Source organism: Desulfospira joergensenii DSM 10085 (genome assembly GCF_000420085.1).
Classification (GTDB): Bacteria; Desulfobacterota; Desulfobacteria; order Desulfobacterales; family Desulfobacteraceae; genus Desulfospira; species Desulfospira joergensenii.
Genome location: NZ_ATUG01000002.1, coordinates 1,207,608 through 1,265,278 on the forward strand (window position 1 = coordinate 1,207,608; position 57,671 = coordinate 1,265,278).

46 protein-coding genes and 1 riboswitch (1 of these 47 only partly in view) are annotated in these 57,671 nt (G+C 52.0%); of the genes, 24 read left to right on the forward strand and 22 right to left on the reverse strand.

The genetic code is table 11. From position 1 onward, the window contains the following. Positions 1-484: 484 nt before the first annotated feature. The 3 genes from F608_RS0117960 to F608_RS35035 form a co-directional block, all read right to left on the reverse strand. Positions 485-1,759 (reverse strand): hypothetical protein, encoded by a 1,275-nt coding sequence (locus F608_RS0117960; RefSeq protein WP_022667038.1) that lies wholly within the window; start codon positions 1,757-1,759, stop codon positions 485-487. After that, positions 1,704-2,837, reverse strand: a complete 1,134-nt coding sequence (locus F608_RS0117965; RefSeq protein WP_022667039.1) for an SPFH domain-containing protein — start codon at positions 2,835-2,837, stop codon at positions 1,704-1,706. Before F608_RS0117965 ends, F608_RS0117960 begins: the two co-directional genes overlap by 56 nt. Before the next feature lie 175 nt (positions 2,838-3,012). Beyond that, entirely contained in the window at positions 3,013-4,242 is a 1,230-nt protein-coding gene (locus F608_RS35035; protein ID WP_022667040.1) for a two-component system sensor histidine kinase NtrB, read from the reverse strand. Positions 4,243-4,808: 566 nt separating this feature from the next. Between F608_RS35035 and F608_RS0117975 the strand changes: the two genes are divergently transcribed. Both F608_RS0117975 and F608_RS0117980 read left to right on the forward strand, forming a co-directional pair. Continuing rightward, on the forward strand, positions 4,809-5,687 hold the full coding sequence (locus F608_RS0117975) for a glycine cleavage system protein H (protein WP_161626870.1): 879 nt from the start codon (positions 4,809-4,811) through the stop codon (positions 5,685-5,687). A gap of 9 nt (positions 5,688-5,696) precedes the next feature. Next, positions 5,697-6,614, forward strand: a complete 918-nt coding sequence (locus F608_RS0117980; RefSeq protein ID WP_022667042.1) for a glycine cleavage system protein H — start codon at positions 5,697-5,699, stop codon at positions 6,612-6,614. A 12-nt stretch (positions 6,615-6,626) separates the two neighbouring features. Here the strand turns inward: F608_RS0117980 and F608_RS32495 are convergent, their stop codons facing one another. The 3 genes from F608_RS32495 to F608_RS35040 all read right to left on the reverse strand — a co-directional run bounded on the left by F608_RS32495 (position 6,627) and on the right by F608_RS35040 (position 9,391). Next, complete coding sequence (locus tag F608_RS32495) at positions 6,627-7,190, reverse strand: archaemetzincin (protein WP_022667043.1); 564 nt, start codon at positions 7,188-7,190, stop codon at positions 6,627-6,629. Between the two features lie 3 nt (positions 7,191-7,193). Further along, positions 7,194-8,546, reverse strand: coding sequence for a sigma-54-dependent transcriptional regulator (locus F608_RS0117990; RefSeq protein WP_022667044.1), 1,353 nt, complete (start codon positions 8,544-8,546; stop codon positions 7,194-7,196). 341 nt (positions 8,547-8,887) lie between these two features. After that, positions 8,888-9,391: a PaaI family thioesterase gene (locus F608_RS35040; RefSeq protein ID WP_022667046.1), complete on the reverse strand. Its 504-nt coding sequence runs from the start codon at positions 9,389-9,391 to the stop codon at positions 8,888-8,890. 176 nt (positions 9,392-9,567) lie between these two features. Here F608_RS35040 and F608_RS0118005 point away from each other — a divergent pair, with 176 nt between their 5' ends. Further along, complete coding sequence (locus F608_RS0118005) at positions 9,568-10,233, forward strand: transglutaminase-like domain-containing protein (RefSeq protein WP_022667047.1); 666 nt, start codon at positions 9,568-9,570, stop codon at positions 10,231-10,233. A 14-nt stretch (positions 10,234-10,247) separates the two neighbouring features. Here F608_RS0118005 and F608_RS32505 read toward each other — a convergent pair whose 3' ends face one another. From F608_RS32505 to F608_RS0118040, 6 genes are all read right to left on the reverse strand, one after another. Continuing rightward, entirely contained in the window at positions 10,248-11,003 is a 756-nt protein-coding gene (locus tag F608_RS32505) for an ABC transporter ATP-binding protein (protein ID WP_022667048.1), read from the reverse strand. Positions 11,004-11,022: 19 nt separating this feature from the next. Then, complete coding sequence (locus tag F608_RS0118015; RefSeq protein ID WP_022667049.1) at positions 11,023-12,693, reverse strand: ABC transporter permease; 1,671 nt, start codon at positions 12,691-12,693, stop codon at positions 11,023-11,025. Then, complete coding sequence (locus F608_RS0118020) at positions 12,672-13,742, reverse strand: thiamine ABC transporter substrate-binding protein (protein ID WP_022667050.1); 1,071 nt, start codon at positions 13,740-13,742, stop codon at positions 12,672-12,674. Before F608_RS0118020 ends, F608_RS0118015 begins: the two co-directional genes overlap by 22 nt. A gap of 64 nt (positions 13,743-13,806) precedes the next feature. Beyond that, positions 13,807-13,914, reverse strand: a riboswitch (TPP riboswitch). A gap of 72 nt (positions 13,915-13,986) precedes the next feature. Next, a complete protein-coding gene (locus tag F608_RS0118025; protein ID WP_022667051.1) occupies positions 13,987-15,051 on the reverse strand; it encodes a uroporphyrinogen decarboxylase/cobalamine-independent methonine synthase family protein in 1,065 nt (354 codons plus the stop codon). Between the two features lie 87 nt (positions 15,052-15,138). Continuing rightward, complete coding sequence (locus tag F608_RS0118030) at positions 15,139-16,125, reverse strand: universal stress protein (protein ID WP_244154306.1); 987 nt, start codon at positions 16,123-16,125, stop codon at positions 15,139-15,141. Between the two features lie 247 nt (positions 16,126-16,372). Further along, positions 16,373-17,143, reverse strand: a complete 771-nt coding sequence (locus tag F608_RS0118040) for a DUF362 domain-containing protein (RefSeq protein ID WP_022667054.1) — start codon at positions 17,141-17,143, stop codon at positions 16,373-16,375. Positions 17,144-17,631: 488 nt separating this feature from the next. Here F608_RS0118040 and F608_RS0118045 point away from each other — a divergent pair, with 488 nt between their 5' ends. After that, positions 17,632-18,525 (forward strand): sugar phosphate isomerase/epimerase family protein, encoded by an 894-nt coding sequence (locus F608_RS0118045; protein ID WP_022667055.1) that lies wholly within the window; start codon positions 17,632-17,634, stop codon positions 18,523-18,525. Between the two features lie 254 nt (positions 18,526-18,779). Here the strand turns inward: F608_RS0118045 and F608_RS0118050 are convergent, their stop codons facing one another. Further along, positions 18,780-20,594, reverse strand: a complete 1,815-nt coding sequence (locus F608_RS0118050; protein WP_022667057.1) for an acyl-CoA dehydrogenase — start codon at positions 20,592-20,594, stop codon at positions 18,780-18,782. 311 nt (positions 20,595-20,905) lie between these two features. On the opposite strand from F608_RS0118050, the gene F608_RS0118065 reads away from it, so the two are divergent. The 12 genes from F608_RS0118065 to F608_RS36245 all read left to right on the forward strand — a co-directional run bounded on the left by F608_RS0118065 (position 20,906) and on the right by F608_RS36245 (position 37,409). Next, complete coding sequence (locus F608_RS0118065) at positions 20,906-21,391, forward strand: 2-thiouracil desulfurase family protein (RefSeq protein WP_022667060.1); 486 nt, start codon at positions 20,906-20,908, stop codon at positions 21,389-21,391. A gap of 551 nt (positions 21,392-21,942) precedes the next feature. Beyond that, entirely contained in the window at positions 21,943-23,538 is a 1,596-nt protein-coding gene (locus tag F608_RS0118070; RefSeq protein ID WP_027362876.1) for an ABC transporter substrate-binding protein, read from the forward strand. 82 nt (positions 23,539-23,620) lie between these two features. Then, positions 23,621-24,631, forward strand: a complete 1,011-nt coding sequence (locus tag F608_RS0118075) for an ABC transporter permease subunit (protein ID WP_022667062.1) — start codon at positions 23,621-23,623, stop codon at positions 24,629-24,631. Between the two features lie 9 nt (positions 24,632-24,640). Beyond that, positions 24,641-25,540 (forward strand): ABC transporter permease subunit, encoded by a 900-nt coding sequence (locus tag F608_RS0118080; protein WP_022667063.1) that lies wholly within the window; start codon positions 24,641-24,643, stop codon positions 25,538-25,540. A gap of 23 nt (positions 25,541-25,563) precedes the next feature. After that, positions 25,564-26,535 carry an ABC transporter ATP-binding protein gene (locus tag F608_RS0118085; protein ID WP_022667065.1) on the forward strand — a complete coding sequence of 324 codons (972 nt, stop codon included), beginning with the start codon at positions 25,564-25,566 and terminating at the stop codon, positions 26,533-26,535. Further along, positions 26,528-27,505, forward strand: coding sequence for a dipeptide ABC transporter ATP-binding protein (locus tag F608_RS0118090; protein WP_022667066.1), 978 nt, complete (start codon positions 26,528-26,530; stop codon positions 27,503-27,505). Before F608_RS0118085 ends, F608_RS0118090 begins: the two co-directional genes overlap by 8 nt. After that, positions 27,486-29,069 (forward strand): DUF885 family protein, encoded by a 1,584-nt coding sequence (locus tag F608_RS0118100; RefSeq protein ID WP_084681185.1) that lies wholly within the window; start codon positions 27,486-27,488, stop codon positions 29,067-29,069. Before F608_RS0118090 ends, F608_RS0118100 begins: the two co-directional genes overlap by 20 nt. Before the next feature lie 8 nt (positions 29,070-29,077). Continuing rightward, positions 29,078-30,478: a hypothetical protein gene (locus tag F608_RS0118105; RefSeq protein ID WP_022667069.1), complete on the forward strand. Its 1,401-nt coding sequence runs from the start codon at positions 29,078-29,080 to the stop codon at positions 30,476-30,478. Continuing rightward, a complete protein-coding gene (locus F608_RS0118110; RefSeq protein WP_027362877.1) occupies positions 30,475-31,251 on the forward strand; it encodes a class I SAM-dependent methyltransferase in 777 nt (258 codons plus the stop codon). Before F608_RS0118105 ends, F608_RS0118110 begins: the two co-directional genes overlap by 4 nt. Positions 31,252-31,785: 534 nt before the next feature. Beyond that, on the forward strand, positions 31,786-35,796 hold the full coding sequence (locus tag F608_RS0118120; protein ID WP_022667070.1) for a S8 family serine peptidase: 4,011 nt from the start codon (positions 31,786-31,788) through the stop codon (positions 35,794-35,796). Between the two features lie 199 nt (positions 35,797-35,995). Then, on the forward strand, positions 35,996-36,931 hold the full coding sequence (locus tag F608_RS0118125) for a hypothetical protein (RefSeq protein ID WP_022667071.1): 936 nt from the start codon (positions 35,996-35,998) through the stop codon (positions 36,929-36,931). A gap of 310 nt (positions 36,932-37,241) precedes the next feature. Continuing rightward, positions 37,242-37,409, forward strand: a complete 168-nt coding sequence (locus tag F608_RS36245) for a hypothetical protein (RefSeq protein ID WP_022667072.1) — start codon at positions 37,242-37,244, stop codon at positions 37,407-37,409. 111 nt (positions 37,410-37,520) lie between these two features. On the opposite strand, the gene F608_RS0118135 is transcribed toward F608_RS36245, so the two are convergent. From F608_RS0118135 to F608_RS34180, 9 genes are all read right to left on the reverse strand, one after another. Continuing rightward, positions 37,521-38,840, reverse strand: coding sequence for an acyl-CoA dehydrogenase family protein (locus tag F608_RS0118135; protein WP_022667073.1), 1,320 nt, complete (start codon positions 38,838-38,840; stop codon positions 37,521-37,523). A gap of 145 nt (positions 38,841-38,985) precedes the next feature. Next, the gene (locus F608_RS0118140; RefSeq protein ID WP_022667074.1) at positions 38,986-39,978 is read right to left on the reverse strand and encodes a threonine ammonia-lyase; all 993 of its coding nucleotides are present in this window, start codon (positions 39,976-39,978) and stop codon (positions 38,986-38,988) included. Between the two features lie 165 nt (positions 39,979-40,143). Continuing rightward, complete coding sequence (locus F608_RS0118145; RefSeq protein WP_022667075.1) at positions 40,144-40,944, reverse strand: GntR family transcriptional regulator; 801 nt, start codon at positions 40,942-40,944, stop codon at positions 40,144-40,146. 77 nt (positions 40,945-41,021) lie between these two features. Then, a complete protein-coding gene (locus F608_RS0118150) occupies positions 41,022-41,255 on the reverse strand; it encodes a hypothetical protein (protein ID WP_022667076.1) in 234 nt (77 codons plus the stop codon). A gap of 63 nt (positions 41,256-41,318) precedes the next feature. After that, positions 41,319-42,833, reverse strand: a complete 1,515-nt coding sequence (locus F608_RS0118155) for a tripartite tricarboxylate transporter permease (RefSeq protein WP_022667078.1) — start codon at positions 42,831-42,833, stop codon at positions 41,319-41,321. A 21-nt stretch (positions 42,834-42,854) separates the two neighbouring features. Further along, positions 42,855-43,301 (reverse strand): tripartite tricarboxylate transporter TctB family protein, encoded by a 447-nt coding sequence (locus tag F608_RS0118160; RefSeq protein WP_022667079.1) that lies wholly within the window; start codon positions 43,299-43,301, stop codon positions 42,855-42,857. Positions 43,302-43,399: 98 nt separating this feature from the next. Next, positions 43,400-44,365 carry a Bug family tripartite tricarboxylate transporter substrate binding protein gene (locus tag F608_RS0118165; RefSeq protein WP_022667080.1) on the reverse strand — a complete coding sequence of 322 codons (966 nt, stop codon included), beginning with the start codon at positions 44,363-44,365 and terminating at the stop codon, positions 43,400-43,402. A gap of 69 nt (positions 44,366-44,434) precedes the next feature. Continuing rightward, positions 44,435-46,030 (reverse strand): FAD-dependent oxidoreductase, encoded by a 1,596-nt coding sequence (locus F608_RS0118170; protein ID WP_161626872.1) that lies wholly within the window; start codon positions 46,028-46,030, stop codon positions 44,435-44,437. 11 nt (positions 46,031-46,041) lie between these two features. Next, positions 46,042-47,700, reverse strand: coding sequence for an FAD-binding protein (locus tag F608_RS34180; RefSeq protein WP_022667082.1), 1,659 nt, complete (start codon positions 47,698-47,700; stop codon positions 46,042-46,044). A 234-nt stretch (positions 47,701-47,934) separates the two neighbouring features. Here F608_RS34180 and F608_RS0118180 point away from each other — a divergent pair, with 234 nt between their 5' ends. From F608_RS0118180 to F608_RS0118215, 8 genes are all read left to right on the forward strand, one after another. Then, on the forward strand, positions 47,935-48,144 hold the full coding sequence (locus F608_RS0118180; RefSeq protein ID WP_022667083.1) for a hypothetical protein: 210 nt from the start codon (positions 47,935-47,937) through the stop codon (positions 48,142-48,144). A 1-nt stretch (position 48,145) separates the two neighbouring features. Continuing rightward, the gene (locus F608_RS0118185) at positions 48,146-50,041 is read left to right on the forward strand and encodes a sensor histidine kinase (protein ID WP_022667084.1); all 1,896 of its coding nucleotides are present in this window, start codon (positions 48,146-48,148) and stop codon (positions 50,039-50,041) included. A gap of 78 nt (positions 50,042-50,119) precedes the next feature. After that, positions 50,120-51,523 carry a sigma-54-dependent transcriptional regulator gene (locus tag F608_RS0118190; protein WP_022667086.1) on the forward strand — a complete coding sequence of 468 codons (1,404 nt, stop codon included), beginning with the start codon at positions 50,120-50,122 and terminating at the stop codon, positions 51,521-51,523. A 368-nt stretch (positions 51,524-51,891) separates the two neighbouring features. After that, the gene (locus F608_RS0118195) at positions 51,892-52,902 is read left to right on the forward strand and encodes an MtaA/CmuA family methyltransferase (RefSeq protein ID WP_022667087.1); all 1,011 of its coding nucleotides are present in this window, start codon (positions 51,892-51,894) and stop codon (positions 52,900-52,902) included. A gap of 110 nt (positions 52,903-53,012) precedes the next feature. Beyond that, positions 53,013-53,759, forward strand: coding sequence for a cobalamin B12-binding domain-containing protein (locus F608_RS0118200; RefSeq protein ID WP_022667088.1), 747 nt, complete (start codon positions 53,013-53,015; stop codon positions 53,757-53,759). A 28-nt stretch (positions 53,760-53,787) separates the two neighbouring features. Then, the gene (locus F608_RS0118205) at positions 53,788-54,741 is read left to right on the forward strand and encodes a CobW family GTP-binding protein (RefSeq protein WP_022667089.1); all 954 of its coding nucleotides are present in this window, start codon (positions 53,788-53,790) and stop codon (positions 54,739-54,741) included. Between the two features lie 37 nt (positions 54,742-54,778). Then, positions 54,779-56,155, forward strand: a complete 1,377-nt coding sequence (locus F608_RS0118210) for a sigma-54 dependent transcriptional regulator (protein WP_022667090.1) — start codon at positions 54,779-54,781, stop codon at positions 56,153-56,155. A gap of 344 nt (positions 56,156-56,499) precedes the next feature. Continuing rightward, positions 56,500-57,671: the 5' portion of a methyltransferase MtaB domain-containing protein gene (locus F608_RS0118215; RefSeq protein ID WP_022667092.1), read on the forward strand. The gene runs 202 nt beyond the window's last position; 1,172 of the gene's 1,374 nt are visible here — the first part of the coding sequence; the start codon lies at positions 56,500-56,502; its stop codon lies off the right edge, out of view.

Below are 57,671 nucleotides of genomic sequence, written 5' to 3' on the forward strand. Positions count from 1 at the left end.
ATTCGAGATAATCATTCATGGTCCGGAAAAGCAACCATAAAGTTTATTCATATCCGTTGAATAAATCTGTAAAGAATATGGATACCTGCGTGATTCTTCTCCGGCAGGCGTTCTGATGATTTTTGTACGACTTCACAACAGATCTTCAGTTGGCTTTTAAGAAAAATATAAACGTAAAAACAATGGAATGGGGTTGACGGATTAATTGCACGAGCCAGGAGGATAAGTCAGGGGCGGGCAAGGGGATGGCGCGGCGTTGATGGCCAGGCTCGTCAGGATAGAAAGAGACGGCCATCTCCGCTTCTCAAGCAGCCAGGACGGCTGCTTGGGATAAAGCAGAATCCCCTTGCCCCGCCTCTGCCGGGTAGTGTCTGGATCGTATTTTTTTTGAACAAAAGAGGTTTCAAGGTTCAAGGCGGTTTTTATCGGTGATTTCCCGAAAAAGAAAGTGGAAAAGAATGGCTTTCACGCTTTTCCGCAGTGTCTACAGATTCCCGGACAACGCCAGAACATTCCGGTTAATGGCCACATTCAATTCCGGGTGAAAGATCTCATGGTGACGGGACTCAAAGGGGAGGAAGACCAGGGATATTTCGGCCGGTTCAACATCGGTCAGGGGAAGAACCTCAAGGATATCCTTCAGGGGGCGGAACAGGGAGGCCATGGTGATCCGGACGGTCTGGACCGCCTCGGACGGGGGCAGGGTCACGGGCTGGTAGATGTTTTTGGGAAGGGTCTGTGAAAATGGGGGATCCGGCTGGGCTATGACCATCTGGGTGAGGAGGCGCAGGAAGATCTTGGGCTGGATCTTAAAGGCCGGGGACCAGAAGAAAAGGGGCTGGTTTTCCCATTCGGTGGTGATTGTTTTGGGAAGGTTTGCCTGGCGGGCCAGGTCGGCATAGGAGGACAAAATCATGGGGGAGATCCGGGCCCGGATCTTCCAGAAGGGGACCATGATGTCTCCTTCCTGGCCGGGCCGGGCAAAACGGGCCTTTATTCTGGACAATTGATTTCCCCGGGCCCGCCACAGGGAGTGGCAGTTCCGGCAGACCAGGGCCAGGGAGTCGGGCCGGCCTTCCAGATCCCAGCCGCAGCCGGGGCAGAGTCCCGGGATAAAATGGGTCTCGGCCCAGGGCCGGCATAGGTCCTGCTCCGAGGGGCGGAATTTTTGGGATTGGCCCAGGGGGCGGTTCAATACCCCGTCCATCAGTTCATTCTCCCGGGAATAAAAAGGGGAATAGATCAGGCTGAAGGTCTCCCCGATATCCTCCTTGAACACGGGGGCTTTGGCCCGGGAGCGGGGGGCCTTTTCCTTGAGGACCACCTCTGAAGGCAGGGGGCGGATAAAAGACCCCCGGGGTTCTCTGGAGATGAGTTTCAGGGTCAGGGCCTGGGACCTAAACCCCAGGGAAAAGGGGATTTCAGGGGGCATGTCTTCCAGGGCCAGGGCCGAGATATCCATGAACCTGGGCTTTACCCCGGTTTCATCCCAGGGATAGCGCACCCCTTTGAACCGCCAATAGGGCAGGTAGAAAAGATCGGCGTCCCGGGGAATATCCGGGGAGGGGGACAGATAATATCTGGGGAAGCCTTTCTGGGCGATGCAGGATCTGACCCGGCAGAATTCGCAGACAAAGAACCGGGTGTCCTCCCCCAGGGTGACCGGGGCCCCGCACTGGGGGCATTGATGCTCTACCGCGTAATTAATGCTTTTCCCCGCACTGGTTGCAGAACAGGGAGTCGGGTAGATTCTCGGCACCGCATTTTGAGCAGAATCGGGTCTTCGGCTTTTCCTCTACCGGCTTGCCGCATCTGGGGCAGAACCGGGTGGCCGGGGTGATATTTTTTCCGCAGCTCTGGCAGCGCTCAAAGACGACCTGCTGGTGGCCGCACTGGGGGCAGAATTTTGCGTCCGGCGGGATCGAATTTTTACATTCCGGGCAGGAGGCGGTCGTCTGGGGAGCCTGCTGGGCCTGGGGATTCATCTGCTGGGCAAAGATCCCGGGGAGCATCATGCCCATGCCCATTCCCATGCCGGCCTGGGCCCCGTTCCCGGCAATGCCGTCGGGATTCTCCGCGATTTTTTCCATGGCCATGGCCGTCTTCATCTGCATGAGTTTGTTCATATCGTCGAACAGGCCCATTCGGCTCTTGTCGTCAATGGCCTTCTGCACCTCCGGGGGCGGGGTGATGGCATTGATGTAGAGCTGGGTCAGGCTTAGGCCGAACCGGGAGAAATCCTCCTGGATCTTCTGGGTCAGCCCCTCGGCCAGTTCATCGTATTGGGAGGGCAGGTCAAAGATGGTGGAGATCTTTTCCCCGATAAAGTCGTTGAACCGGGAAACCACCACCCGGTTCAGGTATTCCCCCACCTCTTCGGTGGTATAGATCCCCTGGGTTCCGGCCAGGCGGTTGATGAACAGGACCGGCTGGACGATCCTCATGTTAAAGATGCCGAAAGCCCGAAGTCTGACCAGGCCCAGTTCGCTGTCCTTGAAGGCCACGGGATCCCGGGTTCCCCAGGTCATATTGGTAAAGGTCTTGAGATTGGTGAAATAGACCTCGGCCCGCAAGGGGCTTTTCAGGGCCCAGGGCAGGCTGGCGATCTTGGTCAGGACGGGAATATTGCCGGTCTTCAGGGTATGGCGGCCCGGGCCAAAGGCCCCCACGGCCTTGCCCTTGTAAAAGAATACTGCGGCCTGGCTTTCCCGGACAATGAGCTGGGCCCCGAACTTGATCTCACCTGAGCCCTTTTCCGGGAGGCGGTGGATCAGTTCCTGCCCGGTTTCATCAAACCATTCCAGGAGTTCAAGAAAAATCAGATTGTCAGTTCCCATGGGCGGCTCCTTTGAATTTCGGGGATTATAATGAATTTTTTTATTCTATAGATCCCGGATGCCCGTGTCAAATCCAAAACCGGTTGATGTCCCGGAACAGTAAGGGGTTGCAGTGGGGCCATTCCCTTTCCGGGTCCGGAACGGGTGTTCTCCTGAAAAGGATAAGAACAGGGGATCAGGATTCCGGGTCCGGATGGGGGAGGGGCTCCCAGGGCCGAAGGTTGGTGGCCGGTCCTTTATCCAGGTCCTGTTTCAGGGTAATGGAAAAAGAGGTTCCTTTTCCGGCTTTAGAATCCACGTAAAGACTGCCCCCGTGCTCCTTGATAATTCCGTATACCACGGCCAGTCCGAGGCCCACACCCTTGCCCTTTTTTTTGGTGGTGAAAAAGGGCTCGAAAATTTTGGGAATGGCCTCTTCCGGGATTCCGGTCCCGGTGTCCTCCACCACCAGGGCCACGGCCCTTTCCTTTCTCCTGGCAAAGGTTTTAAGGGTCAGGATCCGTTTTTCGCTTTTGGACATGCTTTCCACGGCATTGGAGATCAGATTCATGCAGACCTGCTTGATCTGGTCTCCGGAACCTGAAACCAGGGGCAGGTTGTGTTCCAGGTCTTCCATGATCCTGATCCGGTGGATCTTCAGCAGGTTGGAATTGAGGATCAGCACCTGGTCAATGAGGTCGTTGAGATCGAATTTCACCACCTCGATCTTGGACTGGCGGGAAAATACCAGGAGGTTGCTTACGATTCTGGAGATCCGCCGGGTCTCGGTTTCCATGAGATCCAGGTATTGGCGGAACAGATCCAGTTCCTTTTCATCCACCTGGTCCTCCCGTAAAATCCTTTTGCTGAGCACGGCCAGATTGAGGATTCCGGCCACGGGATTGTTGATCTCATGGACCACGGATGAGGCCAGCTTCCCCAGGGAGGCCATCTTGTCCTGATGGAGCATCTTTTCATGGGTCTCCTTGAGCTGACGGGTCCTTTCCTCCACCATTTTCAGCAGCCTGGACTGGACATCTTTTTCATCGGCCATCCGCTTGGTAATATCCCGGCTGATCTCAATGAACTTGGAAATCTTTCCCTTTTTCTCCCAGATGGGGAAAATGGTCAGTTCCGTATATCTCGGCCGGCCGTCGGACCCCAGCCGGGTCAGTTCGACCTGGCAGTGACGCCGGGTTTTGATCACCTTTTCCAGGGGGCATTTTTCATGGCAGTTGCTGCTTTTTCGGGTCACCTCCTGGAACACATCGTAGCATTTCCGGCCGATCACCTCTTTTCTGTCAAAACTCATATGTTTTAAAAAGGCGTCATTGACCACCTGGATCTCCCGATCCGGGGATATGATAAGGATAAAATCCCGGATACCATTTAAAATGGTATCCATTTCCACTTTGGGTACGGTCACGGCATCACCTTTGGCAGGTTCGGGCTGGGAAAGGAAGCTTCTATTTTTACGTTACCACAGATCCCGGTCCGGTGTCTAAGAAAACCTGGTGGCCCTGGTCCACCATACAGAACCATCTTCTTCGTTGCTCTGACTCGCTCCTCTCTGCGGAGCATGACCGATACACCTCATTCCTCGGCGCCTTGAACCTGGCGCCTTGCGGGTGGCCAGGGAGGGAAAACAAAAACTCTTAAATTTCGAAGCCCTGTAAAAGTTGACAAAGGATTTGGGATGGGGAAATTCCAGACGGGGTGTGGGAAAATACCACATTGGGGCTGTTTCCGGCGATGCCGGGGCTTTTCTCCGTTTCCAGCCGGAAGGGTTCCTATCAGGCTGTTGAAAAAAACCACAGTCCGGGCAGGAGCCCTGGAATCCCGCCTTCCCCTTTGACCGGGGAAAAAGGGCAGGATTCCCGTCAGCAAAGGCGTCCAGGACCTTTCCGGCGAATAAAGATATGGGTGGTATCTTTTTTGCTCTTTATCAAATGCAGGACCATTCGATTCAACCAAGTCCATAAGGAGGCGATCATGGAAACCCGCACCACAGCTAACCGGACCAAGGCAAAGACTCCCTGTATCTGGATGGGGGCAGGGGTGGTAAAAAAGAAAACCTGCAATCATTTCAATGACTGTCATACCTGTAGATTTGATGCAGGCATGAAAAAGGGCGCGGCCACAGGCAGGCATATGACCTGGCAGGAGGCCATGCGCAGGCTGGATTCAAAAGAAAGAACCTGCCGCCATGCCCTCACCGGCAGAACCGGCCCCAGGATCTGTCCCATGAATTACAATTGCAAAAGGTGTGATTTTGATCAGCTCTTTGAAGACACCCTTTGCCCTGCCGCGGCTACAGAGAATCTTCATACCAGGGAGGTCAAGGGGTTCAACCTGCCTTCAGACCATTACTTCCACACCGGACATGCCTGGGCCCGCATCGAGCAGGGGGGCTTTATCCGGGTGGGCATGGATGATTTTTCCCTGAAGGTTCTGGGCAGTCCCGACCACCTGGAACTGCCCCTCATGGGACAGGAACTCAACCAGGGCCGGTCCGGCTGGGGAATGAGACGAAGGGATAAGGAGGCCGACGTCCTCTCCCCCATCAACGGAGTCATCACCCGGGTCAATCCCCATCCCATGAAATCCCCGGAGCAGATGGGGGAGGCCCCCTATTCCCAGGGGTGGCTGTTCACGGTCCATCACCCGGATCCCAAGGCAGCGGTAAAACCCCTGATGGACGATGAAAAAAGTCCTGCCTGGCTGGGGAATGAGGTCAGCGGTTTGGAAGAGATGATCCAGGATGTGGCAGGACCTTTAAGCGCAGACGGCGGTACCCTGATTCCGGATGTCTACGGCAGTCTGCCCGGTCTCGGCTGGGAAGCCCTGGTCAGCCGGTTCCTGGGTACCTAGGAGGATCCCATGGAACTTCACAATTCAAAGCCCTCTTTTGCCTGTCTCTGGATGCAGGCCGGGGTGGTGGCCAATAAACCCTGTTTTAAGGATTTCCATTGTATCGACTGCCGGTTCAACCAGGCCATGACCCGGGTCTGCCGGGAAAATCAGGAAGCCCGGGAAAAGCATCTGCCTGGGAAGAGAAAGGCTTCCCGGTTTGTATTCTGGCAGGACAGGCTCAGGCAGATGCCCCTGTCTCGCCGGCCCTGCATCCACCATATGAAGGGGCGGATCGATTTTAAGGCCTGTCCCCGATCCTACCATTGCATTGACTGCGAGTTTGATCAGTTTTTCCAGGACCGGTTCAAGGTTTTTGCCCGAGTGGAAGAGGTGGGATTCAAAAAGGTCAATGGGTTTGAACTGCCGTCGGGCTATTATCTCTCCCCCGGCCATACATGGATCAAGCTGGAGGGGGGAGGTGTGGTGAGTCTGGGAATTGACGATTTCGCAGCCAGACTTCTGGGAACCTTTGACTCCCTTTCCGCCCCCCTGATGGGAAAGACGCTTTCCCGGGGAAAGGCGGCCTTTACCCTGGGCAGGGATCGCCATCGCGTCACCTTTGACTCCCCGGTTTCCGGGGTGGTGACCGAGGTCAATCCCCAGGTCCTGAAAAATCCCTCGGCCATTGCCGGGTCCCCCTATATCGAGGGTTGGATCCTCACCCTTTTCTGCCCGGATTTAAAAAAGGATCTCAAAAGCATGATGTTCATGGACACGGCCAAAAAGTTCATGGCGGACGTTGCCGGGACCCTTCACCATTTTATGGAAGAACGGACAGGGCTCAAGGCGGCAGACGGGGGGGAGCTGGTCCCGGACATCTTCGGCAGTCTGCCGGATGTCACCTGGGAGGAGCTGATTGCCTTGTTTTTGTCGTCCAGAGAGTGATGGCGGCCCCAGCTAGGTTAATCCGTCCGGATCCTGTCCCAGGGCCTGGATTTCGTCCTCCATCAGGATCCGGCAGTACCGGCAGAATTTCTCGGATTTATTATCCACATCCTCCAGTTTCCGGCAATAGTGCATGATGCAGCGGGCATCCTCGCAATGGCGCAGGTTAAAGCAATGGCCCAGTTCATGGATGGCCTCCTTGAGTATCCTGCCGGCTCCGGCATCCCTGCCCCCCATGTCCGGCCCGGATATCAGCCGGGAAATGGAGACAATGCATGCCCGGCCCCCGAGCTGGGCCTCTCCGTATACATGGGTGAGGATGGGAATGAACAGGTCCTCCCGGGTGATGCCCAGGATTTTGAGGCCGTCATCCGGGCATCTTTGTGCCAGGACCTTTAATACCTCTGTGGAATGGAACTGGTTCCTTTCAGGGTCATGGGCAAATCCAAGGTCCTCCATCAGAGGAACCACCCGGGTGGGGAATCCGAATACATCCGGGAGACCGGCCGCCAGGGTCTGGTTCACCCAGGGAAAGATATCTCCGATGGGGGAGAGAATCAGGGCAGGAGCGGTCATGGATCAGGTCCTGTCCGGCTGGGCCAGGCCGTAACGCTTGATCTTATTGTACAGGGTTGACCGGTCAATCCCAAGGATCAGGGCGGCCTTGGAGATATTCCAGCCGGTCCGGTCCAGGGTGGCGGCAATGTGATTCTTTTCCACGTCCGAGAGGGAGAAATACCGCTTCTTGAGTTCGTCCTCCAGGGAGGGACCGATGGGAAGGTCATAGGGGGTGATGGTCCGGGTTTTACAGACCACCACGGCCCGCTCAACGGCATTGGAGAGCTCCCTGACATTCCCCGGCCATTCATGGAGCATGAGTTCGTCCATGGCATCCCTGGAAATCCGCTCCACCCCCTGGTTTATCTCCTGGGTGAATTTTTTGAGGAAATGGGCGGCCAGCAGCGGGATGTCTTCTTTCCGGTCCCTCAGAGGAGGTATGTCCAGGGTGATGACGTTGAGGCGGTAATAGAGATCTTCCCGGAAGGTCCGGTCCCGGACGGCCCGGGCCAGGTCCGCATGGGTGGCCGCGATCACCCTGAAATCCGCGGAAATGGGCTGGGTGCCGCCCACCTTGTAGAAAATTTTATCCTCAAGGACCTGGAGAAGGTCGATCTGCATGCGCATGGAAATCTCACCGATTTCATCCAGGAAAAGGGTGCCGCCGCGGGCAAGCTCCAGCCGTCCCTTCCGGGTTTCCCTGGCATCGGTAAAGGCCCCTTTTCTGTGGCCGAACAATTCGCTTTCCATGATATGGGGGGGGATGGAGCCGCAGTTGACGGCCACAAAGGGACCGTCCTTGAGCCTGGAATTGGAATGGATGGCCTTGGCGGCAAGGCCCTTGCCCGATCCTGTTTCCCCGGTGATGAGGACCGTGGCCCTGGAATCCCCGATATCCCGGATCAGGGTGAAAACCTCCTGCATGGGCCGGGACTGGCCGATCATGCTTTCAAACCGGGACTGTTCTTCAAAGGTGTCCCTTAAATAGGCATTTTCCTTTTTCCTGGCCCGGTGGTCCACAAGTTTCTTGATGAGCACCCCGAGTTCATCCGGGTCAAAGGGCTTGAGAAGATAGTCATAGGCATGGGATTTCATGGCCTGGACCGCCGAGGGCACTGAACCAAAGGCCGTGATCATGATCACATCAATATCGGGATATTCCTCTTTGACGTGGGCCAGCACTTCCATGCCCGACATCCCGTCCATCTTGATATCCAGAAGGATGATATCAAAACTGCCTGTTTTAAGGGCCTGGACAGCCTCCTCCCCGCTTTCAAGGGTTTTTACGTCATATCCGTCCCGCTGAAGCCATCCGGCAAGGGATTCCCGGATCACCAGCTCGTCGTCCACCACCAGAATCCTCGGGGGTTCCATATCGCCCTCCTCATGGTCTAAGCGGTTGAGGCCCGACGGATTTTCACCCGCCTTTCCCGGCGGTTGCGCCGCCTCGGGGTCTGGTCCGCCCCGGGAACCAGGGCCGGGGCAGGGCATTTTTCAATCCTTGGGGTCAATGTCCGGAATCTTTCCTTCCGGTCTTTTTCAAATTCCTCAATGGACAGGGGGGAGCGAGACAGATCAGGTTGTCGGTTCCCAGAACGGTTTTTTTGAATTTCGAGAATAATGAATGCCCCTATTCTATAGATCCTGGATTCCGGTGTCAAATCCAAAACCGGCTGCCGGGAAGGGCATGGCCGTCAGGGGATTATCTTTCGCCTTTAATCGGTTTCAAATGAGGCGCTCATCTCATCGATGAGTTCATCGGGCATGATCTTGAATTTACGGAAGTCTTCGGGTGTGAACAGGGCGAATTCTCCCCGGGCCCGGGTGCAGATTTCCCCGTTTTTGTCCAGGATTTCCGCTCCCACAACGGCGTTCCGTTCGTCGACCCTCTCCTTGATAAAGCCCCTGGCCATGATTTCCCGGTCGATGAAGACCGGTTTCAGAAAGGTAAGGCTCAGGCTCTTGGTTAAAATGAACCGGCGGGTCAGGTAGATGGCGGACCAGGACATGATCTCATCACAGATGGTGGACAGGATTCCGCCGTGGACCAGGTTGCTCCACCCCCTCATGTGGCAGGGGACGGTGATCGAGGAGCGCAGGTTTTCCCCGTTGGTTTCAAAACGCATATGAAGTCCGTGGGGATTGTCCCTGCCGCAGGCAAAGCAGTCCGTGTCCACGCGTTCGATTCTTTTATATTCTTTGGTTCCCTGGTTTTCCAATTTGTCCTTCTCCCATGGTCATCCCCTTTAAACGGGGCGGTTATGCTTTTTTAGAAAAGATAATATATCAAAGAATTTCATGGAAAGCACATAAAATAATTGATAATTGAGGGTGGATAATTGACAATGTCTGTAAGCGGGTTTGCTGATAATTTTGAGTGGAAAAGAGACAGAAAATGGATAAATACTTGAGTGACACCTATTTTATAGATAAAGACCATCCCCGGATAAAAGCCTTTTCAGACAGGCTGTGCAAGGGCGGGAAAACCGATATTGACCGTGCCGTCAGTCTCTACTACGGGGTCAGGGATGAAATCCGGTACAACCCCTACGCCATTGATCCGGAAAAGAGCAGTATGCAGGCCAGCCGGATACTGGAACAGGGGGAGGGGTATTGCGTGGCCAAGGCGGTTCTGCTGGCGGCCTGTCTCAGGAGCCAGGCCATCCCGGCCCGGCTGGGATTCGCCGATGTGAGAAACCATCTGGTCACGGGACGCCTCAAGGAGATGATGGAGACGGACCTTTTTATATGGCACGGGTATACGGATATTCATCTGAACGGGAAATGGGTCAAGGCCACGCCGGCATTCAATTTGAGTCTGTGTGAGGCGTTCCAGGTCAAACCCCTGGAGTTTGACGGAACCGGTGATTCCGTTTTTCATCCCCTTGACGCCCTGGGAAACCGGCACATGGAATATGTCCGGGACCACGGGACCTTTGCCGATCTTCCCTGGCAGCGGATTATCAGCGACTTATTGGAGGCCTATCCCGGTTATTTTAGGTCCCTTGGACGGGAAACCGGGGATTTCAGGGCCGAGGCCGTGGCGGAAAATTCCGGATAGGCTCCCGGGCAGGGTCAGGATCTCCCAGGATTGCCCGAATCCGTGCCGATCCCGGGACTGCCGATAAATGACCTGACAAATTCGTTGGCAGGCCTGCGAATAAGGTCTTCCGGGGTGCCGGACTGTTCGATCCGGCCCTGGTTGAGGATCATGATTCTTTGGCCTGCGGCAAAGGCCTCCTCATGGTCATGGGTGACAAAGATCGTGGTGATGTTGAGTGAAGACAGGATCCGCACCAATTGTGCCAGGAGCTTTTTTCTCAATACCCGGTCCAGGGAGCTTAAGGGCTCGTCCAGCATGACCAGTTCCGGCCGGGGAGCCAGGGTCCGGGCCAGGGCCACCCTCTGGCGCTCTCCCCCGGAAAGTTCCAGGGGATTCCGGTTCCCGAACCCGGTCAGGTTGACCAGGTCCAGCATCTCATCCACCCGGCTCCGGACCCGGTGCCGGTTCCATCCTTTCATCTTCAGGCCGAATCCGATGTTGTCGAACACGTTCAGATGGGGGAACAGGGCGAATTCCTGGAACATCATGCCGAAATTCCTCTTGTGGGGCGGGCTAAGGTCCATGGAGCGTCCGTTGAAGCGGATGGTGCCGAAATTCTGTTTTTCCAGTCCTGAAATGATCCGAAGTAAAGTGGTCTTTCCCGAGCCCGAAGGTCCCAGGATGGAAAGCTTGTCCCCCCGGGTCAGGCTGAAGCTGATATCAAAGAGCGCAATTTCCCCCTGGTCCGTGGTCTTGTGAATCTGATCTAAGACGAGTTCTTCCTTCATTAAAGGTCCTTTCTTCGGGTTAAAAGTCTTCCCGGGTATTTTTTCTGAGGCGGTCGATGAAAATAAATCCAAGGGCCGTGACCCCCATGAGGAGACTTGACATGGCCATGGCCTGGCCGTAGTTCATGGCGCCGGGCTGCCCCAGGAACCGGTATATGGCCACGGGGATGGTCGGAGTCCCGGGCCGGGCTGTGAAGATGGTGGCCCCGAATTCCCCCAGGCTCATGGTAAAGGAAAAAATAGCGCCGGCTGCCAGGCTCCTCGATATCAGGGGCAGGTCGATTTCCCTTAGAATTCTCAGGGGGGATGCCCCCAGCAGGGATGCGGCGTCATGGAGATTTTCCGGGACAGATCTCAAGGCCGGCACCACGGCCCTGAGAACAAAGGGAAAGCCAACAAGGGCATGGGCAATGGGAACCAGGAAGATGGAAGTCCTCAGGTTCAGGGGCGGTTTGTCCAGGGTGATCACGATGCCGAATCCCAGGGTAACGGCGGAGGTGGACAGGGGCAGCATGAAAATCGGATCCATGAACGAGGCCCATTTCCCTTTGAGGTTCCGGTCGCAGTACCGGATGAACAGGGCGGCGCAGATCCCGGTAAGGACGGCGATGATCAGGGCTGTACAGGCGAAGATCAGGGAGAATTTCACCGCATGGACCGGCGGGATATAAAAGACCGAGTCAGACAGGTTCTCAAAGAGGGCCCGGTAAAAGATGATAGAGAACTTTCCCTTGTAAACCAGGGACTCTTTGACCAGGGCCAGGAGGGGCAGGGCACAGAGGCCTAAAACAAAAGACCAGACAGAGGCGACGGCAAGTTTTTCCCAGGGTTTTCGGGCTGTTCTCAGGCGGGCCGGGTTCGGTTCCGGGGAAAACTGGGCTGCTTTTCGGGTCAAAGAGGTATAGGCGCGCATGAGTCCGAAGGTGAACAAAATCTGAACCAGGGAGAGAAGAGATGCTGCAGGCAGGTTGAAGAGATGGGCGGCCTGCCGGTAAATCTCCGCCTCTATGGTGGAATAGGACGGGCCTCCCAGGATGAGGATAATACCGAAGCTTGAAAAGCAGAAGATAAAGACCAGGGTGCAGGCGGCCAGGATCGCCGGTTTTAAAAGGGGCAGGGTGACATGGATAAAGACCTGCCGGGGGGAGGCGCCCAGAACCCCGGCCGCCTCCTTGATCCGGGTTTCCAGGCAGGTCCAGAATCCTGAAATGATCCTGAGCATGACTGAAAAATTGTAAAAGAGATGGGCCAGGAAGATAAGGACCAGGGGATGGTTGATCCGGAGTCCGAAAATAAGGCTCTGATTTCCCAGCAGGGCCTGGAAAGCAGCCGCCACCACAATGGCGGGAAGCACAAAGGGGATGGAGGCGATGGTGGTCAGAAATCGTTTGCCCCTGAAAGAGTACGTGGCCAGGACAAAGGCACAGGGAAAGGCGAAGATCAGGGTTAAGAGGGTGGAGACCCCGGCCTGCCAGAAGGTGAACCAGATGATTCTCATGGTCCTGGGAGAAGAGAATACCCGGTCCAGGGTCGTAAGCCAGGGGGTGGGATCGGAAAAAAAGCTTTTCCAGAAGATGCCGGACAGGGGATAGAAATAGAAGACCAGGAAAAAACCGGCCGGAACCAGTCCGGCCAGTGCATAGGGATGAACCCGGATTTTACCGGGATTTAAAGCATGTTTTCCGTCCATTCCCTAATCCAGTTGTCCCGGTTTTCGTCAATCTGTCCGGGGTCCAGTCGGGCAGGCTCCCGGGTTATCTTTGCATGTTCCCGGAATACCGTGGGCAGACCGGCCTTGGTATTGGCCGGGAAAACAAACATCTGCAAGGGGATGTCTTCCTGGAACCTGGGGGAAAGGAGGAAATCCATGACCTTTTTCGCCGATTCCGGTCTGGAGGTTCCTTTTAAGATCCCGGCAAATTCAATCTGCCGGAAGGCGGACCCGTTTTCCGTCATCACCCCTGTGGGGGCTTTTTCCGGCTTGGTCTCTGCATAGAACACCTCTGCCGCCGGGCTTGAGGCGTAGCTCACCACCAGGGGGCGGTTCCCCTGGGATGCCGCGGTAAACTTCCCCCAGTATGCCTCTTTCCATCCGTTGGTGATGAGCAGATCATTGGCCTTGAGCTTTTTCCAATAATCAATATACCCGTCCGGCCCGAACCGGCTGATGGTGGCCAGTAAAAAGGCCAGGCCCGGGGAGGAGGTGGCCGGATTTTCCACCACCAGGAGTCCTTTATACTTGGGGTCGGTCAGATCTTCCAGCATGGCGGGAATGGGCTTGCCTGCCTGTTCAAACCATTGGAGGTCAAAATTGACGCACACATCCCCGTAATCCACGGGGATGAGCCGGTTTTGGGGATCCAGTTTCAGGGAATCCTCCACATCGGCAAGATGGGCCGGCGCATGGGAAAGGAAGATATCCTCGTCCAGGGCCCGGCTTAAAAAGGTGTTGTCCACACCGTAGAAGATATCGGCCAGGGGATTGTTTTTTGTGAGAACGGCTTTGTTCAGGGCCTCCCCGGCGTCCCCGGATTTGAGAATGGTCAGTTTGACCCTGCATTCTTCTTCCAGGGCGACTGCCACTTCTTTGCTGATGCTGAAACTGTCATGGGTCATGATCGTGATGGCTGGCAGGTCCGGCGCTGAAGCCTGTGCCGGTTTGTCCTCCTGTTCCGAACAGGCGGAAACGAGCATGAATCCAAGGCAGGCCACAGACAGTATAAATCTGAAAACTTTCATTTTTCCTCCAAAAAAAAACCATTCTGCAGATAATCAGGGAAATCAAGGCCTGATTAAAAGAGAATGGTCGCAGAATTGAATTCCCTCCGCCGGCATTAACCGGATCAGGTCATGAACGGTCGGATTTTGCAATCCCTCTCAGCATGTTGACCATGCTCCCGCACAAATCTTTATCCTGTGGGAAAATAGAACGAATCCGCCGAACAGTCAAGGATAAACCCTTATTGAGCGATCCGATCCGGGATTATTCGCTGCGGATAATTTTGGATACCTCCCGGGTCAAAAAAAGGACTTTTTTGGCAGATTCCAGATCCAGGGATCCGGTCCCGCAGCTGGGCGTGATAAAGATCTGTTCCAGGACCTTGTCCCGGGAAATTCCCAGATCCGTGACCTGCCGGATCTGGCCTTCCAGCTTTTTTACCAGTCCTTCAACGGTCTGGGCGGCAATCTCTTCTGCATTGGCCGTGGGAACGATGCCCCAGGCCAGGATTCCTCCCTTTTCCAGAAAGGCCCTGACCCGGTCCGGATAAAGGATGAACCGGTCAAAATAGGAAAAGGCGTCAAAGGAGATGATATCGATATTGGCCGACAACAGCATATCCCACTCGGTATTGGCGCAGACATGAACCCCTGCCAGTCCGTCTTCGGCGTGGATTTCCCGGGCGATTTCCTCCAGACTCTCCTTCACGTCCTTCTGGGTGATGGTGATATAGGCGGATGTCCCGAATCCGGCCAGGGCCGGTTCATCCATGAAGATGATGGGAACCTCTGTCCTTTTTTTAAATTCCCGGGCCTGCCACCGGGCATTTAAGGCCAGCTTTTTCAGGGCGGCATCCCTGAGCTGGTCATTGTAGAAGATGTCCCTGTTGTTTTCATCCTTGACCGAGGTGGCAAAGGTGATGGGGCCTGTGACCTGGCCCTTGAGTGCCGGGTATCCTCCTTTACGCTCATCCACCTGGCGTAAAAATTCGAAAAATCCCTTTCCGGTTTCCGTGTCAAATGCAAACCTGGATTCTTTGAGATCCGCTCCCGGATCCGACAGGGTCAGATATTCTTCAAAAAAGGCCAGAAATTCTGGGTCAAATTCCTCTTTCTGGGTATCCAGAAAGAGTTTGTCTTCCTGCCGGGCCAGCCCGGGAAGGCCCGGCAGAAACTGATCGATCATGCCTTCCTGCCGGTACATGGGGAGCTGAACCCAGAGGGGAATTTCAGGGGTGTGTTCAAATACCAGGTCCGTGGCCTCTTTGTGATTGTCCATGGGAAGGCTGCCGATGAGCAGGGGGAGTGAGTTGGCCTTGAATTGCTTCATGAATGCGCCTCATATAAATATATATTGATATGTTGATCATTTAGGGGCGAAGCATACCATGTTTCCAGCCAAAAGAAAAATCTTTTTTCAGGACGCCTGGCGGACGGCCAGCACCGGACACCGGCCCCGGCTGATGACCCGGTCCGTTGTAGAGCCCACGAGAAATCTTTCCAAAAGGCCGTGTCCCCGGATCCCCAGGACAATGATGTCCGCCTTTTCCTGCTCGGCAAAGCGGATCAGTTCCGAATAGGGTTCCCCGTCCAAAACAGTGGTGATCGGGGTACACCAGGCCCGGCAGTCTTCCGGGACCATCTGGTCCATCTGCCGTTCAACCCGGCTCACCAGTCCGTTTCTGACCTGATCCTCGTAGGAACGGCTCTCCTTTTGCAGGTCAAGATAGTCGGCAGGGGTCCATCCCAGGTAATCCCCTTCCTGGATTTTGATATAGTCTGCGCTTGAGAACTGAACCCGCTCCGAAGGCCGGATCACGTGGGTAAGAAACAGCTCGGCCTGGAATTCCTGGGCAAGGCTCAGGCCGTAGTCAAAGGCCAGCTTTGAATCCGGGGAAAAATCACATCCCACAAGGATCCGTTTCATGCTGATCTCCCGGCCTTCCGGGAAAAAGGGGCGACCCGCATCGGAGTGGAGAACCAGAAGGGGGACGGGCAGGATTTTTACCAGGCGGTCTGTCACCGATCCCACGAGGAAGCGTTTGATCCCGGATCCGCCGTGGGTGGCGGCAATTACAAAATCGATTTCGTTCTCCACGGCAGTTTCGCTGATCATCTCTGCCGGATGCCCGGCCGCCAGGATGATTTCACAGGGCATGTCAAGCTTTCCGGCCAGGGCCTTGAGACGGGCGGCCGCCTCTTCCCGTCTCTCCTCTTCAATTTTGCTCGAGGCAATATATGCCTGGCCGGCACTCGATACAAGGACCATATTGGATACCACATGGCAGAGGGAAAGTCCGGCGTCAAACTTTCGGGCCATGGCCTGGCCATAGGCCAGAACCTGTTGGGAAAATTCTGAAAAATCAATGGCGCACATGATATTTTTGGGTTCTACTCTCATCATTTACCTCCTTTGGTTTTTTAAAAAATTCATGTTTTTAAAAATACCTGTTCAGAGAAATATGATTTATAAAATCCGGGAAGAGAAATTTCAGGACAAAAGCCGCAGGAAAAAAAGAAGGACAGGTTCCGGGCAGGGGCAGTCAGGGGAAAGAAAGTGTATACGCATTGTCGCGCAAGCTGTCTGAATTGTAATATTCAGAGGATGTCCGGGTCAAGGGAAAATATTCTCCCCGGCGGCGAACCCGGATTCAGGCCGGTAAAATATGGGGAATCCTCTGGGGATCCAGACCGAGAAGCCGGGCACCGGCCCGGTCAATTTCAAAGGGATCCATCCCGGCCATGAGCCGGTTCAGGGGAGGGCTGCACTCGGGGCCGCCAAGGTGATACTGGCACAGCCCCACACTGGCGTCCATCAGGGTCAGGTCCGGGACAAGAAAACGGTTCAGCTCCCGGATGGACTGATGCATCCTGGCATGGAAAAAGGCTTTTTTCCAGAATCCGCCCCCGGAATAATGTTGAGGCGGGGCAAATCCCATCATATTCTTCAGGGTGCCGGTCATGACGGCCAGGGAATGGGCCTTGAGCACGGGCAGGGAGATCACGTAGCTTTCAAAGGCAATTTCAGGGAGATAGATCTCGGGAAATATCTCATTTTCCCTGTTCTCCAGCCGGACCAGGGGGGCATGGTTCAGGTCCATGAGTTCCACATCCAGCTCCCGGGCCAGGCGGTCATATCCCAGGGTGGCGAATACTTCCGGTGTTTCCATTACATCATCTCCGCACCCCTCCCCGATGATCAGCCTCGCCCGGGTATGTCTGCGGACGTACTCAATGACGGCCCGGCAGAGTTCAGGGGAAGTGGTCACCGGAAAAGGACTTGCGTTGACCAGGTTGGGTTTGAGAAGAAGGGTTTTCTGCTTCTGGAGTCCTTTTCCTGCCCGGATGCGGTCCAGGAGTTCAGGCACGCTTTCAGCATAGCTTTTAAACTCAATTTCCATTATATTGACGGTTTTCAGCATCTTCAATTTTCCTGTAATAAGCCTAAAGCCAAAAGGCCTAACTCAAAAGTCGGCCCCGGGGATTCTGCCCTTTCTTAAGATTCATACCAGTAAATTCCATGGGGAGTCAATCAGGGACCGGCTGAAAATGAAATGTCAAAAAATTTTAACCAGGTTCGAATTTTACACTTAAAAATAAAAATTTCTTTATGGATCCGGGGGTTCAGGTTTCAGGCCGGCCACTGTTGCAATCCCCTGCCAACAGACCCTCCGGCTTTCGGCTTTCGCCTTTTGGCTTTTCCTGGCACAATGGTTGCTGTTACGATGAAGATAAATGTAAAGGGTATCTCTAATCATTAGGATTTTGGTTTGAGTTCAAGGCGCATTAAAATTTTAACCAGAGGAATATACTTAATATTTCGAGGATTAAAATTTTCATGCAACGAAGAAATCCGGCCAAAAGGCAATTATTAGAGGTGGCCTAAAATCAAATCCTGGGGAGAATAACCATGACCAAAAAAATGAAACTGGGACTTCACACCTATACCCTGCACCTATGGGGCCTGGGTCAGAACTGGGGCATCCGGGCCGATCCCCGTCCAAAAGAGATTGATCTGTTCCGGCTCATGGATCTGGCGGTTGAATGGGGCCTGGACGGGCTTCACATCACCGGGTGCGATCTGGAGACCAAGGACGATGCCCGCCTGGAGCAGGTCAGGAAAGCGGCCAAGAATCATAACCTCTATCTGGAGTACAACTTTTCCCGGGATGAAGAATTCGATCCCAGGCTCACGGATAAGCTGGCCGACGGGATCGGCATCGCAGAAAAAATCGGGGCGGCCCTGGCCAAGCTCAGCCTGGATATCCGGCGGCCCCGGCCCCTTTACGGATCCTGTTTCCACCCCGAAGTCATGCGTCAGCTCTGCGATGCATACGATGAAATCCTGGAGGTTCTCCCCCTGCTGGAAAAAACCGGCATCCAACTGGCCGTGGAAAACCATACGGAAACATTTGCAGAGGAAGTCCTCTGGCTCGTTAAAAGGATCAGCCATCCCCTGGTGGGGACCTGCGTGGATACAGTCAACTCCATGGGCGTGCTTGAGAATCCAGAGACAGCCGTGGAAAAACTGGCCCCCTTTGCCTTTTGCAATCATTTCTGTGATCATAAACTGACCCGGGACCAGTTCGGCATCCGGTTCCACGGCGTGGCCCTGGGCGACGGGGATATTGACTGCCGAAAGGTGTACAAGACCATCCGGGAACTTTCCCCCGCCGACCGCATCACCTTTGAGATCGAATGGGATATGGGGGAAGACAGCCTGGAGCAGGCCCGGGAAAAGGAGATGGATGCCTGCATCCGGTCCATCCGGTATGCCCGGGAGGTTTTGAAGATAGGAGAATAAAATAGCGAGAACAGCTATATCAGCTGGAACAGCGAGAGCAGCGTGGGAAAGCGTTACGATTGCAGGAGGTTCTGAGTTAAGCGGAGTCAAGTTCGAGTCATGGGATGCTTTATCCCATTCCATAATCATTAAACAAAGCCCCTGGCTGCCATAATCCGTTTATAGGAGCCAGGGGCTTATATTTGTTCTGGACAGTTTCTACGGAAAACAGCCAAAGCAGTTCTCGCCGCTCTCGCTGTTCCAGCTGTTCTCGCTTAACTCGGAAACATATCGTCCTCTATTTCCACCGTAACCGAACTGGTATTCATGAGTGCGTTAAACCGGCCCAGGGTAACGGGCAGCTGGGTCTCCACCCAGAACTGCAGGGATTTGATCACGCCCCGGTAAAAGGATTTGTCCTTTTTCTTGGCTTTTTCCAGCTTGGTGGCGGCAGTGACGGCCCGCCACAGCAGGAGCCATGCCATGACCGCGTCACCTGTGGCATCCTGGAAGGGATGGGCATTGGCAAATGCGGAAAGGACCTTTTCGGACATGGCGGTCTGTCCCATGTGAACGGCCACCTCAGCCAGTTTGTTGACTGCTTCTTCCACTTTGGCGGCAAATCCTTTGAGTTCTTCAATCTGTTTGGCTTCGCCCAGGGTCTTCTGCATTTCGCCGAAGAGGTCCATGATGGGCTTGCCCTTGTTCAGACCGAGTTTCCGGCCCAGAAGATCCATGGCCTGGATCCCGTTGGTGCCTTCATAGATCAGGGTGATCCGGCAGTCCCGGAGGAGCTGGGCCATGGGATATTCTTCAATGAAACCGTATCCGCCGTAAACCTGCATGCCCTGGGAACAGACCTCAAAGGCCCTGTCCGTGACATAGCCCTTGGCAATGGGGGTCAACACCTCCACAAATCCCTGAAATCTGTCTTTTTCTTCCTGGGAGGGGGCGATTCTGGCCATGTCTGCGCAGAACTGGACATAGTAGAGCAGGGTTCTCATGCCTTCCACATAGGTCTTCATCATCATGAGCTGACGCCGGACATCTGGATGGCGCATGATGGATACGGATTTGGCCTCCGGGTTCATCATCTCCAGCAGGTCCTTGCCCTGAATCCGGTTCCGGGCATAGTCCAGGGCGTACATGTAAGCCGTGGTGGCGCAGGCAAATCCCTGGAATCCCACCAGACGGCGGGCTTCGTTCATCATCAGGAACATGGCCTTCATGCCCTTGTTCTCTTCACCCAGGAGGGTGCCGATGCAATTGCCCTTGGAGCCCAGGGCCAGGGAGCAGGTGGAGTTGCCGTGGATGCCCATTTTATGTTCAAGTCCGGTGCAGATGACGTCGTTGAATTCTCCCAGGGTTCCGTCTTCATTGACCCGGTATTTGGGAACGAGGAACAGGGAAATCCCCCGGGTACCTTCCGGTGCGCCCTCGATCCTGGCCAGGACCGGATGGATGATGTTCTCTGCCAGATCGTGGTCGCCGCCGGATATGAAGATCTTTTCGCCGGTGATGGAGTAAGTTCCGTCTCCCTTGGGAACGGCCTTGGTGGTAAGTGCCCCCACATCGGACCCGGCCCCGGGTTCGGTGAGGAGCATGGTTCCGGTCCACTTGCCGGTGAACATATTTTTCAGGTAGGTTTCCTTCTGCTCTTTTGTCCCGAAGTTTTCCACCAGATGGCCGGCGCCCTGGGTGAGTCCGCCGTACATCATAAAGGGGTAGTTGGCCCCGTTAAAATATTCGGCAGCGGCCGAGGCCACGGTCCGGGGCATGCCCTGGCCCCCCCATTCCGGATCTTCCGTGGGCGCAAGCCATTCCCCCTCGTTGTAGAGTTCAAAGAGGCGTTTAAAGGAGTCCGGAGTGGTCACCACCCCGTCTTTGAGGGTACATCCCTGTTCATCTCCGTCTTTGCTGGCCGGCAGCAGTTCTTTGACTGCAAAGTTTCTGGCCTCTGAAATGATCAGGTCTATGGTTTTTTTATTGAAATCGGAAAAGTCCTCATGGATATTTGCAAGTTCTTCCGCCCTGAGCATTTCATGCATTACAAACTCAATGTCCCGCCTGTCGGAAATTACCTGTGCCATTTTAAAACCTCCTGAAAAATTTGGGTTTGCTATGGGTGTTTACATCCTGGATAGTGAATTTTCCTTCATCTGATTGATCCATGAATACACTGGAGTTCTTCATGGGGATCCTCTTGATTCCATATAACTTTTATACAATAAAAATAAAAGTTTAAATTTGTATCACCCACCTGTGAGTCCTGGTTCCTCCGGCAATAACCCTGTTTATTAAAAATGAATGATCATTCATCTCATGTAATTTCCCATTAGTCAATGGTTTTTTTAGGAATTCTTTTGAAAAAACCGGATCATTCTGATAGGGATTCAGGACCATGGAAAAAATCCTAATCTCTGCCTGCCTGGCAGGGGACCGGGTCCGATACGACGGGCGCCTGGCCCCTCTGGACCATCCCCTGATCCGGGAATGGAAAAAACAAGGCCGCCTGGTCCGGTTCTGTCCGGAAATGGAAGGGGGACTTCCCATGCCAAGGCCCCCGGCCGAAATTCTCCGGGGGCCCGGGGCAGGGGGGCTGGATGGAAAGATCCGGATAAAAACCGTTCAGGGAGAAGATGTGACCCGGGCCTTTATCAAAGGGGCTGAGCTTGCCCTGGCACTGATTCTCCGGAAGAACATCTCTGTTGCCCTGTTAAAGGATAAAAGCCCGTCCTGCGGCAGCTCCCGGGTGTATGACGGGAAATTCAGGGGGCGATTGATCCCGGGCATGGGGACAACCTCAGCCCTGCTGGACAGATTCGGAGTCCGGGTTTTTTCAGAAACCCAACTGGAGGCGCTTAACCTGTTCCTGAAATCCGGGTAATGAATTTTTACGCTTTTCATGGGGATTTGAGGACCATTTTATCGTCCTAACAATTCTCTCATTATCGTTACTTTCGTCGTTGAGAAAAAAAGGAATCAAACTTATTTTGCCAGACGGGAGTCGTAATCCACCACAAGGAGAAATGGTATTGTCTTTACAGAATAAAGATGGCCTTGGTACTCAATGCCTGTGGGATATGGCCGGGTGACCGGGGCAGGATCATAGAATAAAAAGGCTTTCCGGCCTGTGAATAGAAAATGAGAGGGAATAAAGTATCGAACGGATTGGAATTCCTCTTGAATTGATGTCCTTGAATTGCTCTGGACATGTTAGAATTTTGTTGTATAATGGCACAAACGAGATATCCGGAGCTGTTTAAAAAAAGGTTTTCAAGTGACAGATGCCTTTTTTCTTGACCGGTCTGTCCAAATGTAAATAGATAGTTTGTCAAACGCCGAATCCAAAAAATTATTGTACTATATATTTGCGGATTCCCGAAAGGTTGTAATGCCACTTATAATATTAACTTATTTTTTTGAGGAGAGAGAAAGATGAAATGGACTAGATTTTTGTCTGCCGCCAGCCTTGTCCTTTTGGTATGCCTGCTTGCCGCAACGGTTCAGGCCAAGACTTTTGTTTACTGCTCGGAAGGCAGTCCGGAAGGTTTTACCCCGGCCCTTTACACAGCAGGTACGACATTTGATGCGACATCCAAAAATGTTTTTGACCGGCTCGCGCTTTTTGAACGCGGAACCACCAAAATCATTCCCGGACTGGCTACATCCTGGGATGTATCTACTGACGGTACCGTCTATACCTTTCACCTGAGAAAAGGGGTTGATTTCCATTCCACGAAATTTTTTACACCCACCCGTCAGTTCAATGCAGACGACGTCATTTTTTCCTTTATGCGTCAATTCGATAAGAATCATCCCTACAACAAAGTTTCCGGCGGTTCCTATGAATACTTCACCGGCATGGGCATGCCGGAGCTGATCAAATCCATAGAGAAAAAGGATGACTATACGGTGGTTTTTACCTTAAACAAACCGGAAGCACCTTTTATCGCCAACCTGGGCATGGACTTTGCTTCCATCCATTCCGCAGAATTCGCAGATCAGATGCTCAAGGCCGGAACCCCTGAAGAATTCGACCAGAAACCCGTCGGAACCGGCCCTTTTAAGTTTGTTTCCTATCAAAAGGATTCCATGATCCGCTACGAAGCCCATGACACTTACTGGATGGGCCGTGCCAAGATAGATAAACTGGTTTTCTCCATTACACCGGACGCATCGGTTCGTTATGCAAAGCTGAAAGCCGGTGAATGTCATCTGATGCCCTATCCCAATCCCGCGGATTTGGATCAGATGCGAAAAGACCCCAAGATCAACCTGATGGAGCAGGAAGGCCTGAACGTTGGATATCTGGCCTTTAACGTTACGAAGAAGGAATTCAGCGATGTGCGGGTCCGCCAGGCTTTGAGCATGGCCATTAATAAACAGGCCATTATCGATGCGGTTTTCCAGGGCGCGGGCAAAATCGCCAAAAATCCCATCCCGCCTACCATCTGGTCGTACAACGATCAGGTCAAAGATTATTCCTACGACGTGGCAACAGCCAAAAAACTGTTGGCAGAAGCAGGATACCCCAACGGGTTTGAGACCGATATCTGGGCCATGCCTGTACAGCGCCCCTACAATCCCAATGCAAGAAGAATGGCTGAAATTATCCAGGAAGACTGGTCAAAAGTCGGGGTCAAAGCCAAGATTGTCTCCTATGAATGGGGGGAGTACCTCAAACGTTCCATGAACGCCGAACACTCCACCGTGCTCCTGGGCTGGACCGGAGACAATGGAGATCCGGACAACTTCATGGCCGTACTTCTCGGTTGTGACGCCGTCGGCTCATCCAACCGTTCCCAGTGGTGCTACAAACCCTTTGATGACCTGCTCAAGAAGGCCAAGCTGACAGCTGACATCAAGGAAAGAACCCGGCTCTATGAAGAGGCCCAGCTGATTTTCAAGGAACAGGCCCCCTGGGTGACCATTGCCCATTCTGTGGTATTCGAACCCATGAGTAAAAACGTTGTCAACTACAAAATTGACCCCTTTGGCGGTCATATTTTTTACGGCGTGGATCTGAAATAATCAAGTTGGTTTAAAATGATAGCGGCGGTACGGCTGACTTATTGCCGTACCGTCCCCTTTATGTGAAGACGACGGTTTTATCATGATTCAATTTTTTTTAAGACGGTTCTCCCATATTGTTCCCGCTTTTTTCGGTGTCACTCTCCTGACGTTTTCGCTGATTCACCTGATTCCGGGAGACCCTGTGGAACTCCGGGCAGGGGAACGGGGGATTGATCCGGCCCGGCATGCGGCCATGAGGGCTGAAATGGGCCTGGACAAACCCCTGTATGAACAGTATCTCAAGTATATCGGCGGTGTTTTCAAAGGAGACCTGGGCCGGTCTTTTGTGACCAAAAAACCGGTTCTGGAAGAATTTTTGACCCTGTTTCCGGCAACCCTTGAACTGTCGTTCTGCGCCATGATTTTTGCCATCCTGGTGGGACTGCCCGCCGGGGTGATTGCCGGGGTCAAGCGGGGCACCGTTTTTGATCATACAGTCATGGGGGTTTCTTTGACCGGCTATTCCATGCCGATTTTCTGGTGGGGTCTTTTAATGATTCTGTTTTTTTCGGTCCATCTGGGCTGGACTCCGGTATCCGGCAGACTGTCCGCTCTTTACTGGATCGATGCCGATACCGGTTTCATGCTCATCGATGCCCTGAGATCCGATGAAAAGGGAGCCTTTATATCGGCGTTGAGTCATCTGATTCTGCCCTCCATTGTCCTGGGCACCATTCCCCTGGCGGTTGTCGCCAGGATGACCCGTTCTGCCATGCTGGAGGTGTTGCAGGAAGACTATGTCCGGACTGCCAGGGCCAAGGGACTGGCCCCGGGGCGGGTGATCATGGTCCATGCCCTTCGGAACGCCCTGATCCCCGTTATTACGGTCATCGGACTCCAGACAGGAGTGCTGCTGGCCGGTGCCATTCTGACCGAGACCATTTTTGCATGGCCCGGCATAGGGAAATGGATACTGGAATCCATCAGACGGCGGGATTATCCCGCCATACAGGGCGGGATCCTGATCATCGCCACCCTGATTATCTTTGTCAATCTGGGGGTGGATCTTCTTTACGGTATCATCAATCCCCGCATTCGATACAACCGGTAGGAATATAAGATGAGTGAAACACAAACCCCGTCCCAGAACAGTCTCGCGCCGCCGCATCCCTTGAAAGAGTTCTGGATCTATTTCAGCGAAAACAAGGGTGCGGTTCTGGGGCTTTATGTTATTCTTTTTGCAATCCTTGTTGCGGTATTTGCGGATTACCTAGCACCGCACAGCCCCTTTGATCAATACAGGGACGCCATTCTCCAAGCCCCGTCCTGGATGGAAGGCGGCACCACCAAGTTTTTTCTTGGTACAGATGACGTGGGCAGAGATATCATGTCCCGCCTGATTTACGGGGCAAGGCTCAGTCTCCTTGTGGGGGTCATCGTGGTTACCATTTCTCTTGCCGCCGGAATTATCCTCGGAGTAACCGTCGGTTATATCGGCGGATTCTATGAAGTTGTTGTCATGCGGCTCATGGACATTATCCTGGCCCTGCCCAGCCTGCTTCTGGCCCTGGCCATTGTCGCCATCCTGGGTCCGAGTCTTCGGAACGCCATTCTGGCCATTGCTGTCGTTGTTCTGCCCCATTACGTAAGGTTGACAAGGGCGGCGGTGATTTCGGAAAAAAGTAAGGATTATGTCACCGCATCCCGGGTCTGCGGATCAGGTCCTTTCAGGATGATGTTTGCCGTTCTTTTACCCAATTGCATGGCACCCCTGATTGTCCAGGCCACTCTCGGTTTTTCCACTGCGATTCTGGATGCGGCTTATCTGGGATTCCTGGGCATGGGAGCCCAGCCGCCCACACCCGAATGGGGTGCCATGCTGGCCAATGCCCTCCAATTTGTCCAGAGGGCCTGGTGGGTGGTCACCTTTCCCGGGCTTGCCATCCTTTTGACCGTGCTGGCATTTAACCTGGCCGGAGACGGACTCCGGGACGCCCTGGATCCAAAGATGAAACGGTAAGTTTAGGTATATAAGAAAAAAATATGAGTCAGATTTTAAAGATAAAGAAATTATCCGTTGATTTTGACGGGTTCAAGGCAGTAGACGATGTGGAATTGTCCCTGGATGCCGGAAAAGTACTTGGAATAGTGGGGGAATCCGGTTCCGGAAAAAGTGTTACCCAGCTGGCCCTCATGGGACTGATCCCCTATCCCGGTATCATCAAAGCAGAGCAGCTCGTTTTTAAAGGCCGTGACCTTCTGACCCTGCCCGATAAAGAAAAACGCCGGATCACGGGAAGGGAAATCGCCATGATCTTTCAGGAGCCCATGACCAGCCTCAATCCTTGTTTTACGGTTGAATTCCAGCTTGTGGAGGCCCTGAAGGTCCATGAGGGCGGTTCAAAAAAGGATTTGCACCACAGGGCCGTGGAACTGCTTCAGCAGGTGGGAATTCCGGCACCGGAAGACCGGATGAAGAGCTTTCCCCACCAGCTGTCCGGAGGCATCAGCCAGCGGGTGATGATTGCCATGGCCATTGCCTGTAATCCGACCCTTTTGATTGCAGATGAACCCACCACGGCCCTGGACGTTACCATCCAGGCTCAGATTCTGGATCTTCTGATTGGCCTGCAGAAAAAGAACAATATGGCCCTGATTCTGATTACCCACGACATGGCCGTGATTGCAGAAACGGTTGAGGATGTTGTGGTCATGTACGCCGGCCAGGTGGTGGAAAAAAATACGGTCGACAATATGTTTTCTGCCCCGCGCCATCCCTATACGGAAGCTCTTTTGAACTCTCTGCCGGAACGAAATGTCGATTCAAAACGCCTGCCCACCATTCCCGGGGTGGTTCCGGGGAAATATGACCGGCCCACAGGGTGCCTGTTTCATCCCAGATGCAAATATGCAAAAGAGAAATGTGCATCTGTAAATCCTGAACTGGTTAAGGAAGGCCAGAGTGCGTTCAGATGCCATTTCCCTCTTGTCAACGGAGTCCCGCAATATGAATGAAAAGACCATTATTAAGGCCACAGAGCTTGCAAAATACTATACGATAAGGGAAGGGATGCTCATTAAGAGATCCTTGACCCTGAAGGCCTTGGACGGGGCAAGCTTTAATATCAAGCCTGGGAAAACTTTTTCCGTGGTCGGGGAATCCGGGTGCGGAAAATCCACCCTGGCCAGGCTGATCACCATGATCGAACGCCCCACTGCCGGGGATTTTGAGGTGGGCGGCATCAATGCCGTCACAGGGACTTCCCAGGAGATGAAAGCCCTGAGAAAAAAGGTCCAGATCGTATTTCAGGATCCTTATGGCTCCCTGAACCCCAGGAAAAAAATTGGATCAATTTTGGAAGAGCCGTTGAAAATAAATACGGATTTAAACCGGGAAGAACGGCGGGAACAGTCGCTGGCTATCATGGGAAAGGTGGGCTTGAGCCCTGAGCAGTACCGACGGTATCCCCACATGTTTTCAGGGGGACAGCGTCAGCGGATTGCCGTGGCCCGGGCCCTGATGCTCAATCCGGACCTGGTGGTGGCGGATGAACCGGTATCGGCACTGGATGTGTCTGTCCAGGCCCAGGCCTTGAACCTGCTCATGGATCTCCAGGAGGAAATGAACCTGGCCTATCTGTTCATCTCCCACGACCTGAGCGTGGTCAGGCTGATTTCGGACGAGATCATGGTCATGTATCTGGGACGACCCGTGGAGCAGGGTAAAAAGGAAGTGATTTTTGAAAATCCCCTCCATCCCTATACCATGGCGCTTCTGGCCGCTACGCCCCACGTGGATAAAAAGGCCCGGAAAAAGCGGATTCTGCTCAAGGGAGAGATCCCGTCTCCCCTGGATCCGCCGCCGGGCTGTACCTTTCATTTAAGGTGCAATTACATGACGAATCTATGCAGGGAAAACCAGCCCAGGTTGAGGGTTGTCGGGGAAAGGCAGGTGGCCTGCCACCATGCTGAAAAATTCTGCTGAAGATATAGGTTTACAGATCCATGAGGCCATTGCCCGCAATTTCCCCATTGCATCGGCCAGTGACGAGTTCTTTTATTTTCCCCAGGTCAAGGCCCGCGAACCGGACTGGGGAACCTGGGACCGGTTTTCTCCGGAGTTTATTTCCGGGTTTGTTAAAAGGCTTTCCTCATGGGAGGGTGAACTTGATGGACTTTCCACTGATTCGCCTTTATTAATTCCGGGGGAGAATCTGGAAATCCGGGTGCTCAAAAACAGGGTTCAAACCCTCGGGGAACAGCTGGATATCATCCGGACATGGGAGACCCAGCCCTCCTTTTATCTGACCCTCACCTGCCTGGGCCTGTCCAATGCCCTGGAATCGGGGCGGTCTGAGGCGGGTCAGAGGGCCCGGGCCCTGCCACAGTTCCTGGATCAGGCAGCCAGAAATCTAAAAGACGTTCCTGAACTCTACCGGGATCTGGCCATGGAAATGATCCCGGATACTAGGGATTATCTTTACATGCTCCTGCCTGAACTGCCTGAACTGTCGCCTTCCCTGGAGGCCCTGGACCGGTTTGGGGAGTGCCTGAAAAATCTTAAGGTGCGGCCGGGGTTTATCCTGCCCCGGGAAAAACTGGACCGGATTATTGATACCCATATCAACAGCGGCATGGGCATTCAAGAGGTCAATGGGGAACTGGATCTGGAGATTCAGGCCGTAAACCGGGGATTAAAAAAAGAGGCCCGGAAAATGGGGATGAAGGACTGGCAGGAAGGGTATGAGTCCATTCCCCTCCCAAAGGCAGGCGAAGAGGGCCTGCTCGGGATCTTTAGGGATGAAGTTCAAAATCTCGGTCTTCACTGCAGATCATCGGGACTGGTATCGGACCGGATTTTTCAGGCCAATCCGGTCCGGGTGATGCCGGTCCCCGGGTACCTGTCTGCGGTCCGGGCTGCGTCAAGTTACAGCATTTCCCCGGGCCATCCCCCTTCAGGGGGGGTGTTTTATGTGATTGATGCCCATGACCCGGACGAAGCCAAAAGGGGATACAACAGGGAATACCGGATCCTGGCCGCCCACGAGACCTGGCCGGGCCATCATCTTTTGGATATCTCCCGGTGGAACCTGGCCTCTCCCGTACTCAGGGCCTTGGAACAGCCGATTTTTTACGAGGGATGGGCCTGCTTTGCCGAGGAACTTCTCTGGCTCACCGATTATACCCAGGAGCCCCGGGACCGTCTCATGCTTTTGAAAAGGAGACTGTGGCGGGCTGTCCGGGGAAAGGTCGACCTGGGACTCCAGACCGGTGCCATGGAAACGGATGAAGCGGCCGAATATCTGACCCGCACCGGCATGGGCCGGTCCCAGGCCCGGTCATCCGCCCGGAAATATTTATTGAACCCGGGTTATCAATTGTGCTACACCTTGGGGCTGAGACGCTTTCTATCCCTGTTTGACCGATACGGTGAAAATGATCCAATCCAATTTTCCCGAAATATTCTGAGCCGGGGAGAGATCGGTTTCAAGGAACTTGAATCTTTATTAAAGCCGCATTTCACTGCCAACGGGGAATCAAATCAATAGGGGGAATTTTGACCCGATCCCATGAGTTTTACGGCTATCATTCAGAATGGAACCTGGGCAGCCCGGGGGGCTGGGACTATCAGCGAATTACCCAGGAAATCGGCAAGGCTGTATGGGACAACCTGTTTCCGGGAGGGACCTCCGGTATTAAACTGGACTTTTATCATCCCCTGCTGTTTCCGGTAAACGGCCTGGTCAACCTCCTGCTTGAGGCACACAGGGCCAGGGAAGGTGACAATCCCGGGCTGATCGCCGTGGTGGCCGAAGAGGAAACCCTGGAAGATGTGGTGGAAAATCAGAACCTGGCCAGGCACCTGGACCGGATTGAAGGCATTACCGGGATCCTTACGGCGCCCCAGTCCCTGGAGATAAACCACGGCCGGGTATGTTTCAAGGGCCGGCCTGTTTCCGCCGCATTCATGGATTTCAACACCGATGTCCTCCTCTCCCTGCACAGAAAGCACGACCTTACCCCCATGCTCCAGGCGGTCCGGGAAGGACGGGTCATCAATCCCAGGGGCACCGAGCCCATCAACGTCAAAAGCATGTTCGAGGTGGTGACCGATCCTGAAACCAATGGCTCTTTTCATCGGGAAACCATTGAACGGACTCCCTGGACCCGCCGTTTTTTTCCCAGGTCCACCACGGGCCCGGACGGAGAAGCCATTCCAGACCTTGTGGAGTGGACCCGGGAAAATTGGGACAACCTGGTCCTGAAACCCGAACGGGGATATTCCGGCCACGGGGTCTGTGTGGGAGGAATTTACAAGGACGGGGACAAGGCCGTTGAACTTGCCCTGGAAAAAGGGGCCTATATCGTCCAGAAAAAGGTGGATCTTGCCCTGTGGGCGGAAAAGGTTCCGGAACTGGACAAGGAGAACCGGTCCGTTGTCCTGACCACATTCCAGACCGATTTCAGGTGTCTTTTCGGCCCGGACGGCATGTTCGGATTTCTCTGCCGCTACGGCCAGGTTCCCACAAACGTGGGAAGCGGAGGCGGTGTCCAGCCCATGGCGGTCCTGGAATCGGATATGACCGTGGGAGAGGCCACGAAACAGATCAATGACCTCATCCTGGACATGGAATACGGCCGGGTCGCCCGGGCCGTTGAATTTCAGGAAAAACTGGCCCTGGATCACCGGTTTACCTATCTCCTGGGGCCCATAAAAATCGCCCTCCGCCCCAGGCTGATCACCCGGGCCCAGATCAACCGTCTTGAAACCTATTGCCGGGGAATCTGGGAGGACTGCCTCACCCTGGAGTCCATGTGGCAGAACGGTGGCCTGGACTCCTACATCGATATCGAACCCGAGGAACTTGAAATCGCAAGGTCCCAGCCCTGGAAAGGTTCTCCCGCTATTTTCGCATCCGACGGGATCTTCAGTTTCGGAGCCCATGAAAACCAGTGAACCCCCTAGCCAATGAAAACTGGTGGAAAGAGATCTTTGATGATCTCTATCTTTTGACCGACGGCCGTTCTGTCTGCGATCCTCAACTGACCTCCAGCGAAGTCGACTTTATTGAATCGGCCCTGGGTTTTGATCCATCCGATTCCATTCTGGACCTGTGCGGTGGCCAGGGCCGCCATGCCCTGGAGCTTGCCCGGCGGGGTTTCTCAGATATAACGGTCCTGGACTACTCCCATTACCTGGTCCGTGAGGGAGAAAAAAGGGCCGGGCAGGAGGGGCTGAACACCTCCTTTATCCAGGGGGATGCCCGGGATACCGGCCTGGCCCCGGAAAGTTTTCAGGGGGTCATGATCATGGGCGGTTCATTCGGCTATTTTGTCCGGGAAGAGGAAAACCAGAGAATCTTAAGCGAATCCTTTCGAATCCTCAGGCCCGGGGGAACATTCCTCCTGGACCTTCCGGACAGGAGATTTGTCCTGGAAAATTTTAATCCGGTCTCGGTTCACAACCCGGGAAAAAATATCCGGGTGATCCGGAACCGGGAGCTTGAGGGGGATATCCTCTTCTGCCGGGAAATTGTTACCTGTGGGGACAGGGGCTGCTTAAGGGACAGCAATTACAATATCCGCCTTTACAGCCCTGAAAAGATCGTCCGGATGCTGGGGGAGACCGGGTTTTTCGAACTCTCTTTCCAGGAGGATTTCATGGCCCGCCAGGAAACCGGGGATTACGGCACCATGACCAACCGGATGGTGGTTAAGGCCCTCAAGTAGGCTTTTGGGCGGTTGCGGTTATTTTTTCTTGTCCTTCTGCTCGTGATTAATCGCAGAAACAAAACTCGTCCGTAAAAATCCAGTAAGCATAGCCTTGGTTGTATTTTAATACGATATCCGTTATATAGGTATCTTCGGTTATACTAGGGCAGTGAAATTCTTAACGTGGCCGAAGAATAACCGAAAGGGCGGAGCCGTGCCCTATTATCCTTTCTTTGAATTTCCTTTTCTTTAGAAGTTTCCGGTGATTTTACGTCCAGCCTCTTCAGTTCCTTCTGGGCAACACCCGGCATTCTCTCTCAGCTTTTTTCAAAAAATTTGTATCACATCATCATTCCCAAGTTCATTTCCTTTTAAAAAAGATTCGGATTCTCTCCTAAACCTGTGCCAAACACATGGTGGCATGCAGGCGGAATGGAATTCTCTTTTAGAACCAGCATCCCTTTGGCCATCGTATCCATACCCCTGATACCCAAGGGCATTAAACGGCTTTGGCAAAAATTAAGTAAACATTCGTAAAGGAGGGAATAAAAAATGAAAAGCCATTATTGTCGCTTTATCCTATGTGTCGTTCTTATCAATGCCCTTGCCGCCTGCGCGGTGATCAAACCAGATCCCTTTAGAATTCAGATCGGGGATCGCAAATTCACCCCCAAAGAGATGGACTCCACGGCCATTGCTTTGGAACTGGGAAAAATCGATGCTTCCCATGCCAATATACTCCTCCAGGTCGACCATATTCCCACGCTGCGCCAGCGCCGGACACTTGAAGATCTGGGCATCCGGCTTGAGACGCCCCTGTCCGGCCATGCCTGGCTTGCCTCTGTTCCGACCTCTCTGACAGCTGAACAGATAGAGAGCATTCCTCTGCGCTGGGTCGGTTTCCTGGATAATCGGGATAAGCTGGCGCCGTCCCTGAAGAAAAAAACAACAGGGGCATATGCCGGCCGGGAGCCAGGCCGAATCGAATTGATGGTAAAATTGTTCCAGGAGGCAGATTTCAACGGGGTTGCCCGGCAACTGGAAAAACTTGGGGGGAAAATTCTCCGGGATGCCGGAGAAAATCTGGGGGTGATCGTCGTATCCGTGCCCGAGGGGAAACTGGATTCGGTCGCGGCCATTAATGCCGTGCGATATGTTGATCCGGCCCTTGGCCCTGGACTGCCGGAATCAGACAGGGCAAGGTCGTTTATCGGTGCCGACCCTGTACAGGCAGCAGGTATAGAGGGCACCGGGGTTACGGTGGGGGTCTTTGAATATGAGCATATTTACGCTGCCCATCCGGATTTCGGCGGCCGCGCCCTCAAAGGGGACGGCGGACCGACCTACCCGGATGAGGGTTTTGCCCATCCCACCATGACGGCGGGAATGATCGCCGGAGACGGATCCTTGGCAGCGGCAAACGGAGGGACCCCCCTCCAGTGGAGGGGTATGGCGCCGGATGCCTTCATCAGTTTTTATGCATACCAGGACCCTGTGGATTCCGTGACCAACTACATGGACGATGTCCAGGATGCCGTTGTTAACGACGGCATTGATATGGCCAATAACTCCTGGGGGGATTCGGGGTGCGCGGATTTCGCCTATGGCGCCTATGCCGGGCGTGCCCCATTTCTGGACAATATCGTTCACGGCTCCCTGGGACGAAAGATCCCCATTATCTTTTCCGCCGGCAATGAACGCCGGGGAATTTGGGACTCGGACCTGGAGGATTACACCTATGACTGCCTGGCCAACACAGCTTCTCCCTTTGAGAACTACGGCAGCCTCAACCACCCAAAATCAGCCAAGAATATCCTGGCCGTGGGGGCTGTGGACAGTGACAACGATAAGATGTCCGATTACAGCTCCTGGGGCCCCACCCTGGACGGAAGGATCAAGCCCGAGGTGGTGGCGTCCGGTCATCATAACGGGGCAGATGACGGGAATATTACCTTCATCGACAACCCCTACGGCCGGGAAGTCGATGCCTGGGGAAATGAAACCTACGGCAACCCGAGCCAGCAGGATTTCCGTGTTCCCTATCGTTTTAACCCGGCAGATCCGGATGATTTCCGGTATGGCTGGTATGGCCAGACTTCATCTGCAGCAGCCCAGGTTTCCGGTGGCTATGCCCTGATTCTGGATGCATGGCGCGAACAGTTTCCCGGCCGGGCCGATCCCCTGCCCTCCACCTATAAGGCCCTTGTGGTTCATACGGCCCGGGACCTGGACAACGCCACCTCCTGGTATAACCCCGGGCCCGACTATGCTTCGGGTTTCGGCGTTGTAGATGTGGATGCCGCAATTACATCTGTGCAGAGGCGGGAAGCATTGGAAAACCAAGTGGATCACGGCGGATCTGAAACCTATTACCTGGCAGTGGCAGCCGGGACTCCATCACTGAAAATTACACTGGCCTGGGATGATCCGGCCGCAGCCGACGGTGCCGACCCGGCCCTGATCAACGATCTCGACTTGGTTGTCACCGCACCCGACGGAACCCGCCATTATCCCTGGACTCTGGACCCGGCCTCTCCGTCGGCTGATGCGCAGCAGAATCAGGCCGATCGTGTCAATAACCTGGAGCAGGTGGCGGTTGATGCCCCTGTTCAGGGCACCTGGGAAGTCAGTATCGCGGGCCACAGTGTTCCCGAAGGCCCACAGCCATTTTCCCTGGTGGCGGACAACGGACCGGTCCGCAGACCCCTTGATCTTATCCTGGCCCTGGACATCTCAGACAGCATGAACTCTGCACCTCCGGGAGGAGGGCCCGTGGCCACAAAAATCGAATTGCTCAGGCAGGCCGTGGAGATATTCCTGGAAACCTGGAGTCTTCATGCCATCACAGACGATAAGATCGGAGTGGTCTATTTCAGCACGGATCTTTCCGGTATTCCAGGAGCGCCTTCCGTGCTCCTGGACCTGGATGCCCATCTTTTGAACATCATCGATCATGTGGGAATTGTCGGTGCCTCAGGCTGTACAGCCATGGGCGCAGCCCTGCAGGAGGCCTTTGACAGCTTTGATCCCCTGGGGAACAATAAACGCGCCATTGTTCTTTTCAGCGACGGTATGCAGAGCATCAATCCCTTTGTCGGTGAAGAGGGGACCCCGTCCCGTCTGAAAATAAAAGACTATGGTAGCGGTGAGACCCTGCCCTTTGGGGCGTTCCGATGTGACCCGGGTACGGCCTTGACCATTGGCGGGATTCCCAGCTCGCCGGATGGTGAATTCATCGATGAACATGATGTCCAGATCCATACCATCGGGACAGGGGTCAGCGGGGCCGGTTTCGAAGAATTGATCGAGAGAATCGCCGTGGAGACAAACGGGGCATTTCATTTTACCTCCACGCCGGATGCGGAACTGGATCTTTTTTATACCGATGATCTGGTCCAGAGCCTCAAGGCCAATACCCTGGAAATCGTTAAAACCGATGCGGGAAATCTCGCTGGAGGAAAAACGCATCTGATCCGTTTTCCGGTCAATGAGACCGCCAAAAATCTCACACTGGTATTGTCCTGGAAAGGGAAAATGCAGGAGAATGCCGTGTCCATACATGCTGCCACACCCGGTAAGAATCAGGCGGTTGCCGCAGAGATTAGAAACGGGAAGCATTATACGGTGATGCGGTTTGACCGTGCCCTGGATCCCGGGGATTTTACCGGCGAGTGGATGGTCCAACTGGAAAACACTACCAGCCGGACACTCGGCTTTCAGCAGTCTGTCATCGTGGATGAGGAAGATTGTTTCAGCTACGCCTTTGCCCATGATACCGGAATGCAGTATGCGGGCGGAAAAATCCATCTTACAGCCAGGCTTTCAGAATATGGCCGGCCCTTTGCCGAAGCCAAGGCAGTATCCGTATCTGTTTCAGCGCCTGCCCTCAGCCGGGGCAATCTGCTGGCGGAATGGCTGCCCCGGGCTCAAATCAAAATGCCGAAATTAAAATTCCCCCTGCCCTTGAAATTCAAACCGTATCGGATCGAGACAAATGCCGTCATTGAAAAACGGCTCAGACAACTGGGTAATGATCCGGAATTCACAGAGCTGCTGAACCGACGCAAGACATGGTCGATCCAGCTCCTGGACAACGGTAATGTGGAAAACGGTGACTGGCTGGCCGGGGATGGCATCTACAGTGCATTTATGGAGAATACCATGGTTGCAGGGGATTATCACCTTTCCTATCAGCTGGGGGCAGAATCCAATTGCGGAAGTGTAAGCAGGAGTCAAAATGCTTCCCTAGTGATTCAAGCCGGTGAATTTGACCCTGACCGGTCTGAGATTAAATTTCAACGTATCCTGGAAGGGGCTGTGATTCAGGTCCGGCCGGCGGACAAATTCGGCAACCTGCTGGGACCGGGCCAGGCCCATAAGGTGAATATTCAGGTGGAAGGCGGAAAACCTATGGGTTCCGTCATTGATCATTTGGATGGCACCTATGAACAACGGATCATAATCAGGAAAGATATCGACCCCAGAATTTCAATTGAAATCGGGGGGGGCGGACGTGGCAAATTGATAAATTCACAGTTTTTTAAAATATTTGAGATGAAATGATCCTTCAAAGGATGAATAGCCGCTATGGGATATCAGAGGGGAAAAATGAAAATGGTTTTAAGAGGTTGCCCCCGATATCTATATCGGCTATTCTAAATTAATTGCTGTAACGATGTCCCATATCCTTTTCTGTAAAACCAGAGGCCTTTATGAAAAAGATACAGCAATCAAACTTTCATAAATTTAATCCGGAGAGATCATGTTTGGACTCGACATGCTGGATGTGATGGTCGGCCTGATTACCATATATCTGTCTTTTGGTATTGCCTGTACCTCTATGGTGGAGGCGGTTTCAAGTGTACTGGGACTGAGGAGCAAGAACCTTCAAAAGGGGATGGATGAGTTTTTTCAGGGAGATTTATCCGTGGGCAAAAATAACAAAGCCTTTATCGACGCCTTTTATGAACATCCCATGATCCAGACCCTCAGCAGGGGGGCCAAGGGGCGTCCGTCCTATATCCCCACGGAGATGATCGGCCAGGTTGTTGAATCGATTTTAAACCGAAACGGAAGCTTCCAGAATCTGAAAGAGGGGCTGGATACCATGCCGGGAGAGCCGGGGAAAAACCGGATCAAGGATCTTCTCCTGGTGTTTCATGATCAATCCAAGGGGGATCTGTACCGGTTTAAAAAGAAGGTGGAAATCCATTTTGACGAATCCATGGAGAGGGCGGCCGGATGGTTCAAGCGCAAAACCCAGTATATCGCCATCGGTTTTTCCACCGTCCTGGTGATCCTTGGCAACATAGACACCATTGACATTGTCCGTCACCTGTCGGTGAACCCGGAGTCCCGGACCGCTTTGGTAGAATCCGCTGACAGGCTGTTGGAAGAACGAAAAAACAGAGAGACTGAAATTGTAGAGTCCTCGGATTCGGATGAGACCCTGAAGGAACGGGCAGAGGAAAAGACGGAAGAGGCCAGGAAAACCTATGCCAGGGCCGTGTCAAATCTGGAAAAATCCGGTTTGAAACTGGGCTGGAACAGGATCCCCCGGGGATGGGGGGAATGGATGTCAAAAATAACCGGACTTTTGATCAGTGCGTTATCCGTCTCTTTGGGCGCCCCGTTCTGGTTCCAGGTTCTCCAGCGGTTCATGCAGGTGCGCGGATCCGGCGGCAAAAAGGGAAAATAAACCGGAACCAGAGCTGCCGGAAGGCAATGTTATAAAAATCTTTGTCCATTCAAGAAAAGAACTTTGGCTGATTTACGTTCAGTTTCAAGCGAATTCGGTAGATGCTTTTGAGAGAGTACCCATAGTACCTGTATGGATCTATTATTCGATAAAAGTCCCGAGAAGAACAGGATATGGACGGCTTGACATGTCCTTCCCAATGGCTACCTTATTTTTTAAGAATGCCGTACCGCTCAAGATTCGTTCATACTTTAATTCAGACGGCAGAAATTCAGATCAATTTCTTAATCTTTAATGGAGAACCAAAACAATGAGTGATGACGAACAGAAAACCCTATGCGGACATATCGAAGACGAACTCCAGGTCAAGGACCCCAAGGCCTATATTGCATTGATCAAACCGGCCACCCATTACTGCGAGGGATGCGGACGAAGTGCTGCAAAGGCTGAAAACGTATGTAAACCCAAGCCTCTTTAAGACATACTCTGATGCGGACTGCCCCGTTTCCGGTTATACCGGAAACGGGGCAGTTTTTTTGGGGAGCAGGCCCGGTTCGATCATCTGAATTTTCGTTCAATGTTTCAGGAATCATTCCCCGTATTTTTTAAAGGCTGCCTTGGGAAACAGGCAGACCGGGCATTCTTCCGGGGCTTCATCTCCGTAGTGGACATGGCCGCACATGGTACAGCGCCATACAGGTTCCCCGGAATTTAAAGGTTTTTCGCGGGACAGGGGGATATCGGCCATGGGGGGCATGACCGGCTGGTATGTGTTCATCACATGACCGGACAGGATCATGCGCTGGACTTCGCTGGTGCCTTCGTAGATCCGGTAAAGGCGCATGTCCCGGAGCAGCTTTTCAATGGGGAACATCTTGGTGTAACCGAATCCGCCGAATACCTGCATGGCTTCATCCACTACTTCCCAGGCCGCTTCTGTGGCGTACATCTTGGCAATGGAGGCGGAAATGGTGGCATCCGGCGTATTGTCGGCCTCCCAGGCCGCCTTGAGGACCAGAAGCCTTGCGGTTTCAATTTTCTGGTACATTTCGGCAATCTTAAACTGAAGGGACTGGAAATTGGAGATCCGGGTGCCGAATGCTTTTCTTTTCTTTATATATTCAACGGCAAACTCCATGGCGGACCGGGCCGCTCCCACGGCAAAGGATCCGATGATGGGCCTTGTCCTTGAAAAGGTTTTCATGGCAAGGATAAATCCCTGGCCGGGTCCTGCAAGGACGTTTTCTTTGGGGACCCTGACATCTTTAAAGGAAAGACCGGTCGTATTGGAGCAGCGCTGTCCCATCTTGGGAATGGGGATGCCGCTTGATACCCCTTTCCAGTTTCGCTCGACCACAAAGGCACAGATGCCGTCATGCTTTTTTTCAGGATCTATGGTGGCAAAGACGGTCATGTAATCGGCTATGCCTCCGTTGGTGATCCAGAATTTGGTGCCGTTAAGGATATAATCCTCCCCGTCTTGTTTTGCCCGGCAGCGGATGCCGGACACATCCGATCCCATGAATGCTTCAGAGGTGGCAAAGCAGATCAGTTTGAAGTTTTTTGCCATGTCGGAGAGATATTTTTTTTGGGCTTCCTTGTTTTCGCACAGATAAATGGGTTCCATGCCCAGGGAGTTGTCAAAAATGGAGGTGGCGATTCCCGGGCAGGCTGCGGCAATCTCTTCGGTAATGATGGCCCCTTCCACCAGGCCCCAGCCTTTGCCCCCGAATTCCTTTGGAATGTCCGAATTCATCATCCCTGCGCGAAAGGCCTTTTCAAGGATGGATACGGGGATTTCATCTTTTTTGTCATAATGCCAGGCAACGGGCAGGACTTCTTTCAAGGCAAATTCCCTGGCTTGCTGCTGGATTTCCATTTGTGCTTCAGATAATTGAAAATTGAGCATGAAATTCTCCTTGTTGAGGTTTTGATTAAAATTTTACGATATCACAGGATCGGGTGATTTTACCAGGGACGGCACCGGCTGAGTTTGCCCCTAGCTTACCAAAACCAGAAAGGCGCCATCTCCTTTGCCAATTTAAGGTTGGGGGTTATTCGACCTCTCCGCTTTCAAGACAGGTCAGGGCCATGGCTTTTTGCAGTTCCCCGGCAAAGGCATTCCCTCCGCTCATCTGGACCGCCACTTTCTTTCCCTTGAGCCGGTCCCGGATCTTGACAGCAGCTCTCAGGCACGCCGAACCCGCCCCTTCGGTAAGGTTCCGGGTGTGGTGGGCCGCCAGGGCGATTCCCTCATAAAGCTCTTCTTCAGTGAGAAGGATAAAATCTTCCAGCCCGTTTTTATAGAGTGAAAAGGGGAGCTCATAGGCCTGTCCGGTGGCAATTCCGCCGGCAAAGGTGGTGTTGGATGAACAGAGAATCTTCTTTTCTTTCCAGGACAGATAAGCGGCCTTGGAAGCTTCTGCCTGCACGCCGATGATTTCCACTTCAGGGCGGATCTTTTTGAGAACGGTGATGGCGGCGGCTGCCTCGCTGCCTGCACCAATGGGGATGAGCATGGTGTCAAGATCCGGAACCCTTTCCAGGATCTCCAGAAATTCCGTGGCCACCCCGTTGACGAGACGGGCTTCATTGGCCGGATGGACAAAGTAAAGGCCCTGTTCCGCCACAAGCTCTTCCACTTTTTTCCCGGCTTCTTCAAAATCCTTTCCATACTCGATCAGCTCGGCCCCTGCATCCTGGATGGCCCGGACCTTAAGGGGATTGGAATTTTCCGGGACCACCACCACCGCATTCAGATCAAAGATCCGTGCGCTGGCCGCCACGGAGGTGCCGTGGTTGCCTGTTGAATAGGTGATGACACCCCTTGTCCCGGTTTTTTTCAGCTGATGCATGAGATGGATTCCGCCCCGGATCTTAAAGGTCCCCGTGGGATTGTGGTTTTCATGCTTGATAAAGACCTTGGCGCCGATCAGACGGTCCAGGCTCGGATACCGTCCCAGGGGTGTGGGTGAAAGATAATTTTTCAGGATTTCCCTGGCTCCGAGAATATTTGATAAAGAGATCCGTCCATGATCCGTGTCCATATTGTCCTCCTTTAAAAGTTGTAAATGTCGGATTTCGGATTGAGCATACTTCAGCTCTCTTACTCAAAACAGATACAGATTTACAAAAAATAGAGTGTGACAGATGGATGCTTTCAAGGATTATTCATCCGGTACCGATTGGGTTATCCCGAAACGGCAAATCCTTTAAAAAGGCCTGTCTGCGCTAAATGTTTTTTTCAGCTTGAAGTCATCGGTCAGGCAGAGGCTCTTTCGATACTCAAATGGTTTTTTTTGATGGGTGAAGATAAGTTTTTCGATTTCCAGCAAAGGGTGGCCCAGGTTTATGTTAAGGTGATCTGCGACTTCTTTTTCTGCCAAGGAAACCCCGAAAAGTTCTATATGACTGATCATGGGAATATTAAATTCATTTTCCAGAAAGATATATAGGGGATTTTTTTCAAGTTCACTCTGGCTGTAATTTTCTAATCCTTTAAACAATTTCCGGGGGAAATAAGAGGTGCAATAAACAAGGGGTTTGTTCTGGGGTAGAACCAGCCGTTTTAGCTCAAATAACTCTTGACCCTTGCTGAGATTTAAATAATCCCAGATCTTTTGATTTCCTTTGACAATTTTCAGACCCAGAAAAATAAAACTGGTGTTGAAATGTTCACTCTCAAAGTTATCGACAAATTGGTAAAAACGGATTTTTTTCAATCGCTCCGAAGCAGAGGTAACAAAAGTGCCTTTCCCCTGAACCCGATGGATAAATCCCTTACGGACCAGTTCTTCAAATGCTTTCCGGACGGTTGCAAGACTCAGATTGTTCAGTGCGGAAACTCTTCGTTCCGACGGTAGCCTTGTCTCTGGAGTGAGTGTCCCTTTCTCGATTTGCATTTGTATGGATTTGGCCAGTTGAAAATAGAGGGGACTGCCCATATCCTCTGAGTGGCGGAAGGGAATGGAACTGCCGATAAGCTTTCCCATTTGCTCGATTTCATTATTCATGTTGCTTCCAGGCATTTAATTGATTGCTTTTTCCAAATGTCGATTGTTTTATCTTGTATTCAATTTTTTTCGATAGTTCAAGTGTATAAAGGATACTCTCTGCAAAGGGCGTTTACCTCTGCTGCAACCCGGGGTATGCTGGCATCCGAATCAAGTACATCACAGATATATTCTGCGATTTTAATACTTTCTTCTTCTTTCATTCCCCTGGAAGTCACAAGGGGCAGACCGATCCGTATGCCACTTGTGACAAAGTGGCCGCGCTTTTCATTGGGATCCGTGTTTTTAACATGGTTCAAAGAATCTGGCATGGGTGATTTTCCATATGGCTGCTTCATTTTTCAATAGGGGGGGTGTTAAAATTTAAATTGGGCTTAGTCTGCGGGCATCACACTTTTCTTTCTTTTAATCAGGAAGATGACCGCTGCAAAGGTAAATACCAGAAATGCGAGTGAAATGGGTCTTGTGATAAAAACCGTTACGTCGTAACCTGATATGAGAAGGGCCTGGCGAAGTTTTGCTTCCAGCATGGGCCCTAGAAAAAAAGCCACGATAACCGTGGGGAGATTGATCTTGAACTTTGTCAGGGCATATCCCACCACACCAAAGGCCAGCATTATATAGACATCGAACATACTGGCGTATCCCACATAACTTCCGATGATGCTGAAGACAATGATGGCTGTGTACAGGTAGGATTTGGGAACTTCCGCCACTCGGTTGACTTTTTTAATATAATAATAACCGATCCCCAGGGTAAAAAGATTGCTGATAAAAAGAATGATAAATAAGGCATACAGCATATCCCCGTTGGTCTGCATAAAGGTGGGGCCGGGAACCAGGCCTTTCATCATGAATCCGCCCAGAATCAGGGCCGCCGCCAGGTTGCCCGGGATGCCGAGGGTGACCAGGGGAATGAGGTTGGGGCCGTTTACGGCATTGTTTCCGGCCTCAGCCGCAGCAATACCCTCCAGGGATCCTTTACCGAAGTTTTCAGGGTTTCTGGAGGATTGCTTGGCCATGATATAGCTTAGATAGGAGCCTACGGTGGTCCCGATACCGGGGATAATGCCGATTGCCGCGCCAATGCCTGTGGAACGGAAGATGGTCGGCAGGGTGGATTTGAACTCGGCCCAGCGCAAGCTGTGGTCTTCAGATCGCACCTCGATTTTATCCGGGTCTTTTGCAGATAATTTTTCAATCCTCCGTTTTGAATATTCCTTTTCAAGCTGGAGCAGGACTTCGGAGAAGGCAAGCATGCCGATCACCATGGGCATGATATGAAACCCGTCGGCCAGATCAAGGGTGTTGAAGATAAGACGGGTGGTACCGTATTCGAGATCTGTGCCGACGATACCCAGTAAGAGTCCTAAAACAGTGGCAATAATTCCCCGTACAGGATATTCCGATGCAGCAACACTGATGACGATCAAAGAAAAAATGATGATGGAGGTATATTCAGGTGGACCTATTTTAAGGGCGATCAATGCCACGGGAGCCGCCAGAAAAATTAATATCAGGTCGCTTAGGGCATCGGCAACAACCGATGAAAACAAAGCCTGTTTCATGGCTTTGCCGCTTTTTCCTTCCTGGGCCAGTGGGTAACCGTCCAGACAAGTCACCATGGCTTGGGGGGTACCCGGAATTTTAAAGAGGATTGCCGGGATAGAGCCCCCGAAGTTACCGCCTTTGGTAAGTCCCATCAGCATTGCAATACCGGCTATGGGGCCTAGATAATAGGTAAAGGGAAGAAAGAGGACAATTCCCATGTTATCGGTCAGCCCGGGGATGGACCCCAATATCATACCACAGCTCACTCCGACGCCGGCCCAAAGTAAATTCTGCGGGACAAGAACCATGCTCAATCCGCCTAAGAAATGCTCTATCATAGCACTATCCTTCTATAAGTTTTAAAACAAAAATCCTTCTGGAAAAGGAAACGACAGGATTTTTCTGATCACGATATAGACGATTGCCGGGACGGTAACTGAATAGATGCAAATGGACAGCCAATTGCGTGCCCCGAAAAAAAGCATGAAAAGAAAAACAAACAGAGATGTTGTGACGTAAAATCCAATGATACTGATCAGGAATACATAGATCATGGTCAAGGGAACAATGACAAGAGACTTGAGTGACGCAGAGGATATTAAAGAGGAGGTTTGTTTTTCCCCTTCGGTTTTGTGTTTTTTGATCCCTTCAATGAAAAGCAGCATACAGGGAATGAGCATCGATATTGTGAGGCACCTTGGAAACAATGCCTGCTCAAATCCTTTAATATGATAAGGGATGGCATAGAACCAGAGGAACCCGGCGGATGCCAGCAGAAGTGTTCCCAATTTCAATTCGTTATTCACTCAAAATCTCCTTTTGTAATCTGGGCGTGCGCTAGAAACCGAAATCCTCTGTCAAATGAAGATGCGGGTAACGCACGCTTTTCAGATTTCATCCATTATCAGTGGACATCTTTTGTATACTCAATCAGTGGAGAGATGGATTCAACCGCCTTTTTAACGATTTCCCTATATTGGTTGCCGGCAACGAAGCGGGGTGTAAAACCGGTTTCTCCCATTTTATCCATGAGAGCCTTGTCCTGCATTACTGTTTTCAGGGTGCTTTCAAGTTTTGCTCTGATTTCTTCCGGGACTCCCTTTGGAAGAATCATCCCGTATTCCAGCAGGGTTGCATAGGGATAATCCAGATCGTTCATGTTCCGGGTCTCCGGGAAAAAGGGAACCTTGTCCGACCCAAGATCGACCAGCACCCTTAGTTTGCCTTGACGTGCAGATTGATATGCCGGTGTTCCGGTCCCGGTTTCACATACATCCACGTGGCCGCCTAAAATTGCAGAAGAGGCAGCTCCTCCGCTTTTAAACATGACATATTTCCACTTGATCCCTTCTTTTTTTGCAATGCTTTTCATCACCCCGAGGGCCCATTGAGCCCCACCCGAACCAACGGATACCTTTCCCGGGTTCTTTTTGCTGTAATCGATAAACTCTTCCCAGGTCTTATAGGGCTTGTCCGGCGTAGTAAACAGGACCCTTTCCTGGGGCATATAACTGCCGATATAATCGAAATCATCTACAGCAAGAGGATCTGAACCCAGGAGATAGGGGGAGGTAAGGGCGCTGGTCATGGGTCCTGAGGCAATTGTATACCCGTCTGGTTTGGCTTTTTTAAGGCTCTGCACTCCGATCAACCCGCTTGCCCCTGGTTTGTTGATGTAGATAATGGGTTGTCCGAGAATCTCTTTCATCTTATCGCCAAGCATCCGGGTGCTTACATTGGTCATGCCGCCGGCGCCCCATGGTATGATGATGGTGATGGGCTTTGAGGGGTAATTATTGGCCGTGGCAGAGCCTGGGAAAAGTCCTGCAATCATGATCAATACTGTGAACAACATGAAAATTTTTTTCATTTTGGTTCTCCTTTTTAACTGATGTTTTATTTAGGCTCCTCCCTCTATATCAGGACAGGAAACCTGTATTTATCTCAGCAGATACGGGATCTCAACCCAGAGTGCATCGGTTGGACACTCCACCTCGCAGGGCAGACAGAACCAGCAGGTCCTGAATTTGCCGAATGGAGCACCGCAGGAATAACACCGCCCGGCTTCGGTACGGGCCTGCTCGTCCGTCAGGACCTGCTCAATTTCCTTAAAATCCCCTTCCCTGCCGCTGGTGTGCCGGGCAGGAACGGTCCTGGCCGCATCCGTTCCAACGGATGTATCAATATCATAATTTTTTTCTATGGGACCTTCATATCTCCTGCCGTAGCTTAAGTGCTCTTTGCAAAGGAACCGGTGGACGCTCTCTGCAGCTACCCTCCCCGATGCCATCGCTTCCACCACCGTTGACGGCCCCTTTTTAACGTCACCGGCTATAAAGACATTTTCCTGTTCCGTTTGCAAGGTCAGTTCGTTGTATCTGGGGATTTGGCCGTTAAATGGGTCCAGGTCTCTTTCCTGACCGATGGCCACGATTACCGTATCCGCTTCCAGGTCTTTTAAGATGCAGTCGTCAAAACTCGGGGCAAACCGGCCGGAAGCATCAAATACGGACAGACAGCGCTGCAGTTCAATCCCGGTGAGTTTTCCGTCATGTGCCTGAATGCGGGTTGGACCCCAAGACGGATAAATTTCAATGCCCTCTGCCGCAGCTATATCAAGTGCCTCTTTCCCTGCCGGCAGGATATCTGTATCTTCAAGGCTGACCATGGTGACTTTGTCGGCACCCAGCCGGAGGGCCGTCTGGGCCGAATCGACGGCAACGTCTCCTCCGCCGATGACCACGACCTGTCTGCCGACTTCTGGAGCTTGTCCCTCCCTGACACCATGCAGCAGGGGCAGGGCATGCAGAACACCGGGTAAATCCTCGCCCGGAATGTTCAGTTCTTTGCTCTTCTGACATCCGGTGGCTATGATCACGGCATCGTACTCTTTTGCCAGCCTGTCCGGGAAAATATCTTTGCCCAGCCTCGTGTTTCCTTGGAATATCATTCCCATGGTTTTTAACCGGTCAAATTCCCGTTGGAGGACGATATCGGGAAGCCTGAAGGAGGGGATCGCCCACCTGAGCATGCCGCCGGGTTCATCTTCGGAGTCGATGACGGTGACCCTGTATCCTTTAACCAGCAGATCCCAGGCCGCAATCATGCCTGCAGGGCCGGAGCCTATAATGGCACAATGCTTTTCATTGGTTTCTGCCATGGGAGGCAAAGGCAGATCAATGGCCTCAGAAGTCGCTGAAACGTAACGCTTAAGAGCCCTGATCGCAACAGGTTGCCCGTCCGTTTTTCCACGATGGCATCCTGCCTCGCACTGGGCTGAGCAGATTCTGCCCAGAATTGACGGAAACGGAAGGACTCTTTCGATCATCTCTAAAGCCAGGTCGTTTTCTCCCCGGAGAATCATCTGGACATAGCCTTGGCAGTTCAATCCCAATGGGCAGGCCTGCCTGCAGGGGGCCAGTTTCATTCTTAAATTATCCAGGATGCAGGTGTCGACACATTCTCCGCAATATATACATTTGTCCTTATCAATGACAATATTGTCGGACAATGCCTCCAAAATGGTATTCCTCATTTTTTCCTCCATCAATTGCCCATTTTAATGATCGGTTTGTGGGAGACTTTTACATCCTCCAAAGAATCGCCGCAGGTCAATACGATATGTTTTTTCCATTCCGCATCATTTTTTTCCGGAAAATCAGTACGATAATGCCAGGGCATCCAGCGGCTTTCTTTTCTTTCCTTTGATGCGATCGCGCACATGGTTGCGCTTTGAATAATATTTTCCACTTCAAAGTATTTGAAAAGATCATGGACATCACAGACCCGGACCATTGTTTTGAGTTCTTTTCGAAATCGGTCCATCCACCATAAGGCCCGGTCCAGCTTGTATTCGTTTTTGGGCGGTTTGAGATAGTCGCCGATCATGCGGCGGACTTTGTATTCAAATTCTTCAATGCTGACTGGATTGTTTTTCTGTGCCAGGCAGGCTTCCAATTCATCCTCGAAATCGGCTACCTGTTTTTCATTTATGGATACCTCTCCGTTTTCTGCCGCAAATTCACTGGCATATTCAGCGGCCACCTCCCCGATCACTAGAGCGCCGGAAAGATGCCCCCGGGCCACCAGGGAGGTGTCTCCCGCCGCGTAAAGGCCCGGAACGCTTGTCTCGGCATTTTCATTCACACGTACTCCGGTCAGCCCATGTCCGCCGCACAGATAAACTTCCGTGGGCCACATCTCGATCTCTCCCTTGCGGAAATCATTATCCCGGCCGGCATGGAAGCGTTCACAGGCCGGCCGTTCTGTGGTAAAAAGGATATCTTCAATTTCCTTAATTTTCTCTTCGCTAAGATGATCCATTCGAATCCGGATCGGCCCTTTGCCTTCTGCATGCTCAAGCAGCATTTTGGCAGGATTGGGATGGTCCTGATCCCGTCTTTCTCCAAAGGCATTTAAAAGCTTTGCCCCGCGTGTCAGGGTGATATAGAGCAAGGGAGCGTTAATATCCTTGGTGATGTAATAGACCAATGTATATTCAAACCCACTCAGCTCGGCACCTGCCCGATACGCCAGGCAGTAGCCGTCTCCGGTGTTCCCCGGAAAATCATATACCCCATATAGATGACCGTTGTCCGGCAGGCCAAATCGGGCGGTTCCGCCGGAAGAAAGGATAACCGTCTTGGCACGGCATATCATTAGTTCCCCGGTTCTCACGTTCATGCCGATGGCTCCGGCAATCCTGTTTTGATTTTTGAGCAAACGGACGGCCATGGTTCGATTTACGACCTGTACCCCCAGAGCCGCAGCTTTCTCTGACAGAATCGTTTTAAGTTCCGGCTCTTTCATTGTCACGCAGAAGCGGCCCTTGGGGTGGATTTTCAATACTTCATACTCATCTTTTTCATCTTTGGGAAAACAGACATTCCATGATTCAAGTTTTTTCATCACTCCGTAGCTTCTTTCGGCCATCCTGTAATTGACAGGCTCGTCCATGATACCGTCACAGGCAATGGAATTGGATTCAACATAGAGCTCAGCCGTAGAGACATCCGGGACGGCGACGATATTCATTGCATCCATTCCCCTGGCAATGCAGCCGGAATATTTCATGTTTCCTTTTTCAAAGACGACCACCTTTTGATCCGGGTTGACCTCTTTTGCCCGAATGGCAGCCATTGCACCGGCACTGCCACCTCCAATAATCAATACGTCCGCCTCAATTAAAGAATGTTCTTCTTTCAATATCCTGCCCCTCAATTTTTTAGACAACATCCAAACCATTGTTGCATAATTTATTGTTACGGTGCTCCGGTGCTCCGGTGCACTTTGCCAAGCTTATATAATTGACGTTTGATTGTTGTCAAGACTTTTTTATGTTGATGTTCATCACCGGTTAGGCTAACTTGATTTCGTCATCAACCTTTTCTTTATCAGGTCTTTATCGGGACCGTATGGTGTAAAAGGGGGAATTTGTCCATGAAAGCCTGTACCAAGTGCGGAGAATGGCATACCAGTGCCGAGAACAAGGCCGGCAAAGACCTGTCCTGTACCCAGGTAAAGGCCTATTGGTCGGGAGTCAGCCTCCGCCACAAGGAAGCATGCGGGCATTACGCCCAGATCCGGATCCGGAAAGACGGCCGGGTTGTCTGTATGAAATGTCAGCAGGATCTGGATCCGGTGCTTTAAGATGAATATCGACCTGAGCCCATGGGGCAGTATTCGAAAAAGCCTTCAGATCCTGGCACGGCAGTCCGAGGATGTGGAAGCGTTTTCCGCCCGGACACTGCAATTGATCGGGGAACTGGTCGGTGCCCGGTCTGTGGTCTTGCATATCCAGGATCTTCGGCGGGACACCCGGGTGATTTATGCCACCATGCGTCGAGATGGCAAAAACAATTGGGCCATGACCGTGGATGATACAGATGCCTACGACCAGAATATCCACTCCAGAAGAAAACGTCCCAAGTACATATTACAGTCCTGTTTTGGATTTATCCTTGATCTGCCGGCAAGATGGCGGGGCGTTATTCTGATAGAGTATCCCGGCATTAAAATTGTCACCCCGGAACAACATCGGATACTGATCCAGGTCCTGGGTGAGCTGAGTGACAGCCTGCATGTGGTTCTGATGAACCAGGAAGTGAAAAAACTGGAAACCCTGCTGCGGGACCGGGAACGGGTGAACCAGGAACTGCGGCAGAACATGACCGACATGAGCAAGGAAGCCTATTGTGTCAGCAGCGTCATCACGGGATTGACCCAATCTCTGAATGTATCGGAGATTTTCACCCGGATCCTGGGGGACACCCTGCCCCTGCTCAAGGCCAAGTCAGGAGACGTTTATTTTCCTCAGACAGATCAATGTGTTTCTTTCAAAGCTTCGGGCGTGCTATATGAACTGACCGAGCACGATCACCACCTGTCCCGCCGGCATTCCCGCGAGCACTGCCTCAAAGAGTATTTCGAGAAAAAATATTCCCAGTTGAAAATCCAGGCCGATGGAATTTCATTCGACCTTCTGCCCCTGGATAATCCGTCTTTTTCACCGTTTTTGAAAAAACGCTTCCAGTCCATGGATGTTCAATCCATATTTGAGTTTTCCTTTTGTTCCGGAGAAGAGGTCTTTGGAATCGGTTTGTTGGGATTTTCAGAGGATTGTGTCCAGGCCGATAAATCAAGACTCTTTAAAATCACATTAAATATGATCAGCCTTTTTCTGGAAAATATTTCCCTGATGAAGAGTCTTGAACATCAGGTGAAGCAAAAATCCAATGAAATTTTGAAAATGGAAAAGGAACAACGGTTTATGTTCGAGCATGTCAGCCGTCCCTTTTCCCTGTCAGCCACGGATCTGACCGCCAATTCCGAGCAGATACTGGAACAGATCGATCACTCCCAGCGGGCGGTTTTCTTAGGAGAACTGGCCTCGGGTGTGGCCCATCAGATCCGGAATCCCCTCAACCATCTGGTGGGGGTGCTCCATCTGATTAAAAACAAGGACATCGCAGGAGACGAAGACAGCGGGGAGCTGCTCCAGGAGGTGACCCATCGGGTGGAAACCATCCACCAGATGATCAACAAATTTATCCACTATACAAGAATCCCTGAATTAAACCTGACTTCGGAATCCGTCAACGATGTTTTGAAAGATTCCCTCCAGGCCTTTAAGGGACAGATGGACCAGGCCAAAGTAACGGTCTCGACCTCACTTGACCCTGGACTCTCCATGACAAAGCTGGATCTTTACCTGATGGACCAAGTTTATCATAATATCATTAAAAATGCCGTTGAAGCCATGGGGCAAAGCGGAGAATTGAGCATTACCACCCGGAAACTGGAAGTTAAATACGGTCCCAACCCCAGGCTTGAGTTTGTTGAAATCCTGTTCCAGGACACCGGGGCAGGCATTCCCAAAGAGGACATCGACAAAGTCCTTACCCCTTTTTTTTCGAGGAAGAAAGACGGGATCGGCCTGGGGCTGGCCATTGTAAACCATGTGGTGGGTCTCCATGGGGGGGCTGTCCAGGTGAAAAACAGGAAAAAAGGGGGTACGGATGTCAGGATCTGTCTTCCGATCCGGTAACGGCGGGTCCGGGACAGGCAGGCAAGCGGTCCCTATTCCGGCCGGTCGGGTTTTTATTTTTCCTATCATTGGAGGCATATGAACACCCAACAGATTTTGATCGTGGAGGATGATATCAATTCTTCCAAGGTCCTGGCCCGTATCCTGACCAAGGAAGGATACATTGTCGATACCGTGTCCAATGCCGAAGATGCCTATACCATGATTGTCGGTGCGGATTATGATCTGCTGATTATTGATATGGTGCTGCCGAACATGGACGGCCTCTCCTTTCTCAAAAAGATTACCAAAGAGTATCCTGATATTTTAACCCTGATGGTGACGGCCTACGGTTCCATCACAACCGCCGTGGAAGCACTCAAAGCCGGGGCCAATGATTTTTTGGAAAAGCCCCTTGTTCCGGAAAAACTTCTCCATGTACTCCATAAGGTCTTTGAAGAACAGCGGCTTAAAAATGAAATAAACGCCCTGAAGTCCGATTTGATGAAGCGCAATCAATTTGCCAACATCATCGGAAGCCATCCCAAGATGCAGATCATCTTTCAATTGATCGAATCCCTAAAGGATACGGACGTTGCCGTGTTGATCACGGGGGAGACCGGAACGGGCAAGGAACTGGTGGCCCGGGCCATCCATTTCCAGAGTCACCGCCGTCATCAGCCCTTTATGGCCATTAACTGCGCCTCGGTACCGGAAACCCTTTTTGAGAGTGAGTTGTTCGGATATGAAAGAGGTGCCTTTACCGGTGCGGGAAAAAGAAAACTCGGGAAACTGGAACAGGCTCAAGGGGGAACGGTTTTGCTGGATGAGATCGGAGATATGCCCATGTCTGTTCAGGGAAAACTCCTGCGGTCCCTCCAGGAGAAAAAGATCGAGCGCCTGGGAAGCAACAAGGCCGCATCCATTCCATTGAATGTCCGGATCCTGTCTGCAACCAACAAAGATCTTTATATGGAAGTTTCCCAAAAAAATTTTCGCATGGATCTTTTTTACCGCCTCAATGTGGTTCCCATCCACATCCCCCCCCTGAGAGAACGAATCGAGGATGTTCCCCTGCTGGTTGAACATTTTTTAAACAAGATCTCCAAGGACAGGGGTGAGCCCCTGCTCAGGATTTCCGAGAAAGCGTTATCCCGTTTGATGTCCCATCCCTGGCCCGGTAATGTCCGTGAGTTTGAAAATGTCATGGAGCGGGCAGCGGTATTGAATCCGGGCCGGGTCATTGAGGACATCCCGTTTCTGCCTGTGATGCAGGACCCGGAGACTCCTTCCGGGCCTCCTTCCATGGAAGTCAATCCCGACCATCCATTGAAAACGGTTTGTTCCCAGGCCCTGGCTGAAATAGAAAAAGACTATCTCAACAGGGTTCTCCAAAAGTACAAAGGCTCCATCAAATTGACGGCTGAACATGCACAGATCAACGTTCGCACGGTGCGAAGGAAAATGAAAGAGTATGGCCTGGATAAATGGGAATTCAAATAAATCATAACCTTGTATAAAAAACCGACATTAAAGTCCGGTTTTTGAAATCAATGTCCGGTCTGAAATGTCCGGTTTAAGATTTTATCCTTGGATCAGAGCCGGCCTTTTCGGCGCGACAAAATTAAATCATTGCAGGAAAACCCTTTGATCTGACTCTTTCCACGGTTTTCTCACGTCTCCATTTTTGATTTTCCCGGGTATGGTATGTTTTTTGCTCTATTATTCCATAGTTCACAGTTCTGTAGCTCAATAATTTGGATCCAGTCTCAGTTGTCTTAGTTGTTTAAACAGGGAAGCCGCAATTTAATATTTTAACACAATTTATTTCTTAGATTGTGGCTACTGCATGTCGAAGAGAGGAGAGTAATATGACACCGAAAGAACGCGTAATGAGTGTGATCAATCATCAGAAACCGGACCGGATGCCCTGTTTCGGAGCAAATTCCACGGTCAGTTATGATCAGATGGATAAGGTAAAAGCCTATTGGCCCGAAGGCCATGAAAAAGCCGATGTCATGGCAAAACAGGCCATGGCCGCCCATACGGTACTCGGGTTTGATGCGGTCAGGGTGCCTTTCTGCCAGACCTTTGAAGCGGAAGCTCTGGGATGCGTGTTAAAGCCGGGCAAGACTCCCAGTGGAGAGAGCATCCCCGGGATTGAGCATCCTCCCATTTATAAACTGGACGACACTCCGGAATTTCCAGATGATTTCCTTTCCCGGGGACGGATTCCCGCTCTGCTGGAGGCGGTCCGGATCTTGAGAAAAGAACTGGGCGATGATATCCCCATTGTGGGAGGCATCATCGGCCCCTTCACCATTGCCGGCTCCCTCCTGGGAACGGTTCAGATCCTCAAGGCATCCATAAAAAAACCGGACAAAATTGTCCCCTTTTTGGAAGTCGGGGTAAAGGCTGGGGCTGCCCTCGGCAAAGCACTGGTCGATGCCGGAGCCGATATCATCTCCTGTGAAGATATGACGGCATCCCCTGAAATGATCTCCCCCAATACCTACAGAGACTATGCAATGGACTATCAGATCCGTCAGTTTGATGCCATTTCCGTACCCAAAATTCTTCATATCTGCGGCAATGTGGATCCTGTTGTGGGACTGATGGGAAAGACCGGGGCAGATATTCTGAGCCTGGAACCCAAAGCCAGTGCAAAGCTGGCCCGGGAAAAATGCGGACCCGATATCCTGCTGATGGGGGGGGTGGATACGGCAACCACTCTTTTTATGCAGAGCCCTGAAACCATTAAGGAAGGATGCATAGAATCCATTGAAAACGGCATCCAGATACTGGCACCGGGCTGCGCCGTTGCCCCGGGCACTCCCCTGGAAAATCTTTTGGCCATGATGGAAGTCGTGAAAGGAGAATAAAGAACAGGTCCGTCAATACAGACGGGTGATCAATGGTGTAATCATTCTTTAGTCGTGCTCGCTCCATGTGGGGCGTAGGTTGATAAACCAATAAAAAAGGAGAGAGGCCAATGAAGATCGTCGATGATTTCTCAAACATTTTTAAGCGTTATGATCTTGACCTGGAGGTAAAGGGCGAGGCCAAGACCATTTCCAAAGACCCGATCATGCAGCAGGTCGCCAAACTCGTCATCGAAGGAGATGATGATGAGATCGGTGATGCCGTCAAAAAAGCGCTGGAGAGCAAAAGTCCTCTTGAAGTGATCAACGAGGCCTTGATAGCCGGGATGGACGAGGTAAGCCGGTTGTGGGAAGAAGGGGTTTATTTTCTGCCCCAGGTTATTCTCTCCTCGGATGCCATGAATGTCGGGATCTCTTTATGCGAAGAAGCAATGGGTAAATCCATGGATCGGAAAGGCAAAGTCGTCACCCATACCGCAGAAGGAGATATCCACGATATCGGTCAGGTCATTGTCAACGCCCTGCTCAATGCCAACGGCTTTGAGGTGGTCAACCTGGGTGCAGATGTCCCGACGGACAAGGTGGTTGCCGCCTGTAAAGAGCACAAACCCGTTATGGTTACCGGTACTGCATTGATGACAACAACCATGACCGCTTTCCCCAAAATCGCCCATCAGCTCAAACAGTCCAATCTGCCCATTCCTTTTGTATGCGGGGGCGGAGCCGTCTGTGAGGAATATGTCACTGATTTTGATCTGGGAGTCTGGGGAAAAGAAGCCAGTCAGGCACCGGGAATGGCCGAGGATGCGCTATCCGGCGAAAGCTGGGAATCCATGCGGTCAAAATGGAACGGATAAACAGATAATTAAATGGGAAAATCCGGGAATGATCGTTGATATTATTTACGGCTTTTTAGGCGCCGGAAAAACGACCTTTATCGTCAACGCCTTAAACGAACTGGGCGAAGATGAAAAAACAGTGGTACTGGTCAATGAATTCGGTGAAGTGGGCATTGACGGAGGCTTGCTAGAGAGACAGGGCGGGAACGTAGTGGAGATGCCCAGCGGTTGTATCTGCTGTACACTTCAGACCGATTTTAGATCCCAGCTCCTTGAGATTACCCGAGACCTCCAGCCTGAGAGAGTGATTATTGAGCCCACCGGCGTGGCCACCATTAAACAGATCCATTCAATTGTCGGGGCACAACTTTTCGAAAATACCATTGAAAAGACACATAGTATCATGATTGCCGATGCTGCCGGTTTTATGGAGTTATATAAAGCCAACCGTCATTTTATGGAATCCCAGGTGGAAAACGCCGATCTTGTCCTTTTGAATAAATGTGACCGGGTGGATAAAAGAAGCGCCCAGCTCACCAGAAGCGCCATATCAGCGATCAACCCCGGAACAACAATCATCATGACAGAGTTTGGGATAGTGGATTGGGCAGAGTACCGTCAGGCTCTTTCCACTGTCCCTTCCAAAGAGTTTTTCCAACCCAATGGAATCCAGCCCCATCTTCCCCACCACCATGAAGAGGAGGAGGAACTGGGGTATCGGTCCTTTGGTAAAATTTTCAGGGAAGAATCATTTGATGAAAAAGCTCTTCAGAGTTTCTTCCAGGAGCTCAACACCCCGGATTCCGGGATGGGCAAAATCGTCAGGGCAAAGGGTATCTTTCAGATCAGCGATAAATGGCTGCTGATGGAACTGGCCTCCGGGGATATTTCATCCCAGCCCCTCAAGAGATCGGAGGAGAGCAGAGTTTCCATTATCGGCAATGATTTAAACCAGGACTTGATCATGAATTCACTGGGGAATTGTGTGAATTCCACATAAGATATTTGAACCCCCTGCAATCTTAGGATCATTAAGCGTGTCAGAACGTGAAAAAAACGACCAGACCACGGTTCTTATCGTCGATGACCAGTATGGAACATTCCAATGTCTCCAGCACCTGATCGACGGGGAGAACTTTTTTGTTTTGGTGGTCTCCGACGCCCGGCAGGGACTGGATGCCCTGAAGAAGAACCGGAATCAGAAATGGATCATTATCACGGATCTGAATTCATCGGGCATGGGGGGAGGCGGTTTTTTGCACCAGGCCAGGCAGATCATTCCCCGGGCTGCCTTTTTAATCATCGGGCCCTTGAACGCTTTCCTCTACCAGGGTAAAAAATTTTATGAATTTTCAGGGACCCGTCTAAAGCAGGACATTAACGCCATCCTCCTGAGCATTGTCCGGAAAATGGATGACGGTCAGCCGGAAGAGGTCCAGCCCAGTCCGGTTCTTAAAGAGAGGTTCGGCAATATCATCGGCCGAAGCCGGAGCATCAATCAGATCTACCGGATGATTGACAATCTGAAGAAGTCATCGGCCACGGTTCTGATCCAGGGAGAAAGCGGTACCGGAAAAGAACTCATCGCCAAAACAATTCATCAGACCAGTTTAAGAAAAAAGGGTCCGTTTGTGGCGGTGAATTGCGGGGCCATACCGGTCAATCTGATTGAAAGCGAATTGTTCGGCCATGAAAGGGGGGCGTTTACCACAGCCGTTAACCAGCGAAAGGGAAAATTCGAAACCGCCCAGGGAGGAACCCTGTTCCTGGATGAAATCGGGGAACTGGATAAGGATATTCAGGTAAAGCTGTTACGGGTCCTTCAGGAGAAAGAATTCCAGAGGGTCGGCGGGAACCGGACCTTTAAGACAGATGTCCGGATTATCTCCGCCACAAACAAAGATTTAAATGAAGAGATAAAGCTGGGAAATTTTCGTGAGGATCTGTTCTACCGGCTCAATGTGGTTCCCGTCACCATTCCTCCTTTACGAAAAAGAAGGGAAGATATTCTGCCTCTTCTAGAGTATTCTTTTGAAAAAATATTTAAGGAAATGGACCGCTCTTTGCCCGTTCTCGGCGAAGATGCTCAAAAAAGCCTGCTTTGTTACGATTATCCCGGGAATGTCCGTGAAGTTGCCAATATCGTTGAGCGGCTTTCCGTCTCATGCCCGGGCAGGAAGATCACCTTGCAGGATCTTCCCGAGGAGATCCGCCTGGAATCTGATCCGTCGGCCTGTTCTGTAAATATGTTAAAAGAACTGCCCGACGAGGGAGTCCGGCTGGAGGATGTGGAAAAGGAACTCATCCTCAAGACCCTTAAGAAAACATCGGGAAACAAGCAAAAGGCGGCCAAAGCCCTGGGGATTACCCGCCGCCTGCTCTATCTTCGGCTTTCCCGGTACGCCGATGCCTGAGGATACCCGGCGTGACTTTTGGGAGAATATGTCCTTTTGCAGATACCCCTTAACCCTTTGTTTAAAATTGTTCAAAAGGAATTGAAAATGTTACCTGATGTTACACTTTTTGCCGGCCTTGTCACCCCATGTGACGTTCCCTTTGAAAGGGCAGTAAGCCGTCAAAATTTGTGCAGGAAAAACTATTTTATTTCAATAGGTTATGGCTTTAAAAAATATCGTATGCTGGTATGACAATTGCTCTACTTTATATGGAGAGAGAAAAGCGGGAGTCGGGAATAAGTTTTTATTATTTCCTGCTAGAACTTAAACTTATTAATTGTTTAACTAAGGAGATTTAAGACATGGCAAGAAAAAAAATTCAAAAGATGGCCTACGGCAGCGGAGCCGAGATGATGTTCGGTACGGCAAAAAAACCGGTTACTACCAAAAGAGGAATCGTGCTCGGGGGCGGGTATGTTCATCCGGAGGTGGTTCCCCATCCCAGGCCGGGCAGTGAAAAGACCCTGAAGACCCTGTTGAGGGAATATGAAAGAGCCAACGGAGACGCCCTGGAAAGAATGGTTGTTGTCGGACATCCCACCCTCCAGATTGAAAACGAGCATGTCTTCCAGATGACCCATAATCCCAAATGGGGTGGGGAAATCGCCGCACAAACGGCCAAGCAGATGGACGAATACCTTGAAAAATACGGTCTTAAAGCCTCCTATCGCTCGACCCCGGCTGACCTGCGTAAACCCGACATGGTGAATATGCGGGAAGACGATTACACCAGAGAAGTCATTGAATCCTTTGAAGAGTGCAGTAAATATGCCGATGTGGTTTCCATTGAATCCATGGGCGGAAAGGAGATCTTTGACCATGCCATTATCCGGAACGACATTGCCGGTATCCTTTTCGGAATCGGCGTTCTGGGCGCCATTGACATGGAATGGATGTGGGATCAGATCGTGGCCATATGCAAGAAAAACAACTGCATCCCCGGGGGCGACACCAACTGCTCCGAGGCCAACACGGCCATGTTTATGGCAGGCGGCCTGATCTCCAAGGACGTTCCCCATGTCTTTGCCGTATTGGCACGTGCCATTGCGGCGTCCAGAACCCTGGTCGCATATGAATGCGGCGCCACAGGCCCAACCAAAGACTGCGCCTATGAAGATCCGATCATCAAGGCCATGTCCGGCGTACCCATCTCTACCGAGGGGAAGGCCAGTGCCTGTGCCCATTCCGATTTGGCCGGCAATCTGATCATGGCAGTCTGCGACGTATGGAGCAACGAAGCTGTCGAGTATCATGACATGTTCGGTGCCTCGACCACCTCGGTTTTTGCCGAAATTCTGGGGTATGATTGCGCCATGCTCAATACCGCCCTTGAACTGGGCTACCAGGAACAGATGAAAGAGATCCTGGTCAACTCCGATATGTACCGTGATTCCCACAGCCTGATCCTGGCACCGGACAATGCCTGGGAAATCGGTAATGCCATCGTGAGCAACCGTGAGAGCAATTATGTCAG

Coding starts and splice junctions, on each gene's coding strand:
- F608_RS0118180 (WP_022667083.1), top strand. CDS start 47,935: ATGAAAGCCTGTACCAAGTGCGGAGAATGGCATACCAGTGCCGAGAAC.
- F608_RS0118205 (WP_022667089.1), top strand. CDS start 53,788: ATGATCGTTGATATTATTTACGGCTTTTTAGGCGCCGGAAAAACGACC.
- F608_RS0118005 (WP_022667047.1), top strand. CDS start 9,568: ATGGATAAATACTTGAGTGACACCTATTTTATAGATAAAGACCATCCC.
- F608_RS0118050 (WP_022667057.1), bottom strand. CDS start 20,594: ATGGCACAGGTAATTTCCGACAGGCGGGACATTGAGTTTGTAATGCAT.
- F608_RS0118090 (WP_022667066.1), top strand. CDS start 26,528: ATGAATGAAAAGACCATTATTAAGGCCACAGAGCTTGCAAAATACTAT.
- F608_RS0117980 (WP_022667042.1), top strand. CDS start 5,697: ATGGAACTTCACAATTCAAAGCCCTCTTTTGCCTGTCTCTGGATGCAG.
- F608_RS0118065 (WP_022667060.1), top strand. CDS start 20,906: ATGGAAAAAATCCTAATCTCTGCCTGCCTGGCAGGGGACCGGGTCCGA.
- F608_RS32495 (WP_022667043.1), bottom strand. CDS start 7,190: ATGACCGCTCCTGCCCTGATTCTCTCCCCCATCGGAGATATCTTTCCC.
- F608_RS36245 (WP_022667072.1), top strand. CDS start 37,242: ATGAGTGATGACGAACAGAAAACCCTATGCGGACATATCGAAGACGAA.
- F608_RS0118200 (WP_022667088.1), top strand. CDS start 53,013: ATGAAGATCGTCGATGATTTCTCAAACATTTTTAAGCGTTATGATCTT.
- F608_RS0118020 (WP_022667050.1), bottom strand. CDS start 13,742: ATGAAAGTTTTCAGATTTATACTGTCTGTGGCCTGCCTTGGATTCATG.
- F608_RS0118145 (WP_022667075.1), bottom strand. CDS start 40,944: ATGAATAATGAAATCGAGCAAATGGGAAAGCTTATCGGCAGTTCCATT.
- F608_RS0117965 (WP_022667039.1), bottom strand. CDS start 2,837: ATGGGAACTGACAATCTGATTTTTCTTGAACTCCTGGAATGGTTTGAT.
- F608_RS0118155 (WP_022667078.1), bottom strand. CDS start 42,833: ATGATAGAGCATTTCTTAGGCGGATTGAGCATGGTTCTTGTCCCGCAG.
- F608_RS0118085 (WP_022667065.1), top strand. CDS start 25,564: ATGAGTCAGATTTTAAAGATAAAGAAATTATCCGTTGATTTTGACGGG.
- F608_RS0118045 (WP_022667055.1), top strand. CDS start 17,632: ATGACCAAAAAAATGAAACTGGGACTTCACACCTATACCCTGCACCTA.
- F608_RS0117990 (WP_022667044.1), bottom strand. CDS start 8,546: ATGGAACCCCCGAGGATTCTGGTGGTGGACGACGAGCTGGTGATCCGG.
- F608_RS0118135 (WP_022667073.1), bottom strand. CDS start 38,840: ATGCTCAATTTTCAATTATCTGAAGCACAAATGGAAATCCAGCAGCAA.
- F608_RS0118165 (WP_022667080.1), bottom strand. CDS start 44,365: ATGAAAAAAATTTTCATGTTGTTCACAGTATTGATCATGATTGCAGGA.
- F608_RS0117975 (WP_161626870.1), top strand. CDS start 4,809: ATGGAAACCCGCACCACAGCTAACCGGACCAAGGCAAAGACTCCCTGT.
- F608_RS0118040 (WP_022667054.1), bottom strand. CDS start 17,143: ATGCTGAAAACCGTCAATATAATGGAAATTGAGTTTAAAAGCTATGCT.
- F608_RS32505 (WP_022667048.1), bottom strand. CDS start 11,003: ATGAAGGAAGAACTCGTCTTAGATCAGATTCACAAGACCACGGACCAG.
- F608_RS0118170 (WP_161626872.1), bottom strand. CDS start 46,030: ATGAGGAATACCATTTTGGAGGCATTGTCCGACAATATTGTCATTGAT.
- F608_RS0118025 (WP_022667051.1), bottom strand. CDS start 15,051: ATGAAGCAATTCAAGGCCAACTCACTCCCCCTGCTCATCGGCAGCCTT.
- F608_RS0118140 (WP_022667074.1), bottom strand. CDS start 39,978: ATGGACACGGATCATGGACGGATCTCTTTATCAAATATTCTCGGAGCC.
- F608_RS0118075 (WP_022667062.1), top strand. CDS start 23,621: ATGATTCAATTTTTTTTAAGACGGTTCTCCCATATTGTTCCCGCTTTT.
- F608_RS0118195 (WP_022667087.1), top strand. CDS start 51,892: ATGACACCGAAAGAACGCGTAATGAGTGTGATCAATCATCAGAAACCG.
- F608_RS0118100 (WP_084681185.1), top strand. CDS start 27,486: ATGCTGAAAAATTCTGCTGAAGATATAGGTTTACAGATCCATGAGGCC.
- F608_RS0118080 (WP_022667063.1), top strand. CDS start 24,641: ATGAGTGAAACACAAACCCCGTCCCAGAACAGTCTCGCGCCGCCGCAT.
- F608_RS0118190 (WP_022667086.1), top strand. CDS start 50,120: ATGAACACCCAACAGATTTTGATCGTGGAGGATGATATCAATTCTTCC.
- F608_RS0118070 (WP_027362876.1), top strand. CDS start 21,943: ATGAAATGGACTAGATTTTTGTCTGCCGCCAGCCTTGTCCTTTTGGTA.
- F608_RS0118030 (WP_244154306.1), bottom strand. CDS start 16,125: ATGATGAGAGTAGAACCCAAAAATATCATGTGCGCCATTGATTTTTCA.
- F608_RS0118015 (WP_022667049.1), bottom strand. CDS start 12,693: ATGGACGGAAAACATGCTTTAAATCCCGGTAAAATCCGGGTTCATCCC.
- F608_RS0118150 (WP_022667076.1), bottom strand. CDS start 41,255: ATGCCAGATTCTTTGAACCATGTTAAAAACACGGATCCCAATGAAAAG.
- F608_RS0118120 (WP_022667070.1), top strand. CDS start 31,786: ATGAAAAGCCATTATTGTCGCTTTATCCTATGTGTCGTTCTTATCAAT.
- F608_RS0118125 (WP_022667071.1), top strand. CDS start 35,996: ATGTTTGGACTCGACATGCTGGATGTGATGGTCGGCCTGATTACCATA.
- F608_RS0118185 (WP_022667084.1), top strand. CDS start 48,146: ATGAATATCGACCTGAGCCCATGGGGCAGTATTCGAAAAAGCCTTCAG.